This is a genomic window from Streptomyces odontomachicola (assembly GCF_039605595.1).
Lineage (GTDB): Bacteria > Actinomycetota > Actinomycetes > Streptomycetales > Streptomycetaceae > Streptomyces.
Genome location: NZ_JBCFOK010000003.1, coordinates 57,672 through 115,342, shown reverse-complemented (window position 1 = coordinate 115,342; position 57,671 = coordinate 57,672). Strand labels below are relative to the sequence as shown.

The 57,671-nt window shown below is 73.1% G+C and carries 42 protein-coding genes (2 of these 42 cut by a window edge); 20 read left to right on the top strand and 22 right to left on the bottom strand.

Going from position 1 to position 57,671, the window contains the following annotated elements; all coding sequences use genetic code 11:
- From ABEE00_RS05775 to ABEE00_RS05725, 11 genes are all read left to right on the top strand, one after another.
- Positions 1–2,082: the 3' portion of a bi-domain-containing oxidoreductase gene (locus tag ABEE00_RS05775; protein WP_345744154.1), read on the top strand. It extends 123 nt beyond the left edge of the window; 2,082 of the gene's 2,205 nt are visible here — the last part of the coding sequence; its start codon lies off the left edge, out of view; it ends in the stop codon at positions 2,080–2,082.
- 2 nt (positions 2,083–2,084) lie between these two features.
- Positions 2,085–4,058, top strand: coding sequence for an alginate lyase family protein (locus ABEE00_RS05770; RefSeq protein WP_345744153.1), 1,974 nt, complete (start codon positions 2,085–2,087; stop codon positions 4,056–4,058).
- A gap of 8 nt (positions 4,059–4,066) precedes the next feature.
- Positions 4,067–5,587: a right-handed parallel beta-helix repeat-containing protein gene (locus ABEE00_RS05765; RefSeq protein ID WP_345744152.1), complete on the top strand. Its 1,521-nt coding sequence runs from the start codon at positions 4,067–4,069 to the stop codon at positions 5,585–5,587.
- Position 5,588: 1 nt separating this feature from the next.
- Positions 5,589–6,956 (top strand): O-antigen ligase domain-containing protein, encoded by a 1,368-nt coding sequence (locus ABEE00_RS05760; RefSeq protein WP_345744151.1) that lies wholly within the window; start codon positions 5,589–5,591, stop codon positions 6,954–6,956.
- A gap of 2 nt (positions 6,957–6,958) precedes the next feature.
- Complete coding sequence (locus ABEE00_RS05755) at positions 6,959–8,236, top strand: glycosyltransferase (protein WP_345744150.1); 1,278 nt, start codon at positions 6,959–6,961, stop codon at positions 8,234–8,236.
- Entirely contained in the window at positions 8,233–9,483 is a 1,251-nt protein-coding gene (locus tag ABEE00_RS05750; RefSeq protein WP_345744149.1) for a class I SAM-dependent methyltransferase, read from the top strand. The genes ABEE00_RS05755 and ABEE00_RS05750 overlap by 4 nt, the downstream gene beginning before the upstream one ends.
- Complete coding sequence (locus ABEE00_RS05745; protein ID WP_345744148.1) at positions 9,480–10,286, top strand: sugar phosphate nucleotidyltransferase; 807 nt, start codon at positions 9,480–9,482, stop codon at positions 10,284–10,286. The genes ABEE00_RS05750 and ABEE00_RS05745 overlap by 4 nt, the downstream gene beginning before the upstream one ends.
- Positions 10,283–10,981 carry a PIG-L deacetylase family protein gene (locus ABEE00_RS05740; RefSeq protein ID WP_345744147.1) on the top strand — a complete coding sequence of 233 codons (699 nt, stop codon included), beginning with the start codon at positions 10,283–10,285 and terminating at the stop codon, positions 10,979–10,981. Before ABEE00_RS05745 ends, ABEE00_RS05740 begins: the two co-directional genes overlap by 4 nt.
- A 3-nt stretch (positions 10,982–10,984) precedes the next feature.
- On the top strand, positions 10,985–12,010 hold the full coding sequence (locus tag ABEE00_RS05735; protein WP_345744146.1) for an NAD-dependent epimerase/dehydratase family protein: 1,026 nt from the start codon (positions 10,985–10,987) through the stop codon (positions 12,008–12,010).
- A gap of 83 nt (positions 12,011–12,093) precedes the next feature.
- Positions 12,094–13,347, top strand: coding sequence for a DUF4910 domain-containing protein (locus ABEE00_RS05730; protein WP_345744521.1), 1,254 nt, complete (start codon positions 12,094–12,096; stop codon positions 13,345–13,347).
- 5 nt (positions 13,348–13,352) lie between these two features.
- Positions 13,353–14,657 (top strand): MATE family efflux transporter, encoded by a 1,305-nt coding sequence (locus ABEE00_RS05725; RefSeq protein WP_345744145.1) that lies wholly within the window; start codon positions 13,353–13,355, stop codon positions 14,655–14,657.
- A 26-nt stretch (positions 14,658–14,683) separates the two neighbouring features.
- Here the strand turns inward: ABEE00_RS05725 and ABEE00_RS05720 are convergent, their stop codons facing one another.
- The gene (locus ABEE00_RS05720; protein WP_345744144.1) at positions 14,684–15,877 is read right to left on the bottom strand and encodes an RNA-guided endonuclease InsQ/TnpB family protein; all 1,194 of its coding nucleotides are present in this window, start codon (positions 15,875–15,877) and stop codon (positions 14,684–14,686) included.
- 131 nt (positions 15,878–16,008) lie between these two features.
- Here ABEE00_RS05720 and ABEE00_RS05715 point away from each other — a divergent pair, with 131 nt between their 5' ends.
- The 4 genes from ABEE00_RS05715 to ABEE00_RS05700 are packed head-to-tail and all read left to right on the top strand — an operon-like array spanning position 16,009 to position 20,158.
- Positions 16,009–16,956, top strand: coding sequence for a glycosyltransferase family 2 protein (locus ABEE00_RS05715; RefSeq protein ID WP_345744143.1), 948 nt, complete (start codon positions 16,009–16,011; stop codon positions 16,954–16,956).
- On the top strand, positions 16,953–18,257 hold the full coding sequence (locus tag ABEE00_RS05710) for a polysaccharide pyruvyl transferase family protein (protein ID WP_345744142.1): 1,305 nt from the start codon (positions 16,953–16,955) through the stop codon (positions 18,255–18,257). The genes ABEE00_RS05715 and ABEE00_RS05710 overlap by 4 nt, the downstream gene beginning before the upstream one ends.
- Positions 18,254–18,805, top strand: a complete 552-nt coding sequence (rfbC, locus tag ABEE00_RS05705; RefSeq protein WP_345744141.1) for a dTDP-4-dehydrorhamnose 3,5-epimerase — start codon at positions 18,254–18,256, stop codon at positions 18,803–18,805. Before ABEE00_RS05710 ends, rfbC begins: the two co-directional genes overlap by 4 nt.
- Before the next feature lie 6 nt (positions 18,806–18,811).
- Positions 18,812–20,158, top strand: coding sequence for a glutamate-1-semialdehyde 2,1-aminomutase (locus ABEE00_RS05700; protein WP_345744140.1), 1,347 nt, complete (start codon positions 18,812–18,814; stop codon positions 20,156–20,158).
- A 164-nt stretch (positions 20,159–20,322) separates the two neighbouring features.
- Here the strand turns inward: ABEE00_RS05700 and ABEE00_RS05695 are convergent, their stop codons facing one another.
- From ABEE00_RS05695 to ABEE00_RS05685, 3 genes are all read right to left on the bottom strand, one after another.
- Positions 20,323–21,021 (bottom strand): phosphatase PAP2 family protein, encoded by a 699-nt coding sequence (locus tag ABEE00_RS05695; protein ID WP_451918500.1) that lies wholly within the window; start codon positions 21,019–21,021, stop codon positions 20,323–20,325.
- An 84-nt stretch (positions 21,022–21,105) separates the two neighbouring features.
- A complete protein-coding gene (locus tag ABEE00_RS05690; protein ID WP_345744139.1) occupies positions 21,106–21,558 on the bottom strand; it encodes a nuclear transport factor 2 family protein in 453 nt (150 codons plus the stop codon).
- Between the two features lie 144 nt (positions 21,559–21,702).
- Positions 21,703–23,412 carry a VanW family protein gene (locus tag ABEE00_RS05685; RefSeq protein WP_345744138.1) on the bottom strand — a complete coding sequence of 570 codons (1,710 nt, stop codon included), beginning with the start codon at positions 23,410–23,412 and terminating at the stop codon, positions 21,703–21,705.
- 256 nt (positions 23,413–23,668) lie between these two features.
- Here ABEE00_RS05685 and ABEE00_RS05680 point away from each other — a divergent pair, with 256 nt between their 5' ends.
- The 3 genes from ABEE00_RS05680 to ABEE00_RS05670 all read left to right on the top strand — a co-directional run bounded on the left by ABEE00_RS05680 (position 23,669) and on the right by ABEE00_RS05670 (position 25,537).
- Positions 23,669–24,493 carry a hypothetical protein gene (locus ABEE00_RS05680; protein ID WP_345744137.1) on the top strand — a complete coding sequence of 275 codons (825 nt, stop codon included), beginning with the start codon at positions 23,669–23,671 and terminating at the stop codon, positions 24,491–24,493.
- Positions 24,490–24,978, top strand: a complete 489-nt coding sequence (locus ABEE00_RS05675) for an RDD family protein (protein WP_345744136.1) — start codon at positions 24,490–24,492, stop codon at positions 24,976–24,978. The genes ABEE00_RS05680 and ABEE00_RS05675 overlap by 4 nt, the downstream gene beginning before the upstream one ends.
- A 154-nt stretch (positions 24,979–25,132) precedes the next feature.
- Positions 25,133–25,537 (top strand): SHOCT domain-containing protein, encoded by a 405-nt coding sequence (locus ABEE00_RS05670; protein ID WP_345744135.1) that lies wholly within the window; start codon positions 25,133–25,135, stop codon positions 25,535–25,537.
- Between the two features lie 192 nt (positions 25,538–25,729).
- Here the strand turns inward: ABEE00_RS05670 and ABEE00_RS05665 are convergent, their stop codons facing one another.
- Positions 25,730–26,911, bottom strand: coding sequence for an acyl-CoA dehydrogenase family protein (locus tag ABEE00_RS05665; protein ID WP_345744134.1), 1,182 nt, complete (start codon positions 26,909–26,911; stop codon positions 25,730–25,732).
- A 194-nt stretch (positions 26,912–27,105) separates the two neighbouring features.
- Positions 27,106–27,966 carry an SDR family oxidoreductase gene (locus tag ABEE00_RS05660; RefSeq protein ID WP_345744133.1) on the bottom strand — a complete coding sequence of 287 codons (861 nt, stop codon included), beginning with the start codon at positions 27,964–27,966 and terminating at the stop codon, positions 27,106–27,108.
- A gap of 63 nt (positions 27,967–28,029) precedes the next feature.
- On the opposite strand from ABEE00_RS05660, the gene ABEE00_RS05655 reads away from it, so the two are divergent.
- A complete protein-coding gene (locus ABEE00_RS05655; protein WP_345744132.1) occupies positions 28,030–28,869 on the top strand; it encodes a helix-turn-helix domain-containing protein in 840 nt (279 codons plus the stop codon).
- A 19-nt stretch (positions 28,870–28,888) separates the two neighbouring features.
- Here the strand turns inward: ABEE00_RS05655 and ABEE00_RS05650 are convergent, their stop codons facing one another.
- The 16 genes from ABEE00_RS05650 to ABEE00_RS05575 form a co-directional block, all read right to left on the bottom strand.
- On the bottom strand, positions 28,889–30,622 hold the full coding sequence (locus ABEE00_RS05650) for a hypothetical protein (RefSeq protein ID WP_345744131.1): 1,734 nt from the start codon (positions 30,620–30,622) through the stop codon (positions 28,889–28,891).
- Positions 30,622–31,719: a hypothetical protein gene (locus ABEE00_RS05645; protein WP_345744130.1), complete on the bottom strand. Its 1,098-nt coding sequence runs from the start codon at positions 31,717–31,719 to the stop codon at positions 30,622–30,624. The genes ABEE00_RS05650 and ABEE00_RS05645 overlap by 1 nt, the downstream gene beginning before the upstream one ends.
- The gene (locus ABEE00_RS05640) at positions 31,716–32,804 is read right to left on the bottom strand and encodes a serine/threonine-protein kinase (RefSeq protein ID WP_345744129.1); all 1,089 of its coding nucleotides are present in this window, start codon (positions 32,802–32,804) and stop codon (positions 31,716–31,718) included. Before ABEE00_RS05640 ends, ABEE00_RS05645 begins: the two co-directional genes overlap by 4 nt.
- Positions 32,801–35,581, bottom strand: a complete 2,781-nt coding sequence (locus ABEE00_RS05635) for a hypothetical protein (protein WP_345744128.1) — start codon at positions 35,579–35,581, stop codon at positions 32,801–32,803. The genes ABEE00_RS05640 and ABEE00_RS05635 overlap by 4 nt, the downstream gene beginning before the upstream one ends.
- On the bottom strand, positions 35,578–38,967 hold the full coding sequence (locus ABEE00_RS05630; protein ID WP_345744127.1) for a tubulin-like doman-containing protein: 3,390 nt from the start codon (positions 38,965–38,967) through the stop codon (positions 35,578–35,580). Before ABEE00_RS05630 ends, ABEE00_RS05635 begins: the two co-directional genes overlap by 4 nt.
- Before the next feature lie 46 nt (positions 38,968–39,013).
- Positions 39,014–41,623: a vWA domain-containing protein gene (locus ABEE00_RS05625; protein ID WP_345744126.1), complete on the bottom strand. Its 2,610-nt coding sequence runs from the start codon at positions 41,621–41,623 to the stop codon at positions 39,014–39,016.
- Between the two features lie 100 nt (positions 41,624–41,723).
- Complete coding sequence (locus tag ABEE00_RS05620) at positions 41,724–42,224, bottom strand: Pycsar system effector family protein (RefSeq protein ID WP_345744125.1); 501 nt, start codon at positions 42,222–42,224, stop codon at positions 41,724–41,726.
- Between the two features lie 53 nt (positions 42,225–42,277).
- Positions 42,278–43,606: a hypothetical protein gene (locus ABEE00_RS05615; RefSeq protein ID WP_345744124.1), complete on the bottom strand. Its 1,329-nt coding sequence runs from the start codon at positions 43,604–43,606 to the stop codon at positions 42,278–42,280.
- Positions 43,603–45,930, bottom strand: a complete 2,328-nt coding sequence (locus ABEE00_RS05610) for an ATP-binding protein (protein ID WP_345744123.1) — start codon at positions 45,928–45,930, stop codon at positions 43,603–43,605. Before ABEE00_RS05610 ends, ABEE00_RS05615 begins: the two co-directional genes overlap by 4 nt.
- The gene (locus ABEE00_RS05605) at positions 45,927–46,769 is read right to left on the bottom strand and encodes a hypothetical protein (RefSeq protein ID WP_345744122.1); all 843 of its coding nucleotides are present in this window, start codon (positions 46,767–46,769) and stop codon (positions 45,927–45,929) included. Before ABEE00_RS05605 ends, ABEE00_RS05610 begins: the two co-directional genes overlap by 4 nt.
- 68 nt (positions 46,770–46,837) lie before the next feature.
- A complete protein-coding gene (locus tag ABEE00_RS05600; protein WP_345744519.1) occupies positions 46,838–47,617 on the bottom strand; it encodes a Crp/Fnr family transcriptional regulator in 780 nt (259 codons plus the stop codon).
- A 125-nt stretch (positions 47,618–47,742) separates the two neighbouring features.
- A complete protein-coding gene (locus tag ABEE00_RS05595; RefSeq protein WP_345744121.1) occupies positions 47,743–48,630 on the bottom strand; it encodes a toll/interleukin-1 receptor domain-containing protein in 888 nt (295 codons plus the stop codon).
- Positions 48,631–48,634: 4 nt separating this feature from the next.
- Positions 48,635–51,409, bottom strand: coding sequence for a CHAT domain-containing protein (locus ABEE00_RS05590; RefSeq protein ID WP_345744120.1), 2,775 nt, complete (start codon positions 51,407–51,409; stop codon positions 48,635–48,637).
- Positions 51,410–51,464: 55 nt separating this feature from the next.
- Positions 51,465–54,770 (bottom strand): hypothetical protein, encoded by a 3,306-nt coding sequence (locus tag ABEE00_RS05585; protein ID WP_345744119.1) that lies wholly within the window; start codon positions 54,768–54,770, stop codon positions 51,465–51,467.
- Between the two features lie 319 nt (positions 54,771–55,089).
- Complete coding sequence (locus tag ABEE00_RS05580; protein ID WP_345744118.1) at positions 55,090–55,872, bottom strand: Crp/Fnr family transcriptional regulator; 783 nt, start codon at positions 55,870–55,872, stop codon at positions 55,090–55,092.
- A gap of 29 nt (positions 55,873–55,901) precedes the next feature.
- On the bottom strand, positions 55,902–56,729 hold the full coding sequence (locus ABEE00_RS05575; protein ID WP_345744117.1) for a hypothetical protein: 828 nt from the start codon (positions 56,727–56,729) through the stop codon (positions 55,902–55,904).
- A 222-nt stretch (positions 56,730–56,951) separates the two neighbouring features.
- Between ABEE00_RS05575 and ABEE00_RS05570 the strand changes: the two genes are divergently transcribed.
- On the top strand, positions 56,952–57,671 hold the 5' portion of the coding sequence (locus tag ABEE00_RS05570; RefSeq protein WP_345744116.1) for an acyl-CoA dehydrogenase family protein. Its footprint extends 456 nt past the window's final position; the window shows 720 of its 1,176 coding nt (coding positions 1–720); the start codon lies at positions 56,952–56,954; its stop codon lies beyond the right edge, outside the window.

Below are 57,671 nucleotides of genomic sequence, written 5' to 3'. Positions count from 1 at the left end.
GAGCTGATGAAGGTGTCCGAGGCGGGCATGTCGATGGTGGGCAAGGCCCGTTCGCGGCCCGACCAGGTCGCCAAGGTCATGCAGAGCGTGGCCACCAACGGGGTGCCCGCCACCTACCGCAAGGTGATGGGCAAGCTCGACTCCTACACGCCGCTGGGCTATTCGCTGTGCGGGGTGGTCGAGCAGGTCGGCGCCGGGATCGACGATGTGAAGGTCGGCGACCTGGTGGCCTGCGCGGGCAACGAGCACGCGCTGCACGCCGAGCTCAACTGGGTGCCGAAGAACCTCTACGCCCCGGTGCCCGAGGGTCTCGCGCCGCGGCACGCCGCCTTCGGCACCGTCGGCTCGATCGCGATGCAGGGCGTGCGCCGCGGCGAGCCCCAGCTCGGCGAGGTGGCGCTGGTCATCGGCCTCGGCCTGATCGGGCAGCTCGTGGTGCAGCTCCTGACCGCCTCGGGCGTGCGCGTCGTGGGCGCCGACCCGGACCCGGCGCGCTGCGAACTGGCCGAGCGGCTGGGCGCGGTGGCCTGCGGCGACCCGGCGTCCGCCGCCGTGGAGTCGGCCGTCGCCGAGCTCACCGGCGGGCACGGCGTGGACCAGACGTACCTCTCGGCCGGCGGCGGCAGCAACCAGCCCGTCGAGCTGGCCGCCAAGCTCAGCCGGGACCGCGGCCGCGTCGTCGACATCGGCAAGTGCCGCCTCGACCTGCCCTGGAACGCCTACTACGAGAAGGAGCTGGACGTCCGCTTCTCCCGCTCCTACGGCCCGGGTCGCTACGACCCCGAGTACGAGCTGGAGGGGCGGGACTACCCCATCGGGTACGTGCGCTGGACCGAGCGCCGCAACCTCGCGTGCTTCCTGGACCTCGTGGCGCGCGGCCGCGTCGACGTGGAGCCTCTCATCTCGCACATCGCCGACTTCGAGAACGCGGTGGAGACCTACCAGAGCCTCAAGGACGGCGAACTCAAGGCCGTCGCCGTGCTGTTCAGGTATCCCGAGCAGGCCGGGGACGCCACCGAGGCCAAGGCCCCCGAGGTCGCCGTTCCCGCGGTGAAGCGGGGCGGCGGCGTGTCCGCTGCGCCCCGGTACGCCCGGAAGCCGGTGCGGGTGGCCTTCATCGGCGCGGGCAACTACGCGACCTCGATGCTCCTGCCGCACCTGGCGGAGCGCGACGGCGTCGACCTGTCCACGGTCGTGACCACCACGGCGCTGTCCGGCGTCAACGCCAAGCGGAAGTTCGGCTTCACCGAGGCGACCACCGACCTCGACGCGGTGCTCGGCGACACGTCGATCGACGCGGTGTTCGTGGTCACCCGGCACAGCTCGCACGCCGAACTCACCCAGCGGGCGCTGCTCGCGGGCAAGGCCGTGTTCGTGGAGAAGCCGCTGGCGCTCACCGAGGACGAGCTCTCCTGCGTGCTGGCCGCGGTGGAGGAGTCGGGCAACGACCGGCTCCAGGTGGGCTTCAACCGCCGCTTCGCCCCGCTGCTCCAGGAGGCCAGGAAGCGCTTCGGCGCGCGCACGGGGCCGGCCAGCCTCCGCTATCTCGTCAACGCGGGCCGCCTGGAGCACGGGAGCTGGTACCTCCAGCAGGGCACCGAGGGCTCGCGGTTCGCCGGCGAGGGCGGCCACTTCATCGACACCGCGAGCTGGCTCCTGGGGGCCGACCCGGTCTCGGTCTACACCGTGGCCGCGCCCGGCAACGAGGACCTCCAGGTCGTGCTGCGCTACCCCGACGGGTCCACCGCCACCATCAGCTATGTCACCACCGGTGCGCCCGGCTTCCCCAAGGAGACGCTGGACCTCGTCGCCGACGGCAAGGTGCTGCGGCTCGACGACTTCGTACGCGCCTCGGTGTACTCCGACGGCTCGGCCGGCCGCAAGCAGTGGGTCAGTTCGCGGCTGCCCAAGGCCAGGGACAAGGGCCAGAACGCCGAGCTGGCCGCGTTCATCAAGGCCGTGCGCAGCGGCGGTCCTATGCCCGTGCCGCTGGAGTCGCTGGCTGCCACCACGGCGGCCACCCTGGCCGTGCAGTCGGGCCTGGCAAGCGGCGCGCCCGTGACCCTGGCGAGGGCGCAGTGAGCATGAGCGCGGGCTGGTACCTGCGGCGCCTCTCGCGCATGGCGCCGCGGGAGGCCGCGGGCCGGGCGGGCGACGCGGTGCGCAGGCGCCGGTGGCGTTCGGCGCGCCCCGAGTGCCCGCGGGTGACGGGCGCCCGCTTCACCGCCGTGCTGCCCGCAGGAACGCTCGGCGCGGTGCCGCCGGACGGGGCGAAACGTCTCCTCGCCGAGGCGGAACGGCTGATGGAGGGCCGCGCCGAGTTCTTCGGCGTGGAGCGCGCGGACCTGGTGGAGCCGGACTGGTGGTACGACCCGAAGACCGGGCGCCGTGCGCCCTGGGGCTACGCCTTCGACGTGCCGTACCGCGACGAGGAGCTGTCGGGGGACATCAAGCAGATCTGGGAGCCGTCCCGGCACCAGTACCTGACCGTGCTCGCCGCCGCCTACGCGGTCTCGGGCGACGAGCGGTACGCGGAGCGGGTGGCCGCGCACCTGCGCTCGTGGTGGGCGGCCAACCCGCCGCTGCGCGGGGTGCACTGGATCAGCGGCATCGAGCTGGGCATCCGGCTGCTGTCGTGGGTGTGGGTGCGCCGGCTGCTCGACGGCTGGGCGGGCGCGCCCGCGCTGTTCGAGGACAACCCCGTGGCGCTGCACCAGATCTGGCACCACCAGCGCTGGCTCGCCGCGTTCCCCAGCCGGGGGTCCTCGGCGAACAACCACGTGATCGCCGAGGCGGCCGGGCAGTGCGCCGCGGCCTGCGCCTTCGGCTGGTTCCCCGAGTCCGTACGGTGGCGGGAGGACGCCCTCGTCCTGCTGGACCGCCACCTGCGCGCCAACACCTTCCTCTCGGGGCTCAACCGCGAGCTGGCCACCGAGTACCACGGCCTGGTGCTGGAGCTCGGCCTGGCCGCGCTGGCCGAGGCGGACGCCGCCGGCGTGCCGGTCCCCGCGACCGTCCGGCTGGTGCTGCTGCGGATGACCGACGCGCTGGCCGCGATCGTGGACGAGCGGTTGCGTCCGCCGCGCCAGGGCGACGCGGACGACGGCCACGGGCTGGTCGTGGACGGCGCGGAGGACGCGGACGGCGCGGAAGGCGGCCGCTGGGCCTCGCTGCTGGCCACCGGGGACGCGGTGTTCGGCCGTCTCGCCTGGTGGCCGGAGGTGACCGGCACGGATGTACGCACTCCGCTGCTGGCCTCGCTCATCAAGCCCGCCTCGCCTGAGATGGCACGCCCCGCGAGCCGCCCCGCCCACTTCGCCGACGCGGGCATGACGCTCCTGCGCGGCCCGGGGAACGCGGACGGGACGGGCGAGATCTGGTGCCGCTGCGACGGCGGGCCGCACGGCTTCCTGTCCATCGCCGCGCACGCCCACGCGGACGCGCTCTCCGTCGAGGTACGGCACGACGGGGTCGATGTGCTGGCCGACCCGGGCACGTACTGCTACCACGGGCAGCCCGAGTGGCGGCGGTACTTCCGCTCGACCCTCGGCCACAACACCCTGGAGCTGGACGGCGCGGACCAGTCCGTCTCCGGCGGTCCCTTCCTGTGGACCCGGCACGCGCACAGCACCGTCCTGGTCGCCGACGCGTCCCGCGCGGACGCGCCCCGCTGGACCGCCGAGCACGACGGCTACCAGTCCGTACACCGCCGTACGGTCGAACTGGCCACCGCAGACCGTGAGTTGAGGATCACCGACGAGGTGCGCGGCGGTCCGCGGCGCGCCGTGCGCCTGGCCTTCCACCTCGGCCCGGCGGTCACGGCGGAACTGGCGGGAAATCGCGCGCGGCTCACCTGGACCCGTGACGGCGAGGACCGCTCCGCCGTGCTCGACCTGCCGGGCGAGCTGAGCTGGCGGGCGCACCGCGGCGAGACCGCTCCCCCGCTGGGCTGGTACTCCCCCGGCTTCGGGCGCAGGGAGCCCGCCACCACGCTGATCGGCACCGGATACGCCGACGTCGCGACGGGGTTCAGCACCGTGCTCAGGTTCCGCGGCTAGGAAGGACGTTGGGGATGAAGTGGCGGAACTGGGCGTTGCCGGCGGCCGCGCTGGCCCTGCTGGCGACCGGGTGCGTGAGCACGCCCGACGCGCCGGCGGAGTCGCGGCGGCCCTCCGCGTCCGTGTCGGGACCCGTGGCCCGCGTGTGCGCCAAGCCGGCCGCCGGACCCGCGAAGGCGCCTGCCGGCGCGGTGACGGTCGACCCCGCGAAGGCCGGCGACCTGGCGGCGAAGACCAAGGGCAGCCCCGCGCACACCACGTTCTGGCTGCGCCCCGGCAGGCACAGGCTCGACGCCGACCGCTTCGCGCAGGTCGTCCCCAAGGAGGGCGACCGCTATCTCGGCGCGCCCGGCGCCGTGCTCGACGGCGGCGGGCGGAACCAGTACGCGTTCAGCGGGCCCGCGCGCGATGTCACCCTCCGCTACCTGACCGTGCAGGGGTTCGTGGCGCCACAGGACGAGGGCGTGGTCAACCACGACTCGGCCGACGGCTGGGTGATCGAGCACTCGACGATCCAGAAGAACTCGGGCGCGGGGCTGATGGCCGGCACCGGCCAGAAGGTGCGCGCCAACTGCCTCCGCGACAACGGGCAGTACGGCATGAACGCCTACAAGGCCGGTGCGCCGCTGCGCGGCCTGGTGGTCGAGGGCAACGAGATCACCGGCAACAACACCGGCGACTGGGAGAAGAAGAAGCCGGGCTGCGGGTGCACGGGAGGGGTCAAGTTCTGGTCGGTCGACGGCGCCGACGTACGCGGGAACTGGGTGCACGACAACCGCGGGACCGGGCTGTGGGCGGACACCAACAACAACGACTTCCGCATCGAGAGCAACGTGCTGGAGGCCAACGACGGTGCCGCGCTGATCTACGAGACCAGCTACAACGCGGTGATCAGGAAGAACACGATCCGGCGCAACAACTGGGTGGAGGGCCGCAGATACGCCGACCGCGGCGACCCCTTCCCGCTCGCGACCGTCTACCTCTCCGAGTCGGGCGGCGAGCCGCGGATCAGGGCCAGGACCCGCAAGATCGAGGTCTACCGCAACGTGCTGGAGAACAACTGGTCCGGGATCACCCTGTGGGAGAACGCCGACCGTTTCTGCAACAGCCCGGCCAACACCTCCTCGGGCGACTGCACCCTGCTGGTGAAGAAGACCGACCGCTGCACGAAGCGGACGATCACCAAGGCGCCGCTGTACGCCGACTGCCGGTGGAAGACCCAGCGCGTGGACATCCACGACAACCGCTTCGTGCTGGACACCTCCGTCGTGGACTGCACCGAGAAGTGCGACCGCATGGCGGTGCTGGCCAACTACGGCACCTACCCGGACTGGTCCCCGTACAAGGGCGAGCGGGTGGCCGAGGCGATCACCCGCAGGCAGCACAACCGCTGGCACGACAACACCTACCGCGGCCCGTGGAAGTTCGTCGCGCACGACCCGAGCAAGGTCCTCGACTTCACCCAGTGGCAGAGCGCGCCGTACGGGCAGGACGCGGGCAGCACCTTCCTGCCGCAGGACGGTGGTTGAGATGAGTGCGCACGCGCGGAACACCCAGGAGACGGCGGTCCCGGACACGGAGGGCCGGGTCGCGGAGGGCCCGGTCACGGAGGCGCCGGAGAAGGCGCCGAAGGGCGTCGGGATCGCCTGGGGGCTGCTGATCCTCAACACGCTCGGCTCGGCCGGCGCCGAGACGGTCATCCCGCTCCCCCGCTCCCTCATCCAGCTCGTCACCATGGGCGCGCTGGTCACCGCCTTCGCGCTGGCGCTGCTGGCCAACCTGCGGCTGCGCTTCCGCGCCAGCGCCTATCTGCTCCTGCTCACCCTGCTGCTGGTCCCGAGCCTGATCTCCAGCCTGCAACTGGAGTCCGGCTTCGGCGCGCTGTTCCGCTGCACCAGGTTCGCGCTCTTCGTCGGCACGCTGTGGCTGCTCAGCCGCTGGTGGGACGGCGGCACGGCGTTCGTGCGGCACCACATCCGGATGTACTTCGCCGTGCTCGGCTCCGTCGCCGCCGGCGCGGTCGTCTCGCCGGGCGCCGCCATGCCCGAGCTGTACGGAGGCCGGCTGGTCGGCGCGCTGTGGCCGCTCACGCCGCCGCAGATCGGGCAGTACTCCGCGGTGATCATCGGGCTCACCGTGCTGCTCCTGCTCGGCCGCCGTACGGACAGGGCGAGCGCGGCGTTCGTCATCGTGCCCTCGGCCGTCCTGCTCGCGCTCACCCACACCAGGACGGCCACGCTCGGCCTGATCGTGGGGCTGCTGCTGGCGATCGGCTCGCTGCTGCTGACCAGCGCCGCGGCGCGCCGGTTCTTCACCTGGACCGTGGTGTGCGCGGTGGTGGCGGCGGTGGGGTTCGCCTCGGCGCTGCAGACGTGGTTCCTGCGCGGGCAGAGCGAGGAGAACCTGACGAGCCTCACGGGGCGGGCCAAGGTGTGGGACGCGCTGCTGGCGGCGCCGCGCTCAACCGTGGAGTACCTGTTCGGCGTGGGCCTGGGCGACAAGTCCTTCGGCGGGCTGCCGATCGACAACAGCTGGCTGGCCGTCTACAACGAACAGGGCCTGACCGGCGTCGCGCTGGTGGCCGCGATCATCCTGGTGCTGGGCGGCGTCGCCCTGCTGCGGCCTCCGTCGTTGAACAGGGCCTGCGCGATCTTCCTGATCAGCTACTGCGCGATCGCCTCGTACACCGAGGCGGGCCTCGGCGACGCCTCGCCCTATCTGCTCCATCTGGCCCTGGCCGCCTCGCTGTTGGTGGCGCCCGCGGCCCCCGGTCTTGCGGAGCCCGGCCCAGCGGCGCCCGGCCTTCAGGAGCCCGGCCCCGCGGCGCCCGCGGCCCCGCGCCGGCATGTCCCGCTGCCCCATGTCCCGCGCTGGGCCAGGAACTCGGAGGTGACCTGAGCATGCACGTCCTCGTGGTGCACAACCGCTACGCCTCGGCGCAGCCGAGCGGCGAGAACAACGTCGTCGACCAGGAGGTGGCCCTGCTGCGCGGGGCCGGGCACCGGGTCGGGGTGTTCGAGCGGCGCAGCGACGACATCCACACGCGCTCGCTGCCCGGCAAGGCGGCCGTGCCGCTGCTGGTGCCGTGGAACCCGGGCGTGCGCAGGGAGTTGGCCGCGCGGCTCCGCGCCGAGCGCCCCGACGTCGTGCACGTCCACAACGTCTTCCCGCTGCTGTCGCCCGCGGTGCTGGCGGCCTGCGCCGACGCAGGTGTGCCCGCCGTGGCCACGCTGCACAACTACACCCAGATCTGCCCGCCCGGCACCCTGCAGCGGGACGGAAAGCCGTGCACCGAGTGCGTCGGGACCTCCGTGCCGCTGCCCGCCGTGCGGCACGGCTGCTACCGCAACTCGCGGCTGGCGACCGTGCCGCTCGCGGTCAGCGCGCGGGTCAACCGGCGGCGCTGGTGGACGGGTGTGGAGCGGTTCTTCTGCATCTCCGCCGCGCAGCGCGCCGAGCTGGTGCGGGGCGGCATGCCGGCCGAACGGCTCGTGGTGAAGCACAACTTCGTACCGGAGCCGGAGACGTGCCGCTCGGGCGAGGGCGAGCACGTGCTCTACCTCGGGCGCCTGGCGGAGGCCAAGGGCCTGCGGCTGCTCATGACCGCGTGGGACGCACTCGCCGCCGAGGGCGGCGTGGGCGTACCGCTCGTGATCGCCGGAGCGGGCCCGCTGGAGCGGGAGGTCTCGGCCTGGGCGGCGGGCCGCGAGGACGTGCGGTACGTCGGCCTCTACGACCCGGCGCAGTGCCGGGAGGCCATCGCGCGCTCGGTCGCGGTGGTGGCCCCCTCGACGTGGCTGGAGGCGTTCGGGCTGGTGGCCGTGGAGGCGATGGCGGCCGGGGTCCCGGCCGTCGCCGCAGGTCACGGCGCGTTCACCGAGCTCGTCGAGGACGGCGTGACGGGGCTGCTCCACCGCCCGGGCGACGCCGCCTCGCTGGCGTCCTGCGTACGCGGGATCGCGGCCGAACCGGGCCGCAACAAGGAGATGGGCCAGGCGGCACGGCTCAGGTACGAGCGGGGCTTCAGCCCGGCCGTCGGCCTGGAGCGCCTGGTGGAGGGGTACCGCACCGCGATCGCGGGTCGGTCGGCCGGCGGCGGAGGACCGTCGCCGGCAGGAAACGGGAACACAGGCCCGCGGCGGGGGGACCGCGCGGGCAGGGATGGGGAAAGATCATGACAGAGTGCCGACTCTGCGGCTCGGCGGCGATGGAGAGCGTCGTCGACCTGGGGGCGACCCCGCCGTGCGAGAGCTTTCTCGCCGAGGACGAGCTGGAGAAGCCCGAGCCCGGGTACGCGCTGCACCTGCGGGTGTGCACCGACTGCTGGCTCGCGCAGATCCCGCCGCTGATCACGCCGGAGGACACCTTCAGCGAGTACGCGTACTTCTCCTCCTTCTCGACCTCCTGGGTGGAGCACGCGCGCACGTACGTGGCCGAGGCGGCCGAGCGGGTGGGGCTCGGCGACGACTCCTTCGTGGTCGAGGTCGCCAGCAACGACGGCTACCTGCTCAAGCACGTCGTGGAGCGCGGCGTCCGCTGCCTGGGCATCGAGCCCTCGGTCAACGTCGGCGCGGCCGCGCGTGAGGCGGGCGTGCCCACGGTCACGGAGTTCCTGTCACCGGAGACCGGCGCGGCCGTCCGCGAGGAGCACGGCCCGGCCGACCTGGTCGCGGCCAACAACGTGTACGCGCACATCCCCGACGTGGTCGGCTTCACCAAGGGGCTGCGCGCCCTGGTCGCCGATGACGGCTGGGTCTCCATCGAGGTGCAGCACCTGCTGACCCTGATCGAGAAGAACCAGTACGACACGATCTACCACGAGCACTTCCAGTACTACACGGTCGCCTCCGCGATCCGTGCGCTGGCCAGCGGCGGACTCGCGCTGGTCGACGTCGAGCTGCTGCCCACGCACGGCGGATCGATCCGGCTGTGGGCCCGCCCGACGGAGGTGGCGGGCGAGCCGTCCCAGCAAGTCGCCGATGTGCTGGAGCGCGAGAAGGCCGCCGGGCTCCAGGAGCTGTCCGGCTACACGGAGTTCTCCGCGCGGGTGGCCAAGGTGCGCCGGGACCTCCTGAAGTTCCTCATCACAGCGGCCGAGCAGGGCAAGACGGTCGTCGGCTACGGCGCACCGGGCAAGGGCAACACCCTCCTCAACCACTGCGGCATCCGCACCGACCTGCTCGCCTACACGGTCGACCGGAACCCGTACAAGCACGGCAGGTTCACGCCCGGCACGCGCATCCCGATCCTGCCGCCCGAGCGGATCGCCGCCGACAAGCCGGACTACGTCCTCGTCCTCCCCTGGAACCTGCGGGACGAGCTCGTCGAGCAGCTCTCCTACGTGCACGAATGGGGCGGCCGACTGGTCTTCCCCATCCCGGAACTGAGCATTGTCGAGGGCGAGCCCCGAAAGGTCACAGCATGAAGGTCGTTCTGTTCTGCGGCGGCTACGGGATGCGGATGCGCAACGGAGGCGCCGACGAGGCGCCCAAGCCGATGGCGATGGTCGGCCCGCGCCCGCTGATCTGGCACGTCATGCGCTATTACGCGCACTTCGGGCACACCGAGTTCATCCTGTGCCTGGGGTACGGGGCACACCACATCAAGAACTTCTTCCTCAACTACGAGGAGACGACGTCCAACGACTTCGTGCTGCGCGGCGGGAGGACCGAGCTGCTCTCCACCGACATCTCGGACTGGACGATCACCTTCGCGCAGACCGGCATCGAGTCGCCGATCGGCGAGCGGCTGCGCCGGGTGCGGCACCACCTGGACGGCGACGAGATGTTCCTCGCCAACTACGCGGACGTGCTCACCGACGCACCGCTGCCCGAGATGATCGACAACTTCGCCCGGCGCGACGCGGGCGCCTCGATGATGGTCGTGCCGCCGCAGTCCTCCTTCCACTGCGTGGAGCTGGGCGACAACGGCACGGTGGGCGGCATCACCGCGGTGAGCGACATGCCGCTGTGGGAGAACGGCGGCTACTTCGTCCTGCGCCAGGAGGTCTTCGACCACATCCCGGAGAACGGTGACCTGGTCGCCGACGGCTGCGCCCAACTCGCCAAGCAGGGGCGGCTCGTGGCGCACCAGCACCGCGGCTTCTGGAAGCCGACCGACACCGTGAAGGAGAAGGCCGCGCTCGACGCCGCCTACGCGCGCGGCGACCGCCCGTGGGCCGTGTGGGAGCGGGACGACGCCGTGGCGGGCACCGGAGCGAGAGCGTGATCCGCCTCGGGGCCGGACCCCTCCAGCGGATCGTCGCCGTCGGCGCGCACTGCGACGACATCGCCATCGGCGCGGGCGGCACCCTCCTGACGCTGTGTCAGGCGCACCCGGGCCTCCGCGTCGACGCGCTGGTGCTCTCCGGCGGCGGCACCGAGCGCGAGCAGGAGGAACACGCCGCGCTCGCCGCCTTCTGCCCCGGCGCCGACCTGCGGCTGACCGTGCACAAGCTGCCGGACGGCCGGATGCCCGCGCACTGGGAGGAGGCCAAGGCCGCGGTCGAGGAGCTGCGCGCCGCGACCGAGCCCGACCTCGTGCTGGGCCCGCGCACCGAGGACGCGCACCAGGACCACCGCGGCCTGGCCAAGCTCCTGACCACCGCGTACCGCGACCACCTCGTGCTCGGCTACGAGATCGTCAAGTGGGACGGCGATCTCGGCCGCCCCACCGCGTACCAGCCGCTCGCGCCGGAGACCGCCGAGGAGAAGGTGCGGCTACTCCAGGAGCACTACGCCTCGCAGCGGCACCGGCCCTGGTACGACCGCGAGGCCTTCCTCGGGCTCGCCCGCATCCGCGGCATCGAATGCCACGCGCGCTACGCCGAGGCCTTCGCCGCCACCAAACTCACGCTCGCTCTGGGCACTTCCGACCAGCCGGGCGCTTCCGCCCAGCCGAGCACTTCCACACAGGGGGACTGAACCTTGCGCGTACTGCTGACCGGACATCAGGGCTACCTGGGCACCGTCATGGCCCCGGTGCTCGCCGCCGCCGGACACGAGGTCACCGGCCTCGACTCGGGCCTGTTCGCCGAGTGCCTGCTGGGCCCGCGCCCCGCCGGCCCTGCGGGGCACCGCGTGGACCTGCGTGACGTCACCGCCGAGCACGTCGCCGGGGTGGACGCCGTGATCCACCTCGGCGCGCTGTCCAACGACCCGCTGGGCGCGCTGGCGCCCGAGCTCACCTACGACATCAACCACCACGCCTCGGTGAAGCTGGCCAGGCTCGCGCGCGAGGCCGGGGTGCAGCGCTTCCTGTACGCCTCGACGTGCTCGGTCTACGGCGCTGCCGGCGGCGACGAGCTGGTGACCGAGGAGGCGCCGCTGCGCCCGGTGACCCCGTACGCGGAGTCCAAGGTGCGCGTGGAGGACGACCTGCACGCGCTGGCCGACGGCGAGTTCAGCCCCGTCTACATGCGCAACGCCACCGCGTTCGGCTACTCCCCCAGGCTGCGCGCCGACATCGTGCTGAACAACCTGGTGGGCCACGCGCTGCTGTCCGGCGAGGTGCTGGTGCTCTCCGACGGCACGCCGTGGCGCCCGCTGGTGCACGCCGAGGACATCGCGCGGGCCTTCACCGCCGCGCTGACCGCGCCGCGCGAGGCGGTGCACGACCGGGCGTTCAACATCGGCAGCGAGGTCAACAACGTCACGGTCGCCGAGATCGCCGAGGAGGTCGCCGGGGCTGTACCGGGCTCCAAGGTGAAGATCACCGGCGAGACCGGCGCCGACCCGCGCTCCTACCGGGTGGACTTCTCCCGCTTCCGCACCGCGATACCCGGCTTCGACTGCGAGTGGACCGTCAAGCAGGGCGCGGTCGAACTCGCCGACGCCTACCGGCAGCACGGCCTGACCCGCGAGGACTTCGAGCAGCGCTTCACGCGGCTCGCCGTGCTGCGCGGGGCGTCCGAGGCGGGCACCGTGGACGACACCCTGCGGTGGAGCCGGTGACCACGGCAGGCCTGCAGCCGCCGACCGGAGCCGGGGCCGCGACCCCGGCTCCGGCCTCGGCCTCGGTCTCGGCCGGTGACGCGATGTACGCGCTGGTGGAGCGGCTCTATCCGCTCTGCCGGAGCATCACGGGCGACGGCGTGCGCGCCACCTTGGACATCGTCGGCGAGTACATCCCGCTCACGGTGCACGAGGTGCCCACCGGGACGCAGGTGCTGGACTGGACGGTCCCGCAGGAGTGGAACATCCGCGACGCCTACATCGCCGACGCGTCCGGCAGGCGGGTCGTGGACTTCGCCGCGTCCAGCCTGCACGTGCTCGGCTACAGCGTCCCGGTGTCCGCGACCATGCCGCTCGCCGAACTGCGCGAGCACCTCTACACCCTGCCGGACCAGCCCAGTTGGGTCCCTTACCGCACCAGCTACTACGAGCCGAAGTGGGGATTCTGCCTGGCGCAGGACACCTTGGACGCGATGCCGGACGGCGAGTACGAGGTGCGCATCGACTCCACCCTGGAGGACGGCCATCTCACCTACGCCGAGCACGTGGTCCCCGGGCAGGTCGCCGACGAGGTGATCCTGTCCTGTCACGTGTGCCACCCGTCGCTGGCCAACGACAACCTCGCGGGCGTCGCGGTGGCGACGTACCTGGCACGCGCACTGGCCGAGCACGTCCCGTACTACACCTACCGGTTCATCTTCGCGCCCGGCACCATCGGCGCGATCACCTGGCTCGCCAGGAACCAGAACCGCATCGGCCACGTCAAGCACGGCCTCGTGCTGGCCTGCGCCGGGGACGCGGGCTCGCTCACGTACAAGCGCAGCAGGCGCGGCGACGCGGAGATCGACCGCGTGATGCGGCACGTGCTCGGCGCCTCCGAACGCCCGCACCGGATCACCGGGTTCACCCCGTACGGATACGACGAGCGGCAGTTCTGCTCCCCCGGGTTCGACCTGGGTGTGGGCTCGCTCAGCCGGACCCCGTACGCGGGGTACCCGGAGTACCACACCTCGGCGGACGACCTGGACTTCGTCTCCCCCGCGGCCATGGCGGACACCCTCGCCGTCTGCCGGGAGGCGTTCGCCGTGCTGGACCGCAACCGGCGGTACGTGAACCTCAGCCCGTACGGCGAACCGCAGTTGGGCCGGCGCGGGCTCTACGACTCGCTCGGCGGCCGCAGCGACGCGAAGCAGGCCCAGATGGCGATGCTCTGGGTGCTCAGCCTCTCCGACGGCGGGCACAGCCTGCTCGACGTGGCCGAGAAATCCGGGCTGCCCTTCGACGCCGTCACCGCCGCGGCGGAAGCCCTGCACGACGCCGGACTGATCAAGGGTTGACGCCGATGGACACCGAGGGGGAGAAGACGCGGACGACGACGGCCGACCCTGACGCCAGGCCGTCGGGCAGGCGCGCCGTCGCCGGGCGGCTGTCGTGGGGGCTGGCCGACCAGGCGGTCTGCAGCCTGAACAACTTCGCGGTCGGGATCTACGTGGCCCGCTCGCTGGGGGTGACCGCGTTCGGCGTGTTCAGCCTGGCCTGGGTGACGTACGGAGTGGTGCTCAACGTCTCCCGCGGGCTGGCCACCGACCCGCTCATGGTGCGCTTCAGCGGCGTGCCGGCGGCGAACTGGCGCGCCGCGGTGGCCCGTTCCTCGGGGACCGCGCTCGGCGTCGGTGCCGCGCTCGGCGCGGCGTGCCTGCTGGTCGGGCTGGGCCTCGGCGGGCGCGTGGGCCCCGCGTTCGTCTGCCTCGGCGTCGTCCTCCCGGCGCTGCTGCTCCAGGACGCCTGGCGGTTCGCGTTCTTCGCCGCGGGGTCCGGGCGGAAGGCGTTCGTGAACGACCTCGTGTGGGCCGTCGCGCTCGTCCCGGCCATGGTGGCGGCGGCGAGCGTGGGCAGCGTGCCCGCGTTCGTGCTCGCCTGGGGCGCGTCCGCCGCGGTGCCCGCGGTGTACGGCTGCCTCCAGTCCCGCATCAGGCCGCGGCTGACCGGGGCCCGCGACTGGCTCCGCGAGCAGCGCGACCTCGGCACCCGCTACCTGGTCGAGAACGTCAGCAACAGCGGCGCGAGCCAGCTGCGCGCCTACGGGCTCGGCGCGATCGTCGGGGTCGGCGCCGTGGGCGCGGTCCGGGGCGCCGAGCTGCTGCTCGGCCCGTTCATGGCGCTGCTCATGGGCCTGTCGCTGGTCACCGTCGCCGAGGCGGCGCGGGTGCTGCGGCAGGCACCGCACCGGCTCGGCGCCTTCTGCCTCCTGCTGGGCGGCGGGCAGGCGGTCGCCGCGCTGCTCTGGGGCACGGCGCTGCTCCTGATGCCGGACAGGCTCGGCGAGTTGGTGCTCGGCAGCGTGTGGCACTCCGCCTCGGCGCTCATCGTCCCGGTCACGCTCGGCGTCGCGGGCGCAGGGCTGGGCACCGGGGCGGCGGCCGGGCTGCGCGCGCTCGCCGCGGCCCGTCGCAGCGTGCGCTGCCAGCTCTTCGCCTCCGCCTGCTACGTGGGCGGCGGCCTCGGCGGCGCGGCGGCGGCCGGCACGCTCGGCTCGGCCTGGGGCGTCGCCGCGGCCACCACCTGCGCCTCGGCCGTGTGGTGGCTCCAGCTCCGCGCGGCCCTGCGAGAGCACCACCGCAACTCCTTGGCGTCCTCCCCCGACTGAAATAAGGGGATTCCCACACTGAATTCCTACCTGGAGAGGAGGAGATCGTGTTGAGGTTCGCGGTGCTCCGGCCTGGCGACCCCAGGCCCTTCCCGCGCAGACACGGCATGCCCTGCCGCGTGTTCGATGTTGCGTGCCGCGTTCACGTCGGCGTTGCCGGTGTATCCGCAGGAACGGCACCGGAAGACGGCTTGGCTCTCGCGCGCCTCCCGGTCCACGGTCCCGCACGCCGAGCAACGCCGGCTCGTGTACGCAGGGTTGACCTTCACCACGCGGCTGGGCGCCTTGTGCTCCAACCGCACCACAAGCTGTCCCCACCCATTAGCGAGGATGCCCCGATTCAAGCCCGCCTTCTGCCGCACCCCGCGACCGGGCTCATCGACGGTGCCTTTCGCCGACGACGTCATAGCCCTGACGTTCAGATCTTCCACGCCGATGACATCGAAGCGGCGGGCCAGAGCGGTGGAGGTCTTCTCCACCCAGTCCTTGCGTCGGTCCGTCTCCCGCGCCTTGAGCCGCGCGATCGCCGATCTGACCTTCCGGCGCCGTTTCGATCCGCGCTGGGCACGAGCGAGCCGTCGCTGCAACCGCACAAGTCGCCGTCGCTCACCCTCACCCAGTCCGGATACCTGCAGCAGTTCCCCAGTGGACAGCGCCGCAGACACGGCCACACCCCGATCCACGCCCACCACGGCCCCGTTGCTCGGCGACTGGGTCGGGGCGGGGATCGCGGCGAACGCGATATGCCAGCGCCCGGCCCGATCCCGGGTGACCCGGTAGGACTTCGCGCCCTGCGGCACCTGGCGGGACCAGCGAAAGCGCACCCACCCCACCTTGGGCACCCTCACCTCACCGACCTTGCGGGACAGCCGCCGCACCGCGTCCGGCTTGTGCGCGACGATCCGAAAGCCCTCATGGCGGCCTGCCTTGCGCCACGTCGGCCTGCGATGCGTACCGGCGAAGGAGTTCGCCATGGCCTGCGCGAAGTCCCGCAGCGCCTGCTGCTGCACCATATGCGACCCTGCCGCCAGCCAGTCGAAAGCCGCCCGTGCCTCGGTCAACTGCCTGCACTGCTGGACATATCGCGGCGCGGACTTGCGGCCCGGATACCAATACGAGTGCTGCTCCACCGCCAGGTTCCAGATGAACCGCGCGTGCGCACAGTGCACCCACAGCACCGCCTCCTGGGCGGGAGTTGGATCAAGGCGGTAGCGCGTCACCAGACCAACCTAGCGGCCACCACTGACAACGCCGTTTCGCTCAGGGGTGCGGCAGCCTTCCCTTCCCTGATCCGCAGGAAGTCCGTTTCCTCCCCGGCTGATGCCAGGGGTGTCCACAAAGGAAAAGCCTTATGACCGCGCAACCCCGGCTGAGCATCGGCCTGCCCGTCTACAACGGCGAGGAGTACCTCGCCGAGTCGCTCGACGCGCTGCTCGGGCAGACCTACGAGGACTTCGAGCTGGTCATCTCCGACAACGCCTCGACCGACGGGACCGGGGACATCTGCCGCCGGTACGCCGAGAAGGACTCGCGCATCCGGTATCTGCGGCTGCCGCGGAACATCGGCGCGGCGCCGAACCACAACCACGTCTTCACCCAGTGCCGCGGCGAGCTGTTCAAGTGGGCGTCGCACGACGATCTGTACGGCCGCGACCTGCTGCAACGCTGCGTGGACGCCCTGGACGAGCGCCCCGAGGTGGTCCTCGCGCACGCCGACCAGGCGGTCATCGACGGCGAGGGCAAGGTGAAGGTCCCGTACGAGTACGGGCTGGCCACCCACTTGCCGAAGGCCCCCGACCGCTTCCGCAGCTACCTGTTCGAGCCCGGCGGCGACGACTTCTACGGGGTCATGCGCGCCGACATGCTGCGCAAGGTGAAGCCGCACGACAGCTACCACCACGCGGACCGCACGTTCGTCGCCGAGATCGTCCTGCACGGGCCCTTCCACCAGGTTCCCGAGCTGCTGTACTTCCGCCGCGACCACCCCACCCGCGCGGAGCGGGCGAACCCCTCCAAGCGCTCCCGGTGCGTCAACCTGGACCCGCGCCGGGCCGGGCCGCTGCATCCGACGCCGCGGCTGCTCGCCGAGTACGTCTGGGGCTTCGCCTCGGCGATACGGCGCGCGCCGCTCTCCGCGGCCGACCGGCGCGCGTGCTTCGGGCACCTGGCCGCGTGGATGACCAGCCGGGTGCGGCCCAACGCGGGCGAACGGGTCGAGGACCGCGCCCCCGTGGGCCCGAATCTGCCCACGGTCGACGTCGGCGCTCTCGTGGCGGGCCACGAGGGGAAGCGCTCATGACCCCGGCCCGCGTGGGCGTGTTCGGCCTGCTCGGCTCCGGCAACCTCGGCAACGACGGCTCGCTCGAAGCCGTGCTCGGGTACCTCCGCGACCAGCACCCCGACGCGGTCGTGGACGCGCTGTGCGGCGGCCCCGAGGTGGTGGCGAGCCGGTACCGCATCCCCGCGACGCGGCTGCACTGGTACCGCGGCGAGTACCGCACCGCGTCGCGCGCGGGCGCCGTCGCCGGCAAGGGCCTGGGCAAAGTGGTCGACGTCTTCCGCACGGCCGCCTGGGTGCGCCGCCACGACGTGGTGATCGTCCCGGGCATGGGCGTCCTGGAGGCCACGCTGCCGCTGCGGCCGTGGGGTTTCCCGTACGCGCTCTTCCTGCTCTGCGCGAGCGGCAGGCTCACCGGCACCCGCGTCGCGCTGGTCGGCGTCGGCGCGGCCCCGATCCGCGACCGCGCGACGCGTGCCCTCGTGCGCTGGTCGGCGCGCCTGGCCTCGTACCGCTCCTACCGTGACGCGCAGTCCCGCGACGCGATGCGGGAGATGGGCGTGGACACCGCACGCGACGAGGTCTACCCGGACCTCGCCTTCGCGCTGCCGGTGCCCACTGGTAGGGGCGCGGGGAACCGCGCGATCGGCCACGACGGGTCCGCGGCCGACAACGCGCCCTCGGTGGCACCCGCGTCGGAGCCCGGCCTGCCGGGGCAAGTCTGCGTAGGCGTCATGGACTTCCACGGGAGCAACGACGACCGCGCGCGGGCGGACGAGATCCACCGCCGCTACCTCGCGGGGACGACCGCCTTCGTGCGCGCCCTGGTCGAGGACGGCAGACCGGTGAGGCTGCTCACGGGCGACGCATGCGACGCCCCCGTCGTCGCCGCGATCCTCGACGCGGTGGACTCCCCCTTGGTCACCGCGGCCGAAACCGCCTCGCTGGCCGACCTGATGCGGGAGACCGCGGCCGCCGACGCCGTGGTGGCGACCCGGTACCACAACCTGATCTGCGCCTTGAAGGCCGGCACGCCGACCCTCGCGCTCAGCTACGCGGCGAAGAGCGAAGCGCTCATGACGCGGATGGGCCTCGGCGCGTACTGCCACCCGGCACGCGAGGTCGACGCCGACCGGCTGCTGGAGCAGTTCCGCGCGCTGGAGAAGCGGTCCGAGGAGCTGCGCCGGACCCTCGCCGAGCGGAACACGGTGGCGGCGCGGCAGCTCGCGCACCAGTTCACCGCGCTGACCGCGGCCCTGTTCCCGGCGGCCGCCCACAACCGAGCCCACACCCGAGCACACGCACAGCGGGAGACACCGTGAAAGCCATCCGAGTCCCGGAGATCGCCGGGGCGTTCCTCTTCGAGCCCACGCCGTACGCCGACGAGCGCGGCTTCTTCTGCCGCACCTTCGACGCCGAGGTGGTCCGCTCGGTGGGCCTCGACCCGCACGCCTTCGTCCAGGACAGCGTGTCGCGCTCGGTCAAGGGCGTGCTGCGCGGCCTGCATCTGCGCTCGGGCGCGGGCGAGGCCAAGCTCGTGCGCTGCTCGTACGGGCGGATCTTCGACGTCGTCGTGGACCTGCGGGAGGACTCGCCGACCTACCGCAACGTGGCCACCTTCGAGCTGTCCGGCGAGACGCAGCGGACCCTCTACATCCCGGCGGGCTGCGCGCACGGTTTCCAGGCGCTGACCGACACCGCCGACACCTCGTACCGCATCGACCGCCCGCACGATCCGGCCGAGGACGTGACGATCGCCTTCGACGACCCGGAACTCGCCGTCCCCTGGCCGCTGCCGGCCACATCGGTGTCCCAGCGGGACCGCGAGGCGCCGAGCCTCGCCGAGGTCCTGAAGCACAGAGAGAAGTGAGGCCCCGTGGAGACTGAACGCACCGAAGGGGCCGGGGAGTTCGCGCTGCCCCGGTCGTACGAGGCCAACGAGCGGCTGCACGCCGTGATCCCCGGCGGCGCACACACCTACGCCAAGGGCGACGACCAGTACCCCGAACACCTGGCCCCGGTCATCAGCCACGGCCGCGGCGCCCACGTGTGGGACGTCGACGGCAACCGCTACATCGAGTACGGCTCGGGGCTGCGCTCGGTCAGCCTGGGCCACGCGCACCCGAGGGTGACCGAGGCCGCGCGGCGCGAACTCGACCGCGGCAGCAACTTCGTCCGCCCCTCCCTGCTGGAGGCCGAGGCCGCCGAGCGCTTCCTGGCCACGGTGCCGACCGCCGAGATGGTGAAGTTCGCGAAGAACGGCTCCGACGTCACGACAGCGGCCGTCCGCCTCGCGCGCGCGGTCACGGGCCGTTCGCGGGTCGCCATCTGCCGGGATCACCCGTTCTTCTCGGTCGACGACTGGTTCATCGGCACGACGCCGATGCCCGCCGGAATCCCCGGGGCGACCACCGACCTCACGGTGTCCTTCCCGTACGGGGACCTGGCGGCGACCGAGGAGCTGCTGACCCGCCATCAGGGCGAGATCGCCTGCCTGATCCTCGAACCCGCCGCGGGCCACACCGAGCCACCGCCCGGCTACCTCGCGGGCCTGCGCGCGCTGGCGGAACGGCACGGCTGCGTCCTGGTCTTCGACGAGATGATCACCGGTTTCCGCTGGTCGGAGGCCGGAGCGCAGGGTCTGTACGGGGTCGTGCCGGACCTCTCCACGTTCGGCAAGGCGCTGGGCAACGGCTTCGCCGTCTCCGCGCTGGCCGGGCGCCGCGAGCTGATGGAGCGCGGCGGGCTGCGGCACTCCGAGGAGCGCGTGTTCCTGCTCTCCACCACGCACGGCGCGGAGACGCACTCCCTCGCCGCCGCGATGGCCGTGCAGACCACGTACGTCGAGGAGGGCGTGACCGCGCGGCTGCACGCGCTCGGCGAGCGCCTGGCCGCCGGGGTGCGCGAGGCCGCGGCGAGCATGGGCGTCGCGGACCATGTCGTCGTACGGGGCCGGGCCAGCAACCTGGTGTTCGCCACCCTCGACGCGGAGGGGCAGCCCTCGCAGCCCTACCGCACCCTCTTCCTGCGCCAGCTCCTCGCGGGCGGCGTGCTGGCCCCGTCGTTCGTGGTGAGCAGCGCGCTCGACGAGACCGACATCGACCGCACCGTCGAGGCGGTGGCCCAGGCATGCGCGGTGTACCGCAAGGCACTCGACGCCGGCGACCCCGGGCCGTGGGTGGGAGGGCGACCGGTGAAGCCGGTGTTCCGACGGTTGGCGTGAGGCGGACGTAAGGCGGGAGCCGGGAGGCGGTCGGCGGGCGGTGGGATGCGGCCGGCTTCCGGCGGCTGGCTGAGGCGGGCCGAGGCCGACACGAGGTGGTCGGCGGCCGGCTGACGCGGGGTCAGCGGCCGGCGTGAGGCGGGAGGCGGTCGGCTGACGCGGCGTCAGCGTCCCTGCCGCCGCCCCGCCCTCCCGTCGGCCACGCGGTCGACCAGCCACGCGACGGCCGGCACCACCGCCAGCGCCGTGCACCAGCCGCCGAGCACGTCGGTCGGATAGTGCGCGCCGAGGGCGACCTGCGCCCAGCCCATGGCGGCACCGGCGACGAGCGCGGCGGCGAGCACCCACACCGTGCTCGCCGCCCTGCCGAGTCCCGACCCGCCGGTCGCGAGCAGCGCGAGGACGAGGGCGAGCGCGGTGGCGAAGGCGGTGTGCCCGCTGGGGTACGACAGGTTGTCCGCGCCGTGGATGGTGCGCCCCACCACGTACTTGAGCACCGTCGCGGTCACCACGGTCACCCCGGCACCGGCGACGACGAGCACCGCGGCACGGGGGCGCCGCAGCAGCAGGCACCCCGCCACGAGCGCCGCGAGCAGCACCGCAGCACCCAGGGGCTCCCCCAGGAAATCCGTGGCCAGGGCGGCGTACCGCAACGGCGGCCGCACACTGTCCGCCGTCGGATCGACGAGCCACCGGTCGGCCGACCCGGGCCGGCTGTGCCCCGCGTACATCACCCCGAGCACGACAACCACGACCGCCCCGACCACCGAACCGAGCCCGAGCCACAAGCGCAACACCGGTGGCAGCAGGGGCGGTTGCTCCGTCCCGCTCCCCCGCTCCGCCTCGACCACCCGCTCCACCACGCCCTCCCCGGATCAGTCGCTACTTGTCACCTTAACCACCGCTCCGATCGGAGGTGACCGTGTCCGGACGCGGGTGAACCAACCTCAGTCGCCCTGCGCGGGGGCCGGTGCCGCGTACATGTAGGACTTCTCCTCGACGCGTTCGCTGATGCGCCACGCGCCGTCGATCCGGACGAAGGTGTCGCGGTACCACAGGCCGCAGAAGAGCACTCCGGCGCTGCCGTCGCCGTTCCCGCCGGGCAGGACCATCGGGTTGTGGCACATCGTGAGGCCCCTCGCGGTGTCACCCTCCACCGTGAGCGAGGAGTTGGCGATCATGTGCTGGAACGCGGGGAAGTCCGCCAGCACCGCGGCGAGGAACTCCTTGACCTCCGCCAGCCCGCCGCGCACCCCGCCCATGGCCGTGTAGTCGATCACCGCGTCCGGCGTGAACACCTCGTCCAGGGCGTCCCATTGACGGGTGTCGACGGCATGGCTGTAGCGGACCATGAGGTCCTGGATCTCCAGCCGGTCCGAGATCTCCTGCAACGACAGCACCGCGTACCCCTCTCTTCCGGAATCCCGCGCTCTCCGCGACCCGTGGGCAGCGGGACTGTGCCACGGATCGCCGAAGAGGTGGAGACGTACGGGGAGTTGTGCGGGACGTCGTACGGGAAGACGTACGCGGAGAGGTGCGCGGGCTCAGCCGCAGCTCACCTTGTCGCGCGGGGTGTAGTGGGTGTGGAACGGCTCGCGCCGCACCTCGTTCCCACCCTGGTAGAAGACCCGGTCGACCTTCACGTCGAAGCCTTCGAGCGGGGTCTGCGGCTCGCACTGCTCCTTGGCGCCGGGGCGCTCCTTGGGCTTCTGCACGTTGGTGCGCGGGCCCTTGACCGACTTCACGTCGTCGTACTTCTTCGTGCCGAGGAAGTTGACGGTCACGGAGGTGTCGTTGGCCTCGGCCTGGATGTACATGGCCTTGCCCGAGTCGTTGTTGAACTTCAGGTCCAGGCTCCCCCAGGCGACCGTGGCCTCGCGGCCCTCCGGATAGCGCTCGATGTAGAAGGAGTGCGCGCCGTGCTCCACGGGCTTGAGGCCGGCGAAGAACATCGCGTTGTAGACGGTCGTGGCCACGGTCGAGACGCCGCCGCCCGCCGCCTTGGTGTACTGGCCGTCCAGGATGATCGAGCCGTCGGTGAAGCCGTTGGCCTTGGTGCGCTCGCCGACGGTGTCGTTGAGGCTCCAGTTCTCACCGGGCCGCACGACGGAACCGTTGATGAGGTCGACGGCGCGCCCGATGTTCTGGGTGCGGTAGGGCGCCGCGGGATAGTGGACGGTGAAGGAGGACATCTTCTCCTTCACGCCCATCCGCTTCGCGCTCTCGCGGGTGAGTTCGGGCTGCGTCTTCTCCGTGGCGACCTTTCCGGTACGGGCCTCGGCTCCGGTCTTGGTGAGCAGCGGCTTCACGGCCTTGCCGAGCGCCTTGTCCGTGAACTCCCGCCCCGTCCTGGCGTCCTGGGCCACCACGACCCGGTCGCCGTCCAGCCGCAGCTTGGCGTTCTCGGCCTTGCCCGTGACGCCCGACAGCGTGTGGGCCACCGCCGGGTCGGCGCGCAGGCCCTTGGCGTCGAGCTTCGGGGAGAGCCTGCCCTTGTCGTCGGCCCGCATCGTCAGGTGCTCGCCCAGGTCGGCCGCGGAGATCGTGAGCCGCTTGCCGCCGACGTCGAGGGTGACGGGGCCCGACATGGCGGGGCGGGCGAATTCGCGTACGGCGCGCCGCGTCTCCTTCGCGCCGACCTTCGGCTCGGTCTTGTCCGCCGGCAGCACCGTGGCCTTGCCGCCCTGGCTCCCGCCCTCGGTGAAGGCGGTGCGCAGGGTGCCGACCGCGGCGTCCACGTCCAGCGCGTATCCGGTACGCGGCGTGACCTCCCGCACCTTGCCGTGCTCGAAGGACACGGCCCCGTCGCGGACCTTGCGGTCGTGCGTCTTCGCCAGATTCTCCAGCGCGGAACGGGCCTTGTCCTCGTCCATGCCGGTCACCGGCTCGACGGCGCCGCCGCCCGAGTCGAACAGCCCGCCGATCACGGTGACCGGATCGGCGCCGCTGCGCGCCGCCTTGTCGACGGTCGCCTCGGTGTCGAAGGTGAGCCCGGCCCGCTGGGGGTCGATCTTCCCCGTGCGGTTGCCGACCTTCACGGCCAGGTCCTGCGAGCCGGCGCCGGGCAGGTTCCGGTCCAGCTTCTGTACGGCCGCGGCGCGGCTCAGTCCGCCGATCTCCACGCCGCGCACCGTCGTGCCCGCCTCGATGTCGCCGCTCGTGAGCAGCCCGGCGACGTACAGGCCCCCGGCGCCGAGGACCAGCGCACCGCCTACCAGGGCGACGGGCGGAACGGAACGTATTCGGGGGCGCATGGAACTCCCGGGGTAGGGGGCGGAGGGCACACCGGGGCACCGCGGTGTGCGGGGGACGCCCTCCACGCTAACGACAATCGGGCATTGGGCGTATATGCGTCATGTCACTCTCCGCCCCACCCCGCCTCACCGGCGCCGAGGCCCGCACCGGCCGGGGATGCTCCCACCCGCACCGGTGGCGCACCTCACCCGTCATGGGCGATGGCAGGGGCCCGCGCACACCCGATGGTGGCGGTCGACGGTGGGGAGTCGGCACATGAGCGCACCCGCGGCGAGCGCGAAGAGGACGGCGGCGACGGGCCCGGGCGATCCGCTGGAGCAGGCGTCGCGCCTGACCCTGGGCCTCGCGGACCTGACGCTCCGCGCCCTGCGGGACCTCCTCGGCCACGCCGGAGCCCCGCACCCGGACCGACACCCGGACCCGCGCTCGGCCCCCGCACCGGCCGCGGACCCGCCGTACGACCTCCCCGCCCTGCTGCCCGCTGCCGCCGTGGCCCTCGCGCTCGCGGCGCAGCGCCGTTCCGTGCGAGCGGCGCGGGATGCCGGCAGCCGCCTGCGGCCCGTACTCGCCTTCGCCGCACGGCCGTTGGCGCCGTTCGCTCCGCCGCCCGCATGGGGGCCTCTGCCCGTCGTACGCGGATTCCTGGAGCGGTGGGGCGCGGCGGGCGTCGCCGAGCAGCGGCGCAACCGTGCGCTGGCCGAGCGCTTCGTGCGGGAGCTCGTACGCGGGGCGGCGGCCCTCGTCCTGGCGGAGACGGACCTGGACGGCGCGGCCGACCGCCTGGACCTGGACCGTGCCGCCGCGCACCTCGACGTCGACGCCGTCGTGGCCCGCGCGGACCTCGACGCGGTGGTCCGCCGCCTCGACCTCGCCGACCTGGTGACCAAGGTGCTCGACGAGACCGACTTCAGCCGGGTCGTACGGGAGTCGAGCGGCACCATGGCCGAGGAGACGGTGGAGGCGCTGCGGGACCACACGGCGGCCGCCGACCGCGCCGTGAACCGCGTCACGGACCGGCTCCTGCGCCGCCCCGGCGGACGGGACACCACGGGACCCCTCCCCCAGCCGGAGGGGCGGTGACCAGGGAATCTCCGGCCCACCACGGGTTGCGGGCGGGGATCGTGTCCCGCGTCGTCGCGGGGCTGGCCGACGCGTGTCTGCTCGGCGCGCTGTGCGGGGCGGGGCTGCTGCTGTTCGCCCTGGGTGACTTCCTGATCACAGGACCCCCGTTCCACATGCCGGGGCTGCCGCGGCCGGGCGGGATCGCGGGCGGTTCCCTGGCGGCCGTCGCGTACCTCGCCCTCGGCTGGGCGCTCGCGGGCCGCTCGCCGGGGAAGCTCCTCGTCGGCCTGCGCCTCGTCTCGGCGTCGGGACGCGCCCTGCCGCCGGGGCGGTCCGTGCTGCGCGCCGTGCTCTGCGTCCTCTTCCCCGTGGGACTGGCGTGGGCGCTGGTGAGCCGCCGCAGCGCCTCGGTGCAGGATCTGCTCCTGCGGACGGCGGTGCTGTACGACCGGGGGCGGTATCAGGGGGCGGGTCACCGCGGTACCGGGGCGCGGCGGCCGTGAGAGAGCCCCGCCGAGCCCCGCGCAGGCATCACCGGCGACCGAGCCGCGCGGGCACCGCCGACACCCCGTCCCGCGCGGGCTCACCTGCGGCGGGTGATGCGCCGCCGTGCGCGCCGCAGCACTGTGCGCTCAACAGACCTCTGGGAGGCGCGCGATGGACTACCCGCTGCTCAACGTGTTCCTGACCATGCTGTGGTTCTTCCTGTGGGTGATGTGGCTGGCGCTGGTGTTCAGGATCGTCGCGGACATCTTCCGCAGCCATGACCTGGGGGGATGGGCCAAGGCCGGATGGCTGCTGTGCGTGCTGCTGCTCCCCTTCCTCGGCGTGTTCGTCTACCTCGCCGTACGCGGCAGGAAGATGAGCGAGCGTGCCATCCAGGAGGCGCAGGAACACGACAAGGCGTTCCGGACCTACGTACAGGAGGCTTCCGCCGAGGCGGCCGCAGCCTCGGCCAACGGCTCGGCTTCACAGCTCGCGCAGCTCGCCGAGCTGCGCCGCAAGGGAGAGCTGAACGACCAGGAGTACCAGCAGGCGAAGCACAAGGTCCTCACCTCGTAAGCCGGGTGAGCCGGGTAAACCGGCCCCAGCCCATGCGCCGGCCCGCAGCCGCGCGGGCCCGCGCCTAGCCGACCGGCGCCGTGACCGCCAACCGCGGCCACGGCGCCGCCCGTTCAGCCGGCACAGCGGTCACGTCACCGCGTACCGCCCGCGGTCACCACGTACCGCCGTCACCGCCGGAGGGCTCGCCCCTCACGGCGCCAGGTCGAGGAACTCCCAGCGCGCTCCGGGCCGCGCGCCGCTGAGCCAGGCCCCGCAGTTCTGCAGGACCACGGGGCCCGAGGTGATGTGCTGGGTGCCCGTGCCCAGGTCGCGCAGGAAGCGGTCGATCGGGCCGCGCCGGATCGCGGTCGTGCCCGCCCACCGGTGCACGGTCTGCCCGACGTCGTGCGCGGTCCATGTCGCGTGGTTGAGCGCCAGCCTGAGCAGCGTGTCCTGTTCGGTGCTCAGCCACTCCCCCGCGTCCAGGGTCGCTTCGATGTCCTGCCACACCTCCATCGCCCACGCCCGCGCCGAACGGAACCGCGCCTCGGCACTCGCGTACTCGGCGTGGAACTGCGCGGTGTCCACGGCGGCGTTCCGCGTACCCGCCTTGGCCGCGACCACCAGCCTCATCTCGTCGAGCAGCCGGCGCGCGACGCCGAGGGCCCAGCCGGTGTGCCCGATGCAGGCCAGGTTGACCAGCCCGACGCGGTAGAGGGCGCCGCCGTTCTCGGGCGTCTTCGTGGTGGCGATGTAGGTGTGCGTCTCCGGTACGAACACGTCGGCGCAGTGGTAGTCGATGCTGTTGGTCGCGCGCAGGCCCAGCACGTCCCAGTTGTCGTCGAGGTGCACCTGCGACTTCGGCATCGCGAGCACCCGCAGCTCCCCGGTGCCCTCGACCTGGATCGCGCTGTGGATATGCGTGGCCTGCGCCATCCCGGACGCGAACTGCCAACTCCCGCTCACCAGGAAGCCGCCCTCCACCGGGACGGCACGCCCCGGGCGGGTGCCCTGCCCCGCGAGCAGCGCATACTCGCCGCCCGCGACATCGGGGAAGAGGTCGGCCGCCGCTGCGTCGCCGAGGTACGCCGCGGTGGTCCCGGTGTCCAGTTGCAGCGCCAGCATCGTCCAGCCGGCGGTCGCGTCGTGGTAGCTGATCCGCTCGATCGTCCGGATCAACTGGCGCGGGGCGAACTCGTACCCGCCCAGATTCCGTGGCACCTCGGCCCGGACGACCCCGGCGTCCAGCAGCGCCCGCGCGATGTCGTCGGGGAGCCTGCCGAGTTCCTCCGCGGCGTCCGCCTGCGCGTCGAGCGCACCGCCGAGCGCGTCCACGCGCTCCAGCAGCGCGGGGAACTCCGGGCTGACATGCAATCCGGCCGAGTCCGCCATGGAAGGTCACTCCTCGCTCTGCGTGCCGCGCCGGCAGTGGGGCCAGCAGGACTGGACCAGCGTCACCCTAGCCGGGCTCCGCGCCGCTCCCCCGGATCGGAACGCGAACTCCCCATCCGGAGCCGGGAGTTACGGCGCGAAGTGCTCCGTACGTCACCTTTCGCCCCGCGGCCCCCAGGCTGCCGGCCCCACGCTCACGCCTTGGTCGCGAGGGAGCGCCACTCCTCCCAGGTGTCGAGCCGGCGGCGGTACGCGGCCTCGACGACGGGATAGGGGTACGCGCCGAGGAACAGCCGCAGGGGCGGCTCGGCCATGTCGGCCAGTTCGAGGATGACGTCCGCTGTGACCTGCGGGTCCTGGGGCGCCCGCGCGGTGGCACCGGCACGCCGCGCCTCCCGTACCGGCTCGTACGCGGCGATCGGCTCGGCGTGCACGGCGGAGTCGCCGGACCAGTCGGTGCCGTACGGGCCGGGCTCGACCAGGGTGACGTGGACGCCGAGCGGGCCGACCTCCTGCGCGAGCGCCTCGCTCATCCCCTCCAGCGCCCACTTCGAGGCGTTGTAGAGCCCGAGCGTGGGAAAGGCGGCCAGCCCGCCGAGGCTGGACACCTGCAGGAGGTGCCCGCTCCCCTGCGCGCGGAGGTACGGGAGCGCGGCCTGCGTCACCCGCAGCGGGCCCAGCACATTGGTGTCGAGCTGGGCGCGTGCCTGTTCCTCGGTGACCTCTTCGACCATGCCGAACAGGCCGTAGCCCGCGTTGTTGACGACCACGTCGAGGCGCCCGAACGCGTCGGCGGCCCGCTGCACGGCGGTCGTCACGGAGGCGCGCTCGATGACGTCGAGTCCGAGCGGGAGTACGCGGTCTCCGTACGCGGCGACCAGGGGGTCCAGGGCCTCGGGGCGGCGCGCGGTGGCGGCGACGCGGTCGCCGCGGGCGAGGGCGGCCTCGGCCCAGATGCGGCCGAAGCCGCGGGAGGCGCCGGTGATGAACCAGTTCTTGGTGGTGGGTGCGTTGCGCCTGCTCTGCCTGCTGTGCGTGCTCTGCGTGTTGGTCATGCCTCAACCCTGTGACCCCGCCCGGACCGCAGCCAGCACCCCGCGAGGGTTACCCTCGCGCCCATGCCCACCGACGACGCCCCCGCCGACAACGCGTTGACCGGCAACGCGCTGGCCGGCAACGCCCTGGGGGACTTCCTCAAGGCCCGGCGGGGACGTGTCGCGCCCACCCCCGTGCAGCGCGACCGCTCCGGGCGGCGCCGCGTCGCGGGCCTGCGCCGCGAGGAGCTGGCCCAGCGGGCGGGGATCAGCGAGCCCTACCTGGTCCGGCTGGAACAGGGCGTCGACCGGCACCCCTCGCCGCAGGTGCTCCAATCGCTGGCGCGGGCACTGGAGTTGGACGCCGACACCGCGGCGCACCTGTCCTCGCTCGCCGCCCCCGGCCCGCCGCGTCCGTCCGGCGCCGGGCCCTGCGAGGTCAGCCCGGACGTGCATCACCTGCTCGACCTGTGGGACGCCGCGCCGGCCTACGTACGCGACCGGCGCTTCGACGTGCTGGCAGCCAACAAGCGGGCCCGCGCACTGGCGGCGATGTATACGCCGGGGCACAACCTGGCCCGCGACATGTTCCTCGGCCCCGAGGCCCGCGCGCTGTTCCCGGACTGGCCGGCGATCGCCGCGCAGACCGTCGCGGCGCTGCGCGCGGAATCCGACCCGCGCGATCCCGGCACCGCGCGGCTGGTGGCCGAGCTGTCGGAGGACGAGGAGTTCCGCCGCCTGTGGGCACGGCACGACGCGAGGCCCTCCCGCGACGAGCTCAAGCACTTCGCGCATCCGGTCGTCGGCGAACTGGCCCTGCGCCGCCAGGCACTCACCGTCGGAGGCGCCGAGCAACAGGTGATCATCGTCTACCAGGCCCCGCAGGGAACCCCCTCGGCCGAGGCCCTCGCCCGCCTCATCTGATCCCCGTGTCCCCTGGCGCTCAGGAAACCGCCAGGAAAATTATCAGCGCCACCAGGCAGAGAATGGCCCCCGCCAGGGAGAGCGGAATCCCAATGGGCTGACCCCCGCGCTTGGTTGGCGTGCGTTCTCCGCCCGAAACCGCCGGCCGGGAATGCGGGGCCGGTTCCTCCTGGGGCGGTTCGCTACGGGGCCGAGTACGCCGCACCGCCGCGCGCTCGCATTCGGCCCGCACCACGGCGCGCCACACTTCCTCGTCCAGCCCCGGCAGTTCGCCCTCTTCGAGGATCACGCGCACCGCCGTACGGCACGCGGCGTCCTCGCTCCCGTGCAGATCCGGGAGCAGACACTGCAAACGCCCGCTCACCTGACCGTCCTTCGCCAGGGGCCGTATCACCTGGCGGTAGAGCCAAATGGCGTTCTCGATGCGGCAGTCCAATTGGGCGGCATCCTCACGCCCCGGCGTCTTCCACGGATGGCGCCGGATGTCCAGGAACAGCGACTCGTCCAGAGCCGTACCGCACAGGTTCTCGCGGAGCGCGCGCGGCCAGCCGATGAACCGGCGCGCGATCTCCTGAAGCACGAGCGCCACGGTGTCGTAGGGCAGGTCGTCGCGGAGATCCCGCAGCAGCCTCTCGTCCGAGCGCGCCCGCATCATGCCCTCGTCCGCCTCCTGCTCCGGTGCGGAATCCCCCTCTTGCTCCGGTGTGGAATTCCCCTCCTGCGTCTGTGGGGAATTCCCCCCATGCCCCGGCGCAGAATGCTCATCCCGTGACGGCGTGGAATACCCCGCCCGTTCCGGTGCGGACATCGCGCGATTCACGGGCCACACCGCCGAGTTGAGCTCCTTCACCGCGTGCTGGGCGGCACGCAGCAGGCCGTCTCCCTGCTCCCACCGCTCCAGGTGTTCGCCCGCCTCAGCCAATACGGCCGACACCGCGGGTTCCCGCCCGTCCGTGTGCCGCAGCCATTCCAGATGGAAGCGCACCAGCCACGTACCGATGTCCATCGCGTCGTCGTCGATCGGCTGCCGCAGATCGGTCCGTACGCGTCGCACGTCGTGGGAGGCGGAGGCGGGCCACGACGGCAGGAAGACGAAGCGGAAGGGTTCCGAATCGTCGCTGTCGTGAGTGGCGAAGGACCAGCCGAGGGGGTGCTGTGCTCTCAGGTCGCGGAAAATCCCGTACAGCCCCCAGAGAAGGAGATACGGGACGTCCCCGCCCCACCGGTCCAGAAAGGAATAGCGGTGTCCGGGATGGCGCAGGATCTCGGCGGCGGCCACGCTCAGCGGCTTGCCGAAGCGCCCCAGGGCACGCGAGAGGCTTTCCCCGCGCGGCGCGGCGGCTCTCAACAGGACGTCGGCGGGGACCGGTTCGAGCTTCCCCCTCACCTCGTTCAGGGGAAGCGCGCTGCCCTCCCACGTCCAGGGATGCAGCCCGAGGCAGGTCTCCACGTCGAGGTCGCGCGAGGAGCCGAGCAGCGCGTGGCACACCGTGCCCGGCCTGCCGCCGGGATCGTGGCCCGGCACGCGGCGCACGAGCAGGACCTCCTCGCGGCCCTTGACCCCGATGCGTACGAGTCCCGGCGTGACCTCGTCGCCCGCCACCTGGAGCTTCGTGGCCATCCCGCGGCACACCGCCTCCGCCTGGTCCGGCTCGCACGACCAGGCGACGAGGCCGAAGCCGGTGCTCCCCGAGCGGTTGTCCGCGTCCCAGCGGAAGACGAGCTGGTCCACCCGCGACCGAGACACCGTCATCACCATCCCGCCCCGTTCAGGTCACTGCCCGGCAGGAGCCCGGACATCGCGAAGATCGAAAGCAGCGGCGTGAGGACCCTGCGCGGGGTGACGCCGTTGGGGAAGACGTTGTCCTGCTGCCTTCCGCCGGTCGCCGAGACGAAGTGCAGGGTGCAGCGCGCGCACTCCGTGAACGGCTTCAGCCATGCCTTGCTGCCGTGGTGGCGGACGTACGCGTACACGTCCCGGCTCTCCTCGCGCAGCTCACGGCCGGTCAGGACCGCGGGGAGCCGCCTGCCCAGCCAGCGGTCGACGGGCGGGTCGAAGCGCATCAGGTCGCTCTTGTTGACCGCGACGGCGGCCGGCGCTTCGATGTACCGCCGGGAGCGCGGAACGCGGCCGAGCACCGTGGCGAACGCCTCGTCCCCCAGGCTCCGTTCGCGCACCTTCGCCTGCTCGCGCTCCCTCTCCAGGTGCGGGACGCGCAGCGCGCGCAGCGGATCGAGGACGAACACGAACGCGCCCACACCGGCCAGGAACCTGGTCACCGCGCCGTGTTCCACCAGGTCCTCGCCCGCGAGGTCGAAGAACATCACGGGGCGGGTCGCGCCGTGCCCCGACACCAGCAGCCCGTCGGCGAAGAACGCGAACTTGGCCGTCGTGGTGCGCGAGAGCACCTGGCCCTCGTGCAGCGGCTGCACGCGCTCGCGCATGAACCGGCCGTGCCACTCCGGGTTGAGGGGGTGGCAGGTGAGCCCGTACGGCTCCAGGCCGCCCTTCTCCACCTCCCCGATCATCGAGGCCAGCAGGTGCGTCTTGCCCGTGGACGAGCTGCCGACCATGGCGACGGTCAGCGGAGGACCGCTGGTCAGATACGGGACGGGCAGATAGTGCGGCTCCACGCCGCCGGTGTGCGGGCACCGCTGGAAGGCGCTGCGCAGCACGTCGTTGCGCCGGATGGCGTTGTGCTCCCCCGACAGGTCGAGGGGCACGTGCTCCTGCCGCGCGTTGCGGGTGAAGAGCCGGGACGCGTCGTACGAGACGGGGTCCAGGCAGTACGGACAGATCATCGTGTGCCGCGCGCTCCCCGGCACGCTCCCTGACACGAGGCCGTTCATCGCTCACCTTCCGTCCGGCCGCCGCTCCGCCGGGACCACAGGCCGCGGCGTACTGGCCTGCCGTTGCGCGCGCCGGGCCGCGGACCCGCCGCGTCACGCCGCTCGCCCGCCCCTTCGCGCCCGTCACCGGCCTCCGTACGGCCGTCCTCGCCGTCCTGACCGCCCTCGGGGCCGTGGCCGAGATCCCGCCGCTTGGCCGCCAGCAGGCGGTCGAACTCCTCGCGTCCCGCGTCCAGGGGGTCGGCGGGACGCGAGACTCCGCCGAGCGGGTCGGAGCGGTTGAGGAGCCGCAGCACGTCGATGGCGTGCGAGCGTCCCTCTGCGCCCGCGGCGAAGGCGCCGCTGTCCCTGAACGCCGCGAGCTGCCGGTATCCGTCCAGGTCGGAGGGCGGTCCCGCGCCGTCGCCCGGCCGCCCAGCGAGCAGGTGGTACGTCACCTGGGCCACGCTCCACACGTCGTCGCGTGAGTCGGCCGCTCCGGTGCCGCGCCGCTGTTCGGGGGCAGCCCACGGAGCCTGCCCGAACGCCTCGCGGGGCGCGCCCGTGTGCACGGCGGCGTGCGGTTCGCCGACGCGCACCTTCTTGCCGTCCCACAGCACGGTGTCCGGTGTGAGGGCCCTGTGCACGAAGCCGATGTTCGACAGCAGATGCACGGCGAGGGTCAACTGGCCCATCACAGCGCGCAGTTGTTCCACGCTCAGCCGGCCCGTGTGGCGTGCGAGGGGCTCGGTGCCGGTGGCGGGGGCGGCGGCGTAGAGCAGGAACGGCTCGGAGGCGTCGAGGTTGTGTCCCACCAGGCGCGTGAAGACGTCCGCGTACACCTCGGATCCGTAGGCGCGCTCGATGGCGAGGGCGGCCCTGGCCTCGCGTTCCAGCGCGTCCCTGGCGCGGTGGTCCTTACGGGCCGGCAGCGGCAGCCGGTACTGGAGCACGCGCCACCCCTCGCCCATCGCGACGTACCGCGCCGACACCGGCTCCCTGCCCGGGACATGGCGGTCCTGCCCGAACTCGGCGGCCAGGCGGATGACTTCGCCGCGCGGCGTGAAGAACTCCAGCTCGTCGCGCCCTTCGCCTCCTCCCGTCATGAGCTGCGCCCCTTCACGCCCGACCTGTTTTGGCTGCCTTGTTGGTCCCGCCCGTCCTGCCTGTCCGCCGCGGATCTGACGGTGCGTACGGTGCCGCCGCGCAGCGGCACGAGGCGCAGCACGCCCGCGAAGCGCCCGGTCACCGTCCACACGACGTCCTCGCCCCGTGCGTCCCAGTGGCCCGCGCCCGCGTCGTCGCGGGTCGCGCCGCGGCGTGCCGCCTCCGGCGCGAAGCGCACCGCACGCGCGCCGCCCGGGTCCCGCGAGAGCATCCGCTTCCTGCCCGGCGAACACAGCGGCCTGGCCCGCGCCGCTTCGCCGGAGGCGAGCACCCGTACCACCCCGTCGGTCGAGACGCCCAGCAGCTCGGCGGTGCCGGGACGGTCCTCCGACGGGCGCGCGTAGTGCGGCGGGGCGGCCGCGCCGTCCCTGGCCAGGCACCTGCGTTCCTCGTCCAGCACCTCCCGCGTACGGGGGCCCACCCGATACCTGGCGACCGCGGTCGGGTCACGGTCGACGGCGCCCCAGCAGGCGGCGACGACCTGGAGCAGTCCGTCGGCGAGGTCGCCGACGAGCGTGTCCACCAGGACCCGGCCGCCGTCTCCTGTCTCGCGCTCCAGCCAGGGGAGGTCGAGCGGGAGGCGGAAGTGCTGCGGGATGGCGGGGGCCGCCTCTTCGGAAGCCGGCGCCGGTACGGGCTCCGGGTCCGGGTTCGGGTTCGGGTTCGGGTTCGGGTTCGGGTTCGGGTTCGGGTTCGGGTTCGGGACCAAGTCCGGTGCCGGGTCCGGGTTTTCGGAGGGCTCCCCGAATTCCCCGCGCTCCCCGAGTACGGGTACGTCGTCGGCGTCGGCCGTCCAACTGTCCCAGTCCCAGGGCTCCCACCCCGCGTCCGTGTCCTGCGCGCCCGCTTCCTCCTCCGGGAACGCGGCGGCAGCGAGGACGCCCGATGCGCCGGCGGCTTCCTGGGGTGGCGCCCCCGCGCCCCGGACCTCCCCCGTCTCCCCGCGCTCCTCCCCGTACGCCTCCACCTCGGCCGCGAGGTTGCGCAGCAGCACCGACACCGCCCGTGCGCCGTCGGCGCAGTGCAGGCGTGCCTCGCCCAGCAGCCAGTCGTGCACGGCCGTTTCGCTCAGCAGCGTCTCGATGCCGGTGACGGCCCCGGCGGCGAACTCCGGGCGCATCTCCACCCACCACGCGTCCACCGCGGCCGTCCAGCGCCACAGCGTCATCGCGAGGAGCGCGAGCGCGGCCAGGCACAGCGCGGCCGGTCCGGCCCACGGCGGGAGCCCGAGGTTCTGCCCGGCCACCGCGCCCGTCAGGCCGCCGAGGAGCCCCGCGACCGACTGCAGCCCGGCGCGCGTCCTGCCGCCGCCCTCCAGCCGCCCGTCGGCCGAGCGGCTCGGGCGGCGGCTCACCAGAAAGAGGGTCAGCCCCGCTGCGGCCAGCGCGATCAGCGGGCCCGTGGCCCAGCCCGCCCCCGGCCACAGCCCGGCGAGCAGCGCCACGGCGAACGCCGGTACCGCGTCGCCCCAGTGCGTCGGCGCGAGCACGTCGAACGGCGCCGGGGCGGCGAGCCCTTCGAGCCGTTCCTGCGGGCACACCGCGTCGAGCCGTGCCAGCCGCGCGGCGCTGCCCGCCGGTGCCGAACGGTCGGAAAGCGCGGCCAGCCGCGCCGCCACGGAGCGCAGCGGCAGCCGGCGGCCGACCAGGCTCTCGGTGTAGTGCCGCAGCCCCGGCCCCACGCGTTCGCGCGACGCCTCGGGGATCTCGGGCAGGTCGATGCCGTGCCGGTCGAGCCGGGCGCGCTGCTCGGGCAGCAGCCTCACCCCGTCGCCGTCCCGCAGCGCCGTCGCCGCGACCGTGCGGTACGCGCCGAGCGCCCGCGCCACCTCCGCCAGCCGCTCCGGCAGACCGGATCGCTCCGCGCTGCTCCTGAACAGCGCGAACGGTGAGCGGACCCGCTCGTACTCGCCCTGCGCCGCGCGCAGCGCCGCCTCGCACCCGCGCCGCCGCTCGTCGGCCTCGCCGCCCGGCCTGCACCAGACGCGGTCGCCGAGGGACTTGGGCACCTCGTCGCCGATGAGCGCGGCGAGTTCGGCGGGGACACGGTCGGCGCCCGTCGGGGAGAGCGAGGGGACCGCCGTCGCCTCCTTGCCGACCAGCTCCTCGAGCGCCTGGCGCCAGACGCGGATGCGGGCGCTCTCCGCGAGGTCGTGCTCCAGGAGATGCGGCGCCGGTACGGCCACCCCGTCGCCGACCTCGCCGAGCGCGTGCAGCACCGCGTCGAACACGGCGGGTTCCCCGAGCAGTTCGGCGAGCGGCCGCACTCCCTCAAGGCGCCGTTCCGCGAGCGGTTCCTCCTGCTCGCCCGCACCGTCCGCCTCGCCCCGTACGCCACCGCCCGCCGCACCCCGTGCGCCCCGTACGCCGAATTCCGGCTCGGGCACCCACAGCACCCCCGCAGACGGCGGCCGCAGCGACAGCGGGCGCGCGATCAGCCAGGGCGAAGGCGCACCGCAGTCGGAATCCGACAGGCCCTCACCCTCACCACCCTGCTCCCCGACCGCGAGGCAGAGCGTGGGTACGGGCCCGTAGGCGAGCAGCCGTTCATAGAGGTGCTGGTGGGCGACCAGGTCCGCCGCGCCGTCCACGATCAGGAAGCGCGGCGCCTCGCAGCCCTGCGCGCCGTCGGCCGCCGCGCGCACGGTCTCCTCCAGCGCCTCGGGGTCGTCCTCCGCACCGTGGCCGCGGTGCAGGTCCACGCGGAGCACCGTCACGTCCGGTCCCCCCTGCCGCCGTCGCCCGTGCCGCCCTCACCGGCGCCGCCCTCGCTCCTGCCGCCGTCGCCGTTCGACCAGCCGCGGTCCTCGTGCAGGGCCTTGCCCCAGTGGCCGTCCTCCCAGGGGTCCCCGGGCCTCGTTCTGCCGGTGCCGCCGTGCGCCGCCTCCCTGCCCGGCTCCTCGCGGCCGGTGCCCTCGTACCGTCCCGGCGTGCGGCTCCACTCCTCCTCGCGTGCGCGCGCCGCCGCGCGGGAGCCGCCCTGCGCCAGGCGCTGGTCGAGCGCGCGCAGGGTGGACCTGGTGGGGCGGTTGACGCCGGGGAAGGGCAGGTCCAGGGCCCCGCGCAGGGAGACCTCCCAGAAGTTCCGCAGGGGTACGAGCCATTCCTCGGCCTCCTCGCCGAGCTCCCCGGCCAACTCCCCGATCAGCGCTGCCTGTTGCGGAGCCACCTCGTGCACCACCGTGCGGAACAGCGGCGAGGGCGGCACCGTCGACCCGGTCAGCCCCTCCGGCTGAGCCTGCATCAGCTTGTGGCAGAAGTCCTCGATGATCTGCCCCTCGTCGAGCAGCGCCCACTGCTCGTACGCGCTCAGCAGCCCGGCCCAGCTCGAGAGCCCGTCGTCGTACGAGGGCAGGCGCAGGGTCATCGTGGCCGAGTCGCCCGCCTGGAGCCTGATGCGCAGGGCGGCGGGGGACGCGGGGTCGCCCTTGACGTCGACCCGGCCGTTCCACATCGCGCACAGGATGCGGTGCAAGATGCGCTGCCTGTCCTCCTCCGTACTGGCCAGCCAGTCGTCGCCGTGTCCGAGCCGCTGGCGCCAGTCCAGGAAGTCCTCCGAGCCGCCCGCGTCCCGCGCCCCCGCCCACAGCCTCAGCACCTGCCGCACCTCGGAGACGTCGGTGAGGCTCATGCCGCTGCGGAAGAGGACGACGGTGATGGAGTCGGTGGACACCGCGCGGAACTCGGTCTGCATCCCGATGTCCCGCGGCAGCGCGAGTTCCTGCCCCAGATAGCGCTCGGCGCGCGAGGCCGACTCGCCCGACGGGTGCACGATGAGCGCCTTGAGGGGGCCGCTCCCGTCCGGGGTGAAGCCGACCGGGAGCAGCTTGGCGAGCTGGGAGCGGAACTGCTCCAGCCACTGCCCGTCCACCCCGGCGGCCGCCTCCTCGTCGCCCATCGCCGCGTGCAGCAGGTCGGCGAGCGAGGGCAGCAGCGGGCGCTCGTTCATCACCCCGGTCTCCACGAAGAGCTGCTTGACCCGTCGCTCGACGACCTGCTTGACGACCTTGACGGCGGCGCGGGGCGAGCGGCGCAGGGCGCCGAGCGCGCTGTGCCAGTCCTGCGGTTCGATGAGCTTGACCAGCAGTCCTGCCTCGTCCAGGTTCTGCGGCAGGCCCTCGTGCTGGAGCAGGCGCTCGAACACGGCGTCGTAGAAGGAGCGCAGGGAGTTCTGCGGGGGCAGCAGGTAGGAGACGCCCTTGCGGTCGTCCCGGTAGAGGTCCTTCTTGCGCTCCGCGAAGAGCTTGCTCTCCTCTTCCTCGTGCGCGCGCAGTGCCCGCACCAGCTCGGTGACGTCCCTGACCGTACGGGTGAGGGCCGGGCGCCAACGCAGCTCCTGGTCCTTCCAGTTGCGGTGCCAGAGGCGGTTGGCGCGCCACTGGTACCAGCCGTCCTGGTCGTCGAGCACGGCCTGCACCTCGGGGTCGCCCCAGCGCGCCGGCGCCATGCCCGCCATCGGCCGCCTGACGGGCGGGACCCGGGGCGCAGAGACCTCCACGCCCTCCGGCCGCTCGGGCTCGTTGCGCCGGTTCTCCAGCATGCCGGCGAAGCCCGCCCTGGCGGCGCGCTCGGTGTGCTCGGGCAGCCCGACCAGCAGCCGTTCCACGCAGAACGGGTCGAGGGTGCGCAGCAGTTCGCGCACGGCCTCGCCGGGGTTAAAGTGCTCGACCAGCCGCGGGACCTCGCGGCTCAGGTCGCGGTCGAGCTCGGCGAGGCCGTCCTCCATGTCGTGCACGCGGTCGCGCAGCGCCTGCCCGATGGCCCGCACACCCTTGGGCACCGGGTCGGGCAGCGGTACGTCGTGCGGCTCGCGGTGCCACAGCGGGCCGATGCCCGAGCGGTCGAACATCTCCCGCACCTGCTCGGTGCCGTACCCCGCCGGCCTGCGCGCCGCCTCCGCCATGCCGCTCACGGCAGCGGCCAGCAGCCGCCCCGCCACGATCTCCGCGAGGTCGTCCACGGGCACGGTCAGCGAGGCGGCGAGGCTGGTGGACATGCCGCGGTAGCCGATGCCGGAGCGGGAGGGCGTGGAGCGCTCCACGGACTGGTTCACGAACCTGGCGGCGAAGGACTGGTAGTCGCCCTCCATGCGGCCCTGTGCGTTCTCCTCGCCCAGCTCGGTGCCGATCAGCGACATGACCATGGCCGTGATCGACCTGCGCAGGTCCTCGGGGCGGATGCCGGCCGGCCTGCTGAAGAGGAACGCGGTCTGCACGGTCGACGGGCGCAGCCTGATCGTCCCGTGGTGCGGATAGCGCACGCCCAGGGTGCCGTGCTCCTTCACGTCGCCGAAGTCGTCCGGCGCGTTGGGCACGTTCTGGTCGTCGACCAGCCGGGAGAGGTCGACCAGCGCGCGGGAGGCGTTCAGCTCGGCCTCGCGCCCGCCGCCCTGTTCGGGTGGGAAGGCCGAGGGCATCACGACCAGCGGGTAGATCTTCACGCCCGGCACCTTCGACCTGCGGAACTCCTCGCCGATCAGGTGCATGAAGTCGTAGAAGATGCCCGCGCCCGTGCCGCCCGCGACGGAGAACGCGACGAACACGTCGCATCCGCGGATCCGCCGCCCACCCAACTCCCGCAGGTCTCCCGCCGAGTTGCTGATGGCGCCGATCGCGGCCCGCAGCTGGCGCAGCACAGGTTCGAGGCCCTCGCGCAGCGTCCCGAAGAGCGCCGCCCTGCCCACGGTGGGCAGTTGCCCCGCGCCGTTGTGCAGGGGCGCCACCTTGGGCTGGCCGCCGGCCGGTGGCAGCCACGCCGCGGTCTCCTCGTGCATGTTGATGCGCAGCATGCGCGTGACCTCGGGCGAACTGTCGTAACCCGGCGGCAGCAGATCGTGCACGGCGCGCGAGGTCTGCGCGTACGCCGAGGCCTCCGCGCCCTTCACGCTCAGGTGCGGGAGCCGGTCCAGCTCGGACTCGCTGAAGTCCGCGTACACGAACTGCAGGCACTCCGGCAGCTGGAACGGGGCGCGCCGCGCGCTGCCCGGCAGCGCCGTGCCGTCCGGGCCGCACAGCTCGCGGCGCAGACCGCGCTCCAGCTCGGCGCCGATGCGGGCACCCGTGCCGCCCAGACCGACGAAGAGCATGGGCTGATAGATCTTCATGTCGTCTCTCTCCCGGCCGCCGGCGCTCGGCAGCCCCCTGCCGTGGTCAGAAGTTCGGGTCGTACTGGTGCCTGGTGGCGGCGGCCGGCGCCGATTCCCCTTCGCCGGCCGTACGCGGCCCCGGCACCTCGGCGGTGTCGCCGGGGCCCGGTGCGGACCGCTTGAGGCCGAGGCCGAGACCGCGGCCGAGGTGGAGGCGCGGAAGACGCCGCGGGAGGCCCGCATGCCCGCGCGTACCGGCTCCCGTACCGCCTCCCGTGCCGCCGCCCCCGGACGTCGCGCCGCCCGGCCGCGCTCCGCGCCCCGAGGCCGTGGATCCCGCCGCACCGCGCGTCAGCACGGCCAGTTCGAGGTCGTCGCCGAGGCTCAGCCGCTCGTTGGCGTGCACGGACCGCTCGGTCCCCTGGGGGAAGCGGATACGGACGGCGCCGCTCGGCTCGCGCGTGAGCCGGTACGTCCTTCCCCCGCCGTTCCTGCTCGCCCCGTTCCTGCTCGCGCGCAGCGCGGGCCGCGTGCCGTGCGCGTCGACCGTGAAGTCGAAGCCGAGCCGCCGCCCTTGGCCCTTGCGCACCGTGAGCACGCTCACGACCGCCTGGTCCTGGCGCAGTTCGAGCGACAGGCCGCTCGGGTCCCGGCTCGACTTGTTCGCCCGCCTGCGCAGCGCGATCACGAACGCGGCGGCCGCCGCCGCGAGCGCGCCGCCCACGACCGCCCACCACCAGGCGTCCCACCACGTGGGCGGCTCCGCGACGGTGACGGAGAGCGGAGTGTCCACGACCCTGCGGCCGCCGTCCGTGGTGTCGGTGACCACGATCCGGCCCCCGGCCTCGCCGACGGGCACGGCGCGGGCGAAGGACAGGGTGTACGGGATCCGCCTGGCCTCCCCCGGCGGCACCCGCACCGTGGCCGGGCTGATCCTCACCTGCCCGGCGCGCCGGTCCGCGAGGGCCAGGCGCAGCGTGTGCGTGCCGCGGCTGGTGTTCTTCGCGGTCAGCGTGCCCTTGATCCTGCCGCCGGGGTGCACGGTGTACCCGTCCACGGTGGCGACGGCCCCCAGCGAGCGCGCGCCCTTGAAGACCCTCGTGTGGTACGGCCGTTCGTCGCCGCTCACGCCGCGCGCGGCCATCGCGCTGGTCAGGCTCACCGCTCCGGTGGCGGCCCCGGGCACCGTGACCGTGCCGGTGAAGTGCACGTCCCCCGCCCGCTTGTCCGCCCCGGCGCCGTCGTCCCGCAGCCGCACCGCGACCGGGCCGAAGCCGTCCCCTTCGAGCCGGGCCGAGGCCCTGATCCCGGCGAGCTGCTTAGGGTCACGGATGACCACGTTGTCCCTGGTCTGCATCCACGCCTCGACGACGGCCCTCTCGCCGGGGCGCGGCGAGGAAGGGTTCATCGTCAGTACGGAGCGCAGCCGGCCCTGCCAGATGGCGCTGACCGAGGCCTCCTCGGCGTGGTCGCCCTGGGAGGGGCCCAGTCGTACGCGCCACGTCCCCGGGATGGGGTTGTTCACGCGCAGGGCCTCGACGGGGCCGTTCCTGCCGCTGAGTTCGAAGCGGGAGCCGTGCTCCGCGCCGTCGGTGTCGCGGATCCTGCGGCCCTCGGGATCGTAGTACGTGGCGTGCACGCGGGGGTCGCGCTTGGCGACGATGATCGAGCCGTCGGTGGCGACCGGCGGGATCGTCACGCGCAGGTCGGCGCCCGGCTTGCCGGTGGTCCCCTGCGCGAAGCGTGCGCACCGCGCCCGCGCGAAGATCCCCTGGAGCGCCCCTTCGAGCTGCGCCGACGCACCGGCGACGCGCTCGCGCGGGGTCGCGTCCGGCAGGTCGGGACAGCCGTTGCGGTAGCCGCCGGCCGCCATGTGGCGCAGCGTCCGCGTGTCGATGCCGTTGTCGCCGCCGAAGCCGAGCGGCCAGATCTGCACCTTCTTCCCGCGCGCCTGCCGCAGCTCCTCGTCGAGGGCCTTCCGCCCGTTCTGCTGGCGGGTCCCCGCGGCGTCGCTCTTGCCGTAGTTGGGGCTGTCCGTCACATCGAGCCTGCCGTCGGTGAGCAGGAAGACGACCTTCGGCACGGCGTGCTGCGCGCCCCGGGTGAGCCGGTCGGTGGCCTGCCCGATGGCCGCGGGCAGATCGGTGCCGGGGCCGAGCTTCGCGGGGTCGGGGTGCGCCAACTTCCCGATGCAGTCGTTCAGTTGCTCCCTCCCCACGGCGTCGGCCACGGTGAGCTCACACACCTGGTTCACCGCCGACTGCCCGTTCTTCTCCGCGCTGCCGAAGCCGATGACCGCGGCGCGGGAACGGTCCGAGATCTCGCCCTGGCCGATGAGGCGCGCGGCCTCCACCTCGCGTGCGAGGTCCTCGCGTGCCCGGTCCTTGCCCTCGGGCGTGCTGAGGCTCGCCGACTGGTCGACCACGATGGCGAAGTCGATGGGGTCGGGGCCCTGGTCGCCGCCGTTCCCCGCGCCGCCTCCGGCTCCCTCTTCGGCAGCGGCCCCCGCGCCGGCGAAGAGCGGTGCCAGGAGCAGCGGCGCGAGCAGGGCGACGGCTGCCGGGCGAGCGGTTCTCCGCCGCGCCGCACGGCCTCGGGCCGGACCTTTGTACGGACTGCTGCTCGGGCCTCCGGCCGTACCCCCGTACGCGCCTCCGGCCGTCCGCCGGCTCACCGGCTTCCTCCCCTTCCCCTCGGTCCCCGGCCGGGCGTCCGCCCGGCGATCGCTCCCCGCTCACCACGTGACCGGCTGTCAGAAAGAAGGCACATTTTTCTCACCACAATTGACTGAAGAGAGTGAAAAGGGCGCCGAGGGCCAGACAGCACACCCCGAGGCGCAGCCACGCGTACTTCCTCGCCAGGACAGCGCCGAGCGCGCACGCCTGGTCGAGCGTCCACCGCACGACGTCCTCGCCGGACTCGGCGAGCTTCGGCATCAGCGCCTCGGGAGAGACGCCCGAGGTCAGCTCGCGCAGGAAGGTGCGGTCGGCGGCGACGCGGGTACGCGGCAGCAGTACGGCCACCAGCATCACCACGCCGCTCCCCCAGAGCAGCCCGCCGATCAGCGCGAGCACGGAGACAGTGTGCGGCGCCGTCCAACCGCCGTACCCCGCACCGGAGTTCACCCCGGGTACGTCGTTCGCCGAAACGAGCATCGCGACCAGGCCCACAGCACCGGACACCAGGATCGCGGCCTTGGAGTCGGCGCGGCCCAGGTCCTCGCGTACGGAGGAGAGGAGGCGCTCGGCGACGTAACGGGTGTCGGGTTCTGGCACGGATGACGCCCCCCGTCCGGACGGCTCGGGCGGTCCGGGCCGCCCGGCGGCGCTCACGAGTCGCCCCAGTCGTCGAACCGGTCGCTCGCCCGGCCGGTCCGCGACCGCGACGTGCCCGGCGCATCGGAGGGCCCGGCCCCTTGGCCGCGCTCTCGACGTTCGTCGCGCTCGCCCGACGACTCGACCCGCGTCGGCTCGCGTACGAGGGGATCGCGTACCAACGGCTCGTGCACCGACGGCAGGTCAAGCTCCCCATCGGCGCGGGCGGCGCTCCCGCGCGCCGCCGCCCCCTCCGAGGCATCGGGCCCCGGGAGCGCCGCATCCCCGTCGTCCTCCTCCCAGAACGGACGGCGGCGCCCCGGCCCCGCTCCCCCGTCCGACTCCGCACGACCCAACTGCGCACGGCCCACCTCCCCACGGCGCTCGGGCTTTTCGGAGAGCGCCATGTCCGCCGTTCCGCCGACCACCCTGCTCGACCTCTCGCGGAGGTGCTGCAGCACCTCGTACATGTGCTCGCCGATGTCGTGCCGCTCGAGCTGGCCGCCCTCGATGAGCTTGCCGATGAACTCCAGCCAGTCCGCCTCCCCCTGGCGCCGCTCCCGCGCGAAGAGCTGCTGGATCTCCAGCGCCCGCCCGGGGTCCCTGGCCATGAAGTGGGCGATCTTCGTCTCGTCGCCGCCGAGCAGGACGGACTCGAAGGACCTGGCGCGCTCCCGTACGAGGAGCGAGGCGTGCTGCTCCTGCCGGAAGGTCAGCGCGTGCTCCTTCTCGGCGAGGTCCAGCCGGTGCTCCAGGCCGGTCCCCTCCCTGATCCGCTCCATCACCCGCTCGCTGAGGTCGATGAAGACGTGCACCCTGGCCGACAGGCCCAGCTCCGAACCGAGCGCGAAGCTGCCCGAGTTCAGTTCCGTCCTGACCGCCTCGTCGGCACGCTGCGCCTCGGTGAGCCGGAAGCGCCGGGAGACCTCGCGGAGCTGGTCGAGGAGTTCGTCGCGCAGCAGCTCGGCGACGTCCCACACCTGGCTGCGCACGACCTCGACGGGGTCCTCGACCTTCCACTGCACGCTCGCCGCCGCCTGGAAGAACTCCGCGTCGCCGCGCGCCGGGAGCGCCAGGTCGAACCTGGTCACGTTCCGGCCGAGCGCGATCTCGAACACCGTGTACGGCGAGCGCATCCACGGCCTGCGGTGGTCCTCGCGCGCGTCGGGCCACAGCACGCTGTGCCCGCCGTTGTGGTACATCAGCACCGCCGCGATCTGGCCGCTCCGCCGCTGGTACGGGGGCCGGAGCTCGCGCAGCAGCGGCCCGCGCAGACACCGTCCGCCCTCCGCGGCGCCCGGCGTGTCCCCCTGGGCCCGAGCCTGACTCTCCTGACCGCTCACCGCCCCACCTCCTCGTGCGTCTCTTCCTGCGCCTCTTCCTGCTCATCCGCCTGCAGCGCGTCCCACATCCGGCGGGCCGCCTCCTTGTCCAGCGGCTCGTCCACGTCGCGCACCAGGCGGGCCAGAAGGTGCCGCAGCCGGTCCGCCTCGCGCCGGTCGCCGACCAGGTGCGGCAGGAAGCCGCACAGCGCCGCCAACTGCGCCTCGTCACCCGCCGCTTGGCGCATCCAGCTCCCCATCGCGTCCAGCGCCGCCGCCCCTGAGCGCGCCGTCCCCAGCGCGTGCCGCACCAGATCGGCGAGGCGCCCCGCCCGTTCGGGGCGCGCGCGAAGCAGCGCGGCGGCGCACGGCCAGGTGCCGTACTCCTCCAGCTCGGGTACGTCCTCCAGCCCCCACAGAAAGGTGGCCCGCGTCCGCAGTGCGCTCACCACCGTGAGCAGCACCAGGTCGCGGTACTCGGCGCGGCCGTCCCGCAGCCAGCAGCCCAGTCGCCCGACGACCTGGTCGGGCCCGGTGCCGGCGAGCAGCCGCAGCACGCTGTGCGACACCTCGGGCAGCACCTCGCGCCCGCCCCCGCGCGCCAGCCGCCCCAGCGCGTCGAGCGAGGCGGGGACGGAGCCCGCCGCCATCCCGTAGCCGTGGGTGAGGACCGCCGTGGCCCGCAGGTTTCCCGCGATGCCCGTACGCGTCTCCGCCCACTCGCCCAACAGGCCCTGCACGGCGGGCCGTACGGACGGCTCCCGCGAGGCCTGGGCCAGCGCGGTGGCCGCCGCCATCCGGGACACGGGCGAGTCCGTCCCCGCCATGGGCCCCACCAGTTCCTCGCATCCGTGCACCCAGTCCCACGCGCAGAGCGCACCCGCCGCGAGGGACGCGCGCACCCACACCAGGGGGCGCGGGTCGTCGCACAGCGCGCGCAGCCACCTCGATACCGGGCCGCGCGCGTTGTGGTAGCCGTGCCACACCTCGTGGAGCACGGCCGTGGCGAGCCCCTCGCCCCGGAAGCGGACGGCGCGCACCGGGACCTGCTCGGTGCCGAGGTCCAGCTCGCCGTCGTACAGCACGGACCGCGCGGCCGACGGGCGGTGCTCCGCATGCGTACCGAACAGGCGCCTGCCCGGGGCCCGTTCGGGATCGAGAGTCAGCGAGAACTCCCAGGCGAGCTGCTCGCCCGCCTCGGTCGTGAGGCCGTAGGAGGACCCGTTGAAGACCGCCACCGCCACGCGGAACGCGGCCGCGCTCAGCCCCGGCAGCGCCTCGGGCGCCGCACCGGGAGCGTCAGCGCCGGCGAACCACTCCCGCGCCTGAGCGGGCACGAACCCCGCGCAGGCGTCGAGCAGTTGCCCGTCGGAGAGCTTCCCCCGCTGCCGGTCGGCGAGGTGTACGGCGAGCCGCGCGGCCTCCCCTGGCCGCAGCTCCTCCAGGCCGAGCGCGTCCGTGACCTGCTCGCCGCGCGCATGGGCACGTGCCGTGTCGAGCGCGCCGGGCCCGGCGTCCTTGAGCAGTACGCGCAGGTGCCGGTGCAGCACCTCCTCCGACGAAGGCGGCGTGCAGTACATCCCGTACCGCCCCCGCAGCAGCCGTTCCGACGGGTCGTCATGATCCGCGACGACGACGCCGTACGCTCCCGCCTCCGCCAGCAGCGCGCTGAACCGGTCGAGATGCAGCTCCCGCCCGCCGTCGCCGCCCTCCTCCCGCGGCAGTTCGAGTACGTGGCCGTGCCCGTGCCTCAGGGCGTCCCCGGTCACCGCGCGCAGGTCGGTGGTCTGCGGGTCCAGGCGTACGACGCCCTCCGGGGCCAGCTCGGAGAGGAGGGACAGCGCGGTCGCGGTGCGGCCGCTGCCCGGTTCGCCGCACAGGACGAGCAGGCGGCGGGCGCGCAGCACCGCCTTCATCCGCGCGTATCCCGGCGCCTCCAGATAGACGTCGCGGAGGCGCTCCAGCTCCTCGGCCGGTACGGGGCCGTCGAGCACCACCGGGCCCGAGCCGGTGAACTGCTGGCTCAGGAAGACGTTGCCCTCGTAATACTGGCTGTCGCCCCGGATGTTGTGGACGCGCTCGGGGCTCCCGCGCAGGAACAGGTTCTTGCGCGCGGCGCGTGCCGCCCTGGTGCCGCCGGTGCTTCCCTCGCCGCCGAGCGGGCTGCGCCCGGCCTCCTCGAAGGGGTCGCGCGCGGACTGTTCGGCACCGTCCTGCGCCGGGTGCTCGTCCGCGTGCTGCTGTTCTCCCTCGTGCGCGTGCCGTTCTCCCCCGTGCGCGTGCCCCTCGGCGGCGGGCCCTGGCTCCCGGGGAGGCGGAGCGGCGGCGTCCCTCGGCTCGCTCACTGCTCGCCTCCCGCCTCGCCCGCGGCAGGGCGGTCCTTGCGGATGCCGGTGAAGCCGTTGATCACGTTGCGCTCGAAGACCTGGTTGTCGCCCCCGACGTTGAACTGGTTCCTGATCCCCTCGGGCGCCACCGGCGGGCCGGCCCCCTCCTCCGGCCCGCCCCGCGCGGGCGGCCCCTGCGCGGGCGGCCCCTGCGCGGGCGGCCCCTCCGCAGGCGTGCTCTCCCCCGGGGAGCACGCCTGCGCGGGGACGGACGCCGGCGGCCCGGGCAGCCGCGGCACGGAGAACCACGCGAGCTCGTCGGTCTCCTTGCTCGTCACGCGCACCGGCCTGTAGCGGTCGGGCTCGATGTAACGGCCGCCCTCCAGCACCACGTTGGCGTAGAGCCAGTCCGACACGACGTGCAGCAGGTCGAAGCCCGCCGCGTCACCGATGACCGTCCTGGCGGCCCGGCTGTCGCAGAGGCGGCAGGTGAGGTCCACGGCCCTGCCGACGAGCCCTCGCCCGTCGTGCGCCACGGGGCCCATGTGCATGGCGACGCGCATCCGCAGCCGTGTCGCGTGGACCGCGTTGTGCTCGCGCAGGCTCTCGTACAGCGAGTCCACCCACCTGCCCACCATCGGCGAGGACGGCACGCCGGGTGCCAGCGCGGCGAGGATGCCGTCGCCCCGGTCCTCCTGGTGCACCTCGCCCGGGGCGACGCCGGCCGCGTCGAACGCCTCCGCGAACGCCGCGTACATCCCCGCGCGCACCCGGCCCTTCGCCTCCCTCCCCATGCGGCCCGAACCGCAGATGTCCCCCGAGACCACAAGCCGGTTGACTGCTTCCGCACTGCTCACGTGACCCCCTGTGTGCTGCCGTGGCGGAACAAGCGTGGCCTCGCGGCCGACGCCGTGGATGTAGCCGTTTACACACCCGGCGGCGATTCCGGGGAATTCTCCTGAGCGCCCGGTGACTTCTCCTGACCGCCCGGGGACTTCTCCTGGGCACGCCTCCGCTGCGGCTGCGCCTGACCCCCGGCCAGCAGGCGCAGCAGCGGCATGTTGGTGACCACCAGCCGTCGGTGTCCGGTGCGCACCACGTCCTCCTCGCGCAGCAGGCGCAGCGCCTTCGCGACCGCCTCCCTCGTCGCGCTGACGGCGGCGGCGAGTTCGTGCTGTGGCAGCGGCAGGTTCACCGCGACGCCCTCGGGGTCCCGGCTCCCCGTGCGCTCGACGAGCTCGAGCAGCCGCGCCGCCAGGCGCTGGAGCACGGTGCCCGAGGCGAGCGAGCGGCGCTCGACGTCGGCGCTGCGCAGCCGGGAACTGAGCTGACGCATGATCAGCGAGGTGGCGGCGGGGCGGGACGCCAGGAAGCCGCGGAACTGCGGTCCCGGGACCACCACACCGTCGAGCGCCCCGAGCGCCGTCACCGTGGCGCTGCGCGGGCGCTGGTCCACGGCGGCCAGGTCGCCGATCACCTCTCCCGCGCCCCTGAGGGCGAGGATGAGCCGGGCGCCGCGCTCGGTCTCGACCGAGACCACGGACCAGCCGGAGAGGATGACCAGCACGAAGGTGGAGTTCTCGCCTTCGCGGAGCACCGTTTCATTCGGCGCGTAGGCATGCGGGGACCCCGAGGCGAGAAGCGCCGTGCGGTCCTGGGACGAGAGCGCATCGAGAAATGACCGGTCCTGCCCGAACAAACTCATCTGCGGTGACATTCTGCGCCTGTACGCCTCTCCCAGAAATGGGATCAGCGCTCGGCGCACTCCCCCTCTCACACCACGGGAATGTGCGTGAAGCCACAGACGGTAAACCCAAACCGATACCCCTGTCACTCCCAGGGTTTGAGATGCCCGAAGGCCGCGTCGGCGAGCGCGCGCAGATGTACGGGGGAGAGTTCGGGTTCCTCGTCGTCTCCGAGATAGACCCATGCGGTGGAGTTGTCGGGGCCGAATGGTTCGACCTCGATCTCCAGATCCACGAAGTCCCCGTGGCACAGTCCGAGCGCGGAAAGGGGCTTGTCGGAAAGGGGATCGCCGTCCAGGGGAACACCTCCGTTCTTCATGATCCGGTACGAGAACCGCATGCCGACGGAGCCCTGGAGCATGGACACCTGGCCGGGAAGCTCCAGCTCGGCGCGGATCCGCGCGTACAGCTCCCGGCCCGTCGAGCCCTGCGGGACGTCCTCCAGCTTGTGGTAGACACCGAGATCCTGGTTGCGGACGTAAAGCACGATGCGCGGCCCCGGATCCCCGTTCCATTCACCCGGCGCGGGGACGGGCAGCACGTCGTATTCCATCGCGCGCTCGCGTGACCACGTCGCGGCGAGTTCGGCGACGGCGGCATGCCAGTTCTCGAACGCGTCCAGATGAGGGCGCGCCGCGAGAACCATCGGCAAGGGCGTGTCATCGAGCCGCAGGACAAAGAGGAAACGACGTTTCTCCCGCATTCCGCGCACCAAAGCGGCCGACCAATTCTCACCGATCCACGGCTGATTGACGGTGGCGCGCGACCAGAGGAGAACAAAATAGTCAGACTGCGAAAGCGCGCGTTCAGCTTCGAGCACGATGTTCTCGCCGGGGCCGATCTGGTACTCGTGCCCCACCGTGGCCACGCCATGGGACCGCAGCCCCGCTCTCAGCCGCTCGGCCTTCGCGTGGTCGGCCCCCGCGAAGCACAGGAAGACCCGCGGACGCTCTTCTCCGACGTGCACCCGCATGCCGTCAACGTGCCCCTGCATGACGCCTCCCGGTGATGAGCTCGCGCAGTGTGTGGCGTACGGGGCCGGAGGCGGTCTGGAATCCGGAGTCTCCGTACAGGGTCCAGCAGGCCCAGTTCGCGGGGTGCCGCCGCGCGGGGTCCTTCTCGGTCGGGGTGCCGGGGGCGCCCTCGTGCAGATCGCGCTGGGCCCGCTGCAGCGCGAGGTCACGCGGCATGCGCCGGGCGTAGCGCTCGAAGCGGTCGAGGAGTTCGGCCGCTACGTCGGCGGGCGCCACCCAGCGCGCCGCGACGGCCGAGGCCGCGCCGGCGACGAAGGCGGCCCGCACGAAGCCGGTCCGCTCGTCGCGCCCGACGCGCAGCGCCATGCCCGACTCGCAGGCGCCGAACACGATGGTCCCGCATCCCCGCAGGTCCATGGCCTCCAGATCGTCGGCGCTCACGGCGCCCTCGGGCCCCTCTGGCGCGAGTTGCAGCCTGGAGCGCCCCGCGTCGCCGTGGTCGTGCCGCCCGTGCGCGTGGATACGCACCAGGTGGTGGCGGCGGTTCTTCGCGAGGGCGGTGCGCAGTGCCTCCGGCGTCGCATGCCGGTCGAGAAGCGTCAGATGGTGTCGGGACCGTTCAACAGCGGCGCGCGAAGCGTCGGGAGAGGTCTCCTCGTCGAGGACCGTCACGCGCCTGCGGGCCCGAACACGGAGCGCAGTCCCCTCGGGCCGCGGGCTGACCAACAGCCGCCGCGCGCCCCGGGTTTGCCGTGCGCGGTGGCGAAGCGGCGCCAGCGCCGAGAGGCACGGCATGTCGGAGAGGGCGAAGCGCACGCCGAGCGGCACGCCGTCCGCCCGTACGGCGCCCAGCGGCACGTCCGAGAGCAGGCCGCCCGCGACGACGGCGAGGCGCCGGACCTCCCCGGGAAGCCGCTCGACCACCCTGTGCAGGCCCGCCAGCCGGGCGACCTCGGCGAGGCGCGTGCCGAACTCGTCGTCCTCCAGGCTCCTTTCGAGCAGCGCCTCGCTGCCGCAGCACACGGAGAACGCGTCGACCGCCCGTTGCAGTTCCTCCCTCTTGCACGTCTGCGTCACGTGGAAGAGGAACCCGCGCCCGATGACGGCGTGATGGACGTGGTCGGGCGCCGCGTGCAGGAGCCAGACCGCCTGGGAGCGCGGCAGTTGCCCGTCCACGAAGGCGCCGACCCAGCCCCAGGCACCCGCGTGGTCGCCGGGCCGCGGGAGTTCGCGTACGCGCCCCGCCTCGTCCGGCAGGATCTCCGGCAGTATCGAGGCGCCCCGCGCTGCCTCCATCGCGGCGACGACCGCCGCCGTCGCCTGCCCGACGGGGAACTCCCCGTCCGCTGCCGCCGCGCCCCTGATCCACTCGTCGAAGGTGTCGGCGATGCTCAGCGACATCCTGCGGCGCACCTCGTCGGTCACCTGGAGCGCGAGGATCCCCTCCTCCAGGCGGCGCGCCTCGTCCCAGCACTCACGGGCGCGCCGGCCGCCGTCCCGCGCGGAGAGCCGGAAGCAGGCGTGGCCGAGCAGCCGCAACGCCTGGACCTGCACTTCCACGAGCCGGTTCGCCTCGGCCTGCGCGATCGACAGCCGGAGATGGGCGACTGCTTCGCCGAGGTTCCGCCGTTTGAACTCCAGCTCCCCGGCCGCGAGATGCCACATCGCGACCTCGAAGTCGGTGCCCGCGAGGTCGCGCACGCCGGCCACCAGCCGCTCCGCGGTGTCGAGGTCGTCAGCCGAGGTCTTCCTCGGATCGAGCTCCCGCGCGTCGAGCAGGCTCCTGGCGCGCTGGACGCTCTCCATGCACGCGCCGCCGGACGGCGCGCGGGGGTCGAGCAGCCGCGCGAGTTCGGCCTCGGCGCCGGCGCGGTCGGGGGCCTCGGCCGCCGTGGCGGTGAGCAGCGGCGTGAGCTCCCGGGCCGTGCGCTCCCTGCCGACCGCCCGGTACAGCAGGGTGATCTCGCGCAGCACGGGCCAGCGCATCGAGGGCGGCAGATCCTCGCGCGGCGCGCAGCGCACCATCGCCCGCAGCGCCTCCTCGTACCGGCACAGGCGCTTGAGGGCGAAGGCGTACACGAAGTCGTCGGCCGCGGTGTCCCGTTCGTGGCCGGTGCCGGTGTCGGTGTCGGTGTCGGTGTCGGTGTCAGCCTGGGCTGGGGGCTCGGCCTCTGCATCAACCGAGCCATCAGCGACGGCGGCCTCGACCGCCTCCCACTCCCCCGCCATCACGCCAAGCCGGAACTTCTCCCGCGCCACATGCTCCGCCCGCTCGCCGCCGCCCTGTCCCTCGAACATCCGCTGAGCCCGTTCCAGCAGCTCAACTGCCCTGGAGTACGCGCCCTGTTCCCCTTCGGCCACGCCCAGCACCCGGTACAGCCTGGCCTCTTCCTCCGCGGCGAGGTCGCCGTCACCGACCAGCACCCGGCGAAGCACCTGCTCGGCCTCCCGTGCCGCCTCCGGCGCGCGACCGTACGCGGCGAGCCCCTCCGCACGCAGTACGCGGAGAGGCAGGTGCTCCGGCGCCGGCCCCTCCAGGTACGCGTCGCAACGGTCCACCGCCCGTGCCCACTCGCGGAGTTCGAGGAGACGCGCCACGTGGTTGCTGGCAAGGGCGGCCGCGAGCCGCGGGTCGTCCTCCGCCAGGGACACGGCCTCGGCGCAGGCCGCGTCGCAGCCGTGCACATCGCCCAGCTCGAACGCCTCCCGTGCCCGTCGCACCCACGGGGCGGCGGGGTGACTCGCGTCGATCACCACCCGGCTTCCAGAGGTCGTCACGCGTGCCCCCTCGTTCGCTGATCGTCCCGTTCGTCTCGTTCACTGGTCGTCCGGTTCACTGGTCGTCGCAGAGCCGGTCGGACTCGTGCGGGGTGCAGGCGAGCACGACGGTCCCCGTGAGCGGTACGCGCTGTGCCCGGCTGCCGCCGCCCGCGCCCCCGCCTCCGGTGCCGCCGCCCGAACCTCCCCCACTGCCACCGCCGTTACCCGAGGCCCCATTCCCGGAGTCCCCGCCTCCGGGCCCGACCCTCGTCCACTCCTCGCCGCGGAACCTGTACGCGTCCGGCCTCGCGGTGTCACTCTCGTCCGACCCCCGCTCCCGGTCCACCCGCGCCTCCACCACGACGACGGTCACATCGTGTGCCGGTGGTCCGGCGGGGAATCCGGGCCTGCCGCCGAAGGCCTGCGCGTCCAGCCGCGAACTGACGTAGAGATCGCCGGGGTGCTTGCGCACGGCCTCGCCGAGCCGCATCGTGCGCGGCTTCTTGTCCTTCGCGAGGGTGAGCGAGTTCTTCCCGATGTGCCGGGGGCCGTCGTCCTTGGTCAGGCGGATGAGGGGGCCGGCGACGGACGCGTCTCCGGCGAGCGCCTGGTAGAGCTTTCCGGCCCACTTGTCGTGCGGAGTGACGAGGACGGCCTTGCGGCCGGGCCCTGCGAGGGCGAACCCGTCGCTCCCGTCGGGGCCCAGCGCGACGGCGCGGGACAGTCCGTCACCGGCCTGACCAGCCTCGTTCAGCGCCGTCCTGACCCTGGAGAAGTCCCGCAGGAAGGCCGCGCCCGTCTCCGTACCGTTGAGGCCGACGACGGGATCGTTCGCCTCCGCACGCGGTCGGCCGCCGACGTCGTAGACATGGGCGACGCCCCCGGCGGCCTCCACCCGGATCGCCGATCCGTCGTCGCGCGGCCGCTTCGCGGGAGCGGCCATGGCGGGCCCGTCACCGCTGGGCGGCGTGACCTCGAACCACCCGTCGCCCGGCGGTCCCCGGGGACTCCCCGGGCCTCCCCTGTCCGGAGGGACCAGCGCCGCCGTGGAGAAGTCGGCGCCTCCCCCGCCCTGCTTCGGCTCACCCAGGCGCAGGGCCGCCACCGCACCGGCCGCCGCGCTCCCCTTGACGACCGAGAGCCAGGGGTCGCCCTTGCCGCCCATCTTGTACTGCGGGTGGCCGTCGCCGTCCTTGTATCCGTACGGGACGTCGTCCGCACCCGGCGGGGCGCCCCCGCCCTGCCCGCCGGCCATCCGCTTCTGGATCGTGCCGGCCGCGCTGCGGTACCTGTCCATCAGGCCGCGCTCCCACCGGACCTCGACCACGCCCCCGGTGCGGGCCGCCGTCATGCGCCCGAGCGGACGGCCGTTCAGCTCGACGCTCTGCCGGGCCACATCGCCGCCCGCGGAGATCTCCGAGCCGACCTCGCGCCCGGCGTTTCCGTCCTGCACCCTCTCGACATCGCCCAGGGGGTAGACATTGCGGTGCCCGCCGACGGTGCGGACGTTGGCGCTCCCGTGCTTCCCGCGGCTGAACGTGCGCCGGACGCTGTCGGTGACCTTCCTCCCGGTGTCCTTCCACACCTGCGTGATCCGGCCCTCGCCGGTCGCGCCGTCGTACGTCGACGCCGGGTCGAACAGGCCGGCGCGCCGGACCCCGTACGGGAGGTCGGGCCGGCGCTCGTGCCCGCTGCTCAGGGCGAGGCCGTCGGCGAGGGTCACGCCGCCCTTGATGTTCAGGTAGCCGCACTGCTTGTACGTCTTCGAGGCGGCGTTGTGCAGGGCCTCCTCACCGGCGGATGGCGGGCTGACGAACGCGATGCGCCCGCGCTCACGCAGCCGGTCGTTGTGCGCGTACCAGTCCTTGAACCGCAGGTCGGAGGTGATGCGGTCGCTTCCCGGCCGCGGCAGCGCGGAGCCGTCCTGCCGACCGCGCAGCCAGTCGAGGGCGCCGCTCCAGCGCATGATCTCGTCGAGCCGCCCGTACTGCGGCTCGTAGTCGGCCACATCCTGGTAGTGCTGGTCCCACCAGCGCAGGCCCCGGCCCATCGCGTAGCTCGGCTCGACCTCGGCGCCGTCGGTGTTCGACCGGGCGAAGAGGCGCGTGGGCTGCGCCCCGATGTCCACGCGGTCGCCGGAGTAGGAGAAGCCGGACGTGTTCTGGCCGAACCACAGCCGCGCCGACTCGTGGTCCCTGGTCCTGGCGCACTCGCTCCACGGAATGTCCGCCTGCGGGTCGGCGACGAAACCGCCCACCGCCTTGGACGGAACGCCGGCGCCTGCGCCCGTGACCCAGTGCTTGGCGACATAGTCGGCGTAGAAGAGGGTCATGCCGACCTTGGTCCCGGCGAGGGGCCCGTCGTACCGCGCCTGCGCGTACGCCGGACCGCCCTGGAGCACTTCGTACAGGTCCCAGAGCTGCGTCCGGTCCGTGGGGAGTCCCGCTTGCCTCAGGGTGGCCGCGTCGGCGCCCTTGAACAGCGCGTTCTTCACCTTCTCGGCCAGTCCGGCGGGCGGCTTGCCGGCCGCGATGCCGTCCGCCAACTCCGGCTTCAGGCCCGGGAATGCGGCGCGGATGTCCGGCGCGCCCTTCGCCCTCTTCGGGTCGAGCGAGAAGCCGGGGGACGCGCCGTACGTGGCGGAGTAGGCACGCTGGAGCGCCGATACGTCCTCGAAGTCCACCGGCGGCCTGCCGCCCCACCTCCAGCCACTGGCCGTGATCTCGTGGCCGCTCGTACGGAGCGAGGAGAGCCGGTCGGTGCGGGCCAAGAAGTCCTTGAGTCCCGCTGCGGTGTCGACGCGCTGAGTCACGAAGCCGTACCGGGCACGCACCTGTGCCGTCGGCGCGGGCCTGTGCGGCGTGAACAGGACAGTCCGCGCGCCGGGTTGGAGCGTGTACTCGTACACCTGCACCGTCCGCGCGTCGGAGCCCGCGTCCGTCCTGTGCTGGTCGATCTGGAGGCCGACCGTCCGCGCCTTGTGCCGGTCGTCGCGCGGCACGAGCACGTGCAGCGTGTTGCTCCTGCTGTCGAAGAGGGACCGGCCGGGCCCGGTCGGCTGCCGTACGAGGCCGTCGAAGCCCGCGTCCCGTACGGGCAGCGTGTCGTACGAGGCGTCGCGGAGGCTCCCTGTGCCCATGCCCAGATACGCGGCGAGCCCGAAGCGCGCCCAGTCCCGCACCTGCTCCGTGGACTCCGGGTTCGCGGTCCCCTCTTTCCCGTCTTTCCCGCTGCTCTGCCGCGCGGGGAGCCGGCTCGCCGCGCCCGCGTACGAGACCTCGAAAGCCGAGGCGGCGACGGGCCGTTGATCCGAGGACGCGTTCCCCTCCCCCGAAGCCGGGGAGAAGACGGCCACCCCGCCCCAGGTGAGGAGCCCCATGACGAGCACGATGGCCAGCGCGGCCGGCAGCGCCCTGGCACGTGCCTTCCACGCGGGATCGGGTGCTCTCCGCCCATCCGATCGTGAACCCGGTCGTGAATCCAGCCTGCCCACACCGCCCCCTGGAGCACCTCGGTCCCTGCCGAATCAGCGGATCAGCCTTCCAGAAGGCCGGAAACCAGACTCCGTATTTCTACGGTTTCTCCGCGCGAGCCCGCACACATTGCCGTGTGTGGTATGGCCGTTGGCGCTCTGCGGATATCGGTATCGGTCGCCGTACGATGCCGAAACGCACCGTTCAAATACCGCACAGCCGCGGTCAGTTCGACTCCTCATGCGGACATCGGGATTGCCCCATTCCGTATTCCGGCGGGATTTCCGTGATCCCCGCGATCGCGCGCAGTGCCGCGCCGTCGCGGACGATGATCCTCCGGTAGCCGATGCCGATCACTCCGTCCTCGCGCAGCGAGCGCAGGGCCTTCTGCACCGTGGGTTCGCGGGCGCCGGCCAGTGCCGCGATCTCGGACTGGGTCAACGAGAGCTGGATCGCGGTGCCTTCGGGACCGGCCGTCCCGTGCTGGTCCGCGAGCTGGATGAGCAGCCGCGCGAGCCTGATCGGTACGGAGGCGCTGCCGTACTCGACGCGGTGCCAGGTCGCGTTGCGCAGCTTGGCCGAGACGCTGCGGCTCACGTCGAGCGCGGCCCCGGGGTGCGCCCTGAGGAAGGCGAGGAAGGAGTCCTGGCCGATGCGCCGCGCCGTGCACGGGCGGAGCGTGATGATCGTGGCGAGCCGCGGGCTGTCGTCCAGGCTCGCGAGTTCGCCGATCAGGTCGCCCTCGGCGCGGATCGACAGGAGCACGCTGGTGCCGTTCTCGGTGTTGCTGACGCACTTCACGGCGCCTTCGAGCAGGACGTACACGTCCCGCGCGTCGCAGTCGCCCTCGACGAGGATCGTCTCGCCGCTGTCGAACCGCTGGACGGAGCCGAGCCGCAGCAGGTCCTCGCGCTCCTCGGGCGGCAGGCCGCCGAGCAGGCTGTGCGCGGGCCAGCCGCCCGCTGCGTGGGGGCCGCCCGGGTGCGGCGTGTGCGAGTCGGATCCCAACGGGGCGCGCCTCCCTCTCCGTGCCGGCCTCAGCCTGCCGCGTCCCGCCGGTGCCGGCCTCCCCCGCGCGAGCGCGGCCCCGCGGCGGGGACCATGGCCACGCCGAGGACGTCGTGTGCGGCGGGGGTGCCGTCGGTTGGGTGGGCCAGCGGCGAGTCGGGGCTCAGCTCCCCGGGGCTCGGACTCCCGGAGTGCGGGCCCTTCGGACTCGATTCGCGCGCGGGAACAGGCTCACCCCGGGGCGGAGACGGCGCCTCCGCACCCACCTCGTCCGGCACGGCGTGACCCGGGATCCAGATCCAGCCGTCGCCCGTGTACGTCTTCACCGTGACCGGCACCCTGCGCAGGTCGGCGAGGTCCAGGTGCGTGTGTCCCTGGGAGAGGGTGTCGGCGAAGATCTGCTGGGAGTAGATGACCACCAGGTCGGCGCCGGACAACTCCAGCGCCTGTTTCAGCGGTTCGCTGTCGCACAGCCTGCTGACGGTGACCGGGCCCTGGCCCGACCTGCCCATCACGCCCGGGGTCGCCTCGCCGAAGTGGACGGCGAGCCGCAACCGCAGCTTCGCGCTCTGGGCGCGGTGCCGGTTGTAGCGGAACAGCGCGTCGCGCAGCTCGCGGGGAAAGCGCTCCACGACCCGGGCCTCGGGCTCCTCCGGCGGCAGCACGGCCAGTTCGCCGTCGCCGCCCGTCTGCCGCTCCCACGCCGGCCGCGCGAGACCGGCCTCCAGCGCGGCCGCGTCCAGCACCTGGACCAGGCCCTCCTGGATCTCGGCCTGCAACGCGGCGTCGGCCGCGCCGTACCCCCGTGCGTCCACCGACAGCAGCAGTCGCCTGACGACCTGCCCCTTCTTGGACATGCTTTCGCCTTCCTCGCTCCGGATCCCCCGACAGCTTCGCGCACCGGGCGGCGAATAAAGCCGTACCAGTACGCCATTCACCGTGTGACGCCGTCAACAGAAGGGCCCAAGTGACAATGGGAGAGGCGGTGTTCGACGGTGCGGCAGGTAGAACTCTGGTTCGAGTGGAGGCCGGGGCCGGCGCTTGGGTTCCCTTGAGGTGCTGTGCCTACAACGGTGTGCATGGAAACCAGCGACCACGGCCGCGCTGAATTCCTGCGCAGGGTACGGGAATTCGCCAGGGATGAATTGCTGAGCCGCACCGCCGAACTCGACGCGCTCACCGAACCACCGGCCGCCTCCGGCGAGTTGGCCCGCACCTTCCATGAAGCCGGGCTCTCCAACTGGTGGCTGCCGGAGAAGTGCGGCGGACAGGGGCGCGGCCTGGAGGAAAGCGTCGATGTCGTCTCCGAACTCGCCTACGGGGACGCGGGCGCGGCCTTCACGCTGTTCATCTCCGTCATAGGCACGACCATGGTGTCGCTGTACGGAACGGAGGAGTTACGGGAGCGTTTTCTGCGGCCGATGGCGGCGAAGGGCGGCTTCTCCGCCGTGCTCGGCAGCGAACGGGAGGCGGGCAGCGAGCTCGGACGCACGGCCACCACGGCCGTGACCAGCGGCAACGACGTCATACTCGACGGCGAGAAATTCTTCTCCACTAATGCGGACTTCGCCGATGTCCTCGTGGTCGTCGCCAGGTCGGCCGACCGCTTCGTGGCGGTGGCGGTCCCGCGCGGGACGCCTGGCGTACGGATCGTGAAACGCTGGGACACCCTCGGCCTGCGGTCGGCCGGCACCTATCAGGTCTCCCTGCGGAATTGCCGGGTGCCCGCCTCGTACGTACTCAAGGGGCCGGGTCTGGGGCTGCTGGAGATCGGGCTGAATCCGAGCCGTACCCTCATC

Excerpts from the sequence above, each read along its gene's own strand:
- ABEE00_RS05595 (WP_345744121.1), bottom strand. The coding sequence starts at position 48,630 with ATGCGGGTGCACGTCGGAGAAGAGCGTCCGCGGGTCTTCCTGTGCTTC.
- ABEE00_RS05750 (WP_345744149.1), top strand. The coding sequence starts at position 8,233 with ATGACAGAGTGCCGACTCTGCGGCTCGGCGGCGATGGAGAGCGTCGTC.
- ABEE00_RS05755 (WP_345744150.1), top strand. The coding sequence starts at position 6,959 with ATGCACGTCCTCGTGGTGCACAACCGCTACGCCTCGGCGCAGCCGAGC.
- ABEE00_RS05715 (WP_345744143.1), top strand. The coding sequence starts at position 16,009 with ATGACCGCGCAACCCCGGCTGAGCATCGGCCTGCCCGTCTACAACGGC.
- ABEE00_RS05660 (WP_345744133.1), bottom strand. The coding sequence starts at position 27,966 with ATGACCAACACGCAGAGCACGCACAGCAGGCAGAGCAGGCGCAACGCA.
- ABEE00_RS05770 (WP_345744153.1), top strand. The coding sequence starts at position 2,085 with ATGAGCGCGGGCTGGTACCTGCGGCGCCTCTCGCGCATGGCGCCGCGG.
- ABEE00_RS05645 (WP_345744130.1), bottom strand. The coding sequence starts at position 31,719 with ATGAACGGCCTCGTGTCAGGGAGCGTGCCGGGGAGCGCGCGGCACACG.
- ABEE00_RS05665 (WP_345744134.1), bottom strand. The coding sequence starts at position 26,911 with ATGGCGGACTCGGCCGGATTGCATGTCAGCCCGGAGTTCCCCGCGCTG.
- ABEE00_RS05655 (WP_345744132.1), top strand. The coding sequence starts at position 28,030 with ATGCCCACCGACGACGCCCCCGCCGACAACGCGTTGACCGGCAACGCG.
- ABEE00_RS05640 (WP_345744129.1), bottom strand. The coding sequence starts at position 32,804 with ATGACGGGAGGAGGCGAAGGGCGCGACGAGCTGGAGTTCTTCACGCCG.
- ABEE00_RS05710 (WP_345744142.1), top strand. The coding sequence starts at position 16,953 with ATGACCCCGGCCCGCGTGGGCGTGTTCGGCCTGCTCGGCTCCGGCAAC.
- ABEE00_RS05630 (WP_345744127.1), bottom strand. The coding sequence starts at position 38,967 with ATGAAGATCTATCAGCCCATGCTCTTCGTCGGTCTGGGCGGCACGGGT.
- ABEE00_RS05600 (WP_345744519.1), bottom strand. The coding sequence starts at position 47,617 with ATGAGTTTGTTCGGGCAGGACCGGTCATTTCTCGATGCGCTCTCGTCC.
- ABEE00_RS05650 (WP_345744131.1), bottom strand. The coding sequence starts at position 30,622 with ATGACGGTGTCTCGGTCGCGGGTGGACCAGCTCGTCTTCCGCTGGGAC.
- ABEE00_RS05585 (WP_345744119.1), bottom strand. The coding sequence starts at position 54,770 with ATGGGGCTCCTCACCTGGGGCGGGGTGGCCGTCTTCTCCCCGGCTTCG.
- ABEE00_RS05685 (WP_345744138.1), bottom strand. The coding sequence starts at position 23,412 with ATGCGCCCCCGAATACGTTCCGTTCCGCCCGTCGCCCTGGTAGGCGGT.
- ABEE00_RS05680 (WP_345744137.1), top strand. The coding sequence starts at position 23,669 with ATGAGCGCACCCGCGGCGAGCGCGAAGAGGACGGCGGCGACGGGCCCG.
- ABEE00_RS05760 (WP_345744151.1), top strand. The coding sequence starts at position 5,589 with ATGAGTGCGCACGCGCGGAACACCCAGGAGACGGCGGTCCCGGACACG.
- ABEE00_RS05575 (WP_345744117.1), bottom strand. The coding sequence starts at position 56,729 with ATGTCCAAGAAGGGGCAGGTCGTCAGGCGACTGCTGCTGTCGGTGGAC.
- ABEE00_RS05730 (WP_345744521.1), top strand. The coding sequence starts at position 12,094 with ATGTACGCGCTGGTGGAGCGGCTCTATCCGCTCTGCCGGAGCATCACG.
- ABEE00_RS05745 (WP_345744148.1), top strand. The coding sequence starts at position 9,480 with ATGAAGGTCGTTCTGTTCTGCGGCGGCTACGGGATGCGGATGCGCAAC.
- ABEE00_RS05670 (WP_345744135.1), top strand. The coding sequence starts at position 25,133 with ATGGACTACCCGCTGCTCAACGTGTTCCTGACCATGCTGTGGTTCTTC.
- ABEE00_RS05725 (WP_345744145.1), top strand. The coding sequence starts at position 13,353 with ATGGACACCGAGGGGGAGAAGACGCGGACGACGACGGCCGACCCTGAC.